Below are 55800 nucleotides of genomic sequence, written 5' to 3' on the forward strand. Positions count from 1 at the left end.
CAATCCGAAGGATGGCTGGACCGTGACTACCAAGGATGGCGGCGACTCCGCCCAGTGGGAACACACCCTGCTGGTGACCGAGGATGGTTGCGAGGTGCTCACCCTGCGCCCGGACGACACTATCGACCGCTTCATCAAACACAGCTAACATCGAACCCCGGCCCTTGTGAAAAGCGCCGGGGTTTTTACTGCCTGTTTCAGCCAGATGCCTGCCACTTTGTGTGTGAGATGCCATGGACGCCAGCCTGCTTTCCCCTCATCTGTTACCCGACGACCAACTCACCCGCGATAACTGCAAAGAGTACCTGAGTCGCTTTCTCGGCTGGCTGCATGCCCGTTTTGATGCCGGTGACAACATCATCGAGCTGGTCGCTACCCGCTCCGAATATATGGATCAGCTGCTCTGCCGGTTGTGGCAGAAGTTTGGCTTCGACAAGAGTGACCTCACCCTCATCGCGGTGGGCGGTTATGGCCGCGGCGAGCTGCACCCCCACTCCGATATCGACCTGCTGATCCTCTATGACGGCGACGAACTGGACGAAGTGTTGGGACTACGCATTGGCGAGTTCATCACCCTGTTGTGGGATCTCAAGCTGGAGGTGGGTCAGGCGGTGCGCAACGTGGCGGAGTGCATCGAGCAGGGCAAGGCCGACATCACGGTCGCCACTAACCTCATTGAGGCGCGCTACATCACCGGCCGCAAGGAGGGATTCCTGCAGCTCAAGGAGGCGACCGGCCCCCAGCACTTTTGGCCGAGCGAAGCCTTCTTTCGCGCCAAGCGCCAGGAGCAGGCGGAGCGGCACCAGCAGTTTCTCGGTACCGCCTACAAGCTGGAGCCGGATCTCAAGTGCAATCCGGGCGGCCTGCGCGATATTCAAACCCTCGCCTGGGTCGCCCGTCGCCACTTCGGTGCCACCACATTGTTCGAGATGACCAGTCACGGCTTTCTCAACCGTGCCGAGTACCGCGAGCTGCTCGACTGCCAAAATTTCCTCTGGAAGGTGCGCTTTGCCCTGCATATGGCCATCAACAAGGGGGATAACCGCCTGCTGTTCGATCGCCAGCGCACCGTAGCCCAGATGTTGGGCTTCGAGGGGGAAGGCAACACCCCGGTCGAGCAGATGATGAAGCGCTTCTACCAGACGGTACGGCGGGTCTCCGAGCTCAACGAGATGCTGCTGCAGCTGTTTGACGAAGCGATCCTCGGCAACACCGCCATGGATGTACGCCGCCTCTCCAATGAGTTCCAGCTCCGTGGCCGCCTCATCGATGCGGTGGATGCGGAGCTGTTTACCCGTGAACCGGCCGCCATCCTGCGCCTTTTTTATCAGATGGCCCAGCATCCCGAGATTGCGGGCATCCACTCGGCCACCCTGCGCCAACTGCGCGAGGCGCGCCGCAAACTGAACTGCTGGTTGCAGGAGTTGCCCGACTGCCGTCGCCTGTTTATGGCGCTGCTGCGCCACCCAAACGGCATCGGGCTGCCGCTCACCCTGATGCACAAGTACGGCATTCTGGCGGCCTATCTGCCGCAATGGAACCTCATCGTCGGCCAGATGCAGTTCGACATGTTCCACGCCTACACGGTGGATGAGCACACACACCGGCTGCTCAAGAATATTCACGGCTTTCCCAACCCGGCCAACCGCCAGAGCCACCCGCTCTGCCACGAGGTGTTCACACGACTGCGCAAACCGGAGCTGCTCAGCATCGCTGCCCTGTTCCACGATATCGCCAAGGGGCGGCGTGGCGATCACTCCGAACTTGGCGCCGTCGATGCACTGGAGTTCTGCCAACAGCATGGCCTCGATCGCTACGAGAGCCGACTGGTCGCTTGGCTTGTGCGCCACCACCTGCTGATGTCGGTCACCGCCCAGCGCCGCGACATCTACGACCCCGAGGTGGTCACCGACTTTGCCCAGAAGGTACGGGACGAGCAGCACCTCGACCTGCTCTACTGCCTTACCGTGGCCGATATCTGCGCCACCAACGACACCCTGTGGAACGACTGGAAGGGCACCCTGCTGCGGGAGCTCTACTTCGCGACCCAGAAGGCGCTGCGCCAGGGGTTGGAGAACCCGCCCGACATGCGGCTGCGCATTCGCGAAAACCAGCGTCAGGCCAAGCAACTGCTGGCGCAACGGGATGTATCGGAAGAGGCGATCAATCAGCTCTGGGGCGATTTCAAAGCCGACTACTTCCTGCGCCACAGCCCGGAGCAGATCGCCTGGCACTGCCGCCACATCATCGAGCATGGCGACAACCCGGCGCCGCTGGTGCTGATCGGCAAACACCCGACCCGCGGTGGCAGCGAAGTGTTTATCTACTGCCGCGATACCCCGAATCTGTTTGCCACCGTCGCCTCGGCGCTGGATCAGAAGAACCTCAACATCCACGACGCCCAGATCATGAACTCGCGCAGCAACTTCGTGCTCGATACCTTTGTGGTGCTTGAGCCCAATGGCGAACCCATCAGTCCCAACCGCACCGCTACCATCAAGAAGGCGCTGGAGAAAGCGCTGCAGGAGCCGGGCAAGCTGGTACTGCGCAACAAGCCGCTGTCACGGCGCCACCGCCAGTTCAGCGTGCCAACCCGGGTCGTTTTTCTGCCGCACAAGGGGGAGAGCCGCCACACCCTGATGGAGCTGACCGCCCTCGATACTCCCGGTCTGCTGGCGCGGATCGGTGCGGTTTTCCAGCAGTGCGGACTGTCGCTGCACGCCGCCAAAATCGCCACTTTCGGTGAGAGGGTCGAGGACTTTTTCAGCCTGACCAGCCTCAATGGCGAGCCATTGACCGCCGAGCAGCAACTGCAGCTGGAAGAGCGACTGGTACACCAGCTCAATCCCCAGCAGTCGGTGCTGGATTAAGCGATCCGCGATTCGAAAGAGGCTGATTGTCGGGCGTTTTTTGCCATGCCAAACAACTGGTTGGCACACACCGGATGAAGAAATGGTCGCTGGCCGGAAGAATTCCGGTCAGCCACTTAAAAACAGTCGGAAAAGTGTGATACAACAAACAGAATTTTTTAAAGGAAACCTGTCATGACCGAGTTGCAACAGATCATTGAAGCGGCCTTCGAGCGCCGCGACACCATTACCCCGAGCACTGTGGACAGCGCTACCAAATCCGCCATCCTGCAAGTCATCGAGCTGCTGGACTCCGGCAAGGCCCGGGTTGCCGAGAAGATCGCCGGTGAGTGGGTTGTTCATCAGTGGCTGAAGAAGGCGGTACTGCTCTCGTTCCGTATCAACGACAACGGCATCATCAAGGGCGACGACGCCCAATATTACGACAAGGTTCCCCTCAAGTTCTCCAACTACACCGAAGAGCAGTTCAAGGCTGCCGGTGTACGCGTGGTACCGCCGGCGACCGCTCGCAAAGGCTCCTTCATCGCGCCCAACACTGTGCTGATGCCCTCCTACGTCAACATCGGCGCCTACGTTGACGAAGGCACCATGGTCGACACCTGGGCCACCGTGGGCTCCTGCGCCCAGATCGGTAAAAACGTGCACCTTTCCGGCGGCGTCGGCATTGGTGGCGTATTGGAGCCGCTGCAGGCAAACCCCACCATCATCGAAGACAACTGCTTTATCGGTGCTCGCTCCGAAGTGGTTGAAGGGGTGATCGTCGAGGAAGGTTCCGTCATCTCCATGGGCGTCTTCATCGGCCAGTCCACCCGAATCTATGACCGCGAAACCGGCGAGATCCACTACGGCCGCGTACCGGCTGGCTCCGTAGTCGTCTCCGGCTCCCTGCCATCCAAATGCGGCAAATACAGCCTCTACGCGGCGGTGATCGTCAAGAAGGTCGATGCCAAGACTCGCGCCAAAGTCGGCATCAACGCCCTGCTGCGCTCCATCGACGAGTAATCAGCATTGCTGTGATGAAAAAGGGCGCCTTATGGCGCCCTTTTGATTTTGGCGCCCCTGTCACATGCAAGCCATGAGGCATCGGTTAAGATGGATGGGACAGGATCGTTTCAAACCGAGGAAGCCTGATGTACGAGAATCTGAAGAGCCTGGGGATCCAGGATCCCACCTCCGTCGACAGCTATACCCTGCGCCAGGAGGCCAACCACGACATCCTCAAGATCTACTTCAAGAAGCAGAAGGGCGAGTTCTTCGCCAAGAGTGTCAAATTCAAGTATCCCCGCCAGCGCAAGACCATGCTGGTCGACTCCGGTACCCATGAGTACAAGGATGTCACCGAGATCAACGCCAACCTCAAATACGTGGTAGATGAACTCGACAGCCTGACCCAGGGTATCCATCTGCAGGCCGATCCGGACATCAAACAGAAGATCCTGCGCGACCTGCGCCATCTGGAAAAAGTGGTGCAGAACAAGATCAGCGAAATCGAGCGGGATCTCGAGAAACTCTAGCCACACCGATTCGACAAAAGAGCGCCCTGGTGGCGCTCTTTTTATTACTGCAGCCTGCACTAACCAGCCGCCAAGTTACCGCCTCCGACGCAAGTCATTTACCAGCGGACAAAAAGAAGAGGGAGGCATGCGCCTCCCTCTTCCAGAACCTGATGTCAGGCAACTGAATTAGTTGCTCTTCATCCAGATATCCATATCGGTTTTCAGGTTGTCGGACTTGGTGCCAAAGATGGCTTGTACGCCAGAACCTGCTACAACCACACCGGCAGCACCCAGTTTCTTCAGACCAGCCTGGTCAACCTTGGCAACATCTTTCACACCAACACGCAGACGGGTGATGCAGGCATCCAGAGAAGCGATGTTCTCTTTACCACCGAAGGCGGCAACCAGAGCAGCAGACATCTCGTCTTTGCCTTGGCCAACAGCCTCTTCAGCAGTCTCGTCTTCACGACCCGGGGTTTTCAGGTTCATGGCACGGATAACGAAGCTGAATACGACGTAGTAGATAGCCGCGTAAACCAGACCCAGACCAACCAGCAGCAGCATGTTGTCGGCACGCGGTGATTGCACCACGAAGTCGATGAAGCCGTTGGAGAAGGTGTGACCGTGTACGATACCCAGAGAGTTGGTCAGCACATAAGCCAGACCAGCCAGTACAGCGTGGATTGCGTACAGAACCGGAGCGATGAACAGGAAGGAGAACTCGATCGGCTCGGTGATACCAGTCAGGAAAGAGGTCAGGGCTGCAGAGGCCATGATACCAACGATCTTGGCGCGGTTTTCCGGCTTGGCAGCGTGAGCAATGGCGAACGCAGCAGCAGGCAGACCGAACATTTTGAACAGGTAGCCACCAGCCAGCTGACCAAAACCGTTACCGGCAGCGCGGGACGCGTCATCAGCAGTCAGGAAGCAGGTCATGATACCGTGAACAGTTTCACCGGCACCGTTGACGCAGGTACCAGCCTGATAGAAGAACGGTACGTTCCAGATGTGGTGCAGACCGAACGGGATCAGGGAGCGCTCAACCACGCCGTAGATACCGAAGGCCAGTACCGGGTTCTGGTTGGCAGCCCAGTCAGAGAAGGCACCGATGGCGCCACCCACTGGCGGCCAAATCACGGACAGGATCACACCCAGACCGATGGAGAGGAAACCGGTGATGATGGGTACGGCACGTTTGCCCGCGAAGAAGCCCAGGTACTCTGGCAGCTGGATCTTGTAGAAACGGTTGAACGCCCAGGCAGCGATACCACCGGCCAGGATACCACCCAGCACGCCGGTTTCGATGGTTTCAACACCCATCACAGGTGCCATGACCTTCAGGGTTGCGACCATGATGCCATAGCCAACGATGGCTGACAGACCGGATACACCGTCGTTATTGGTAAAGCCAAGAGCAACACCCACTGCGAACAGCAGGGCCATCTGGCCAAATACAGAACCACCGGCTTGCTCCATCAATTGGGAGACAATTTCCGGCATCCAGCTGAAGTGGGCAGCACCCACCCCCAGCAGAATACCTGCGACTGGCAAGACTGATACTGGCAGCATCAGCGCCTTACCAACCTTTTGCAGATTAGAGAAAGCATTTTTGAACATTGTGTGCGCTCCTGAATGGATTGTCGTCCCTGAACGATCTATCTGGATGAAATAAGCACTGATTCATTCAGATATCTTCGAGTCGGGCTTGTTTATTTTGACCATCAGAATATAACCCAGCGGGTCATAAATTGCTGCTTTCGAAGACGGGGGAATATTGAATTTGGAGGGAAGATCACAACTTGTTTAGCGGCTAAAAAGCTCATCTAATGTGAGTTAATAATCTGCATTATTACTCTATTATAAAAACATATAAATAGCAGTTTCACTTTGTATTTTAATAATGCCATTTATATCAGATGGAAACCCATTGTAACTCAATGTAACGGCGTGATTTTTATTTATTACAGTCTACCGATTAAAAAGGCCTCCAACAAGGGAGGCCTCAATAAATATATCTGACCAGCAAAGGGGTGTATTATTCTATTTTTGCGAGCGCTTGACCGCATCAATAAACACGCTTTTTGCCTTAGTTGAACCAGCCCGCTCGGCCTCGTTCACCAGCTTCATCGCCTTGTCGATATCCCCCGCCTTGACCGCTTTTTCGATCTGGCTCTGGTAGAAGGCTTCTGTTTCACTCAGCATGGCAGGAGCAGGTTTGGCTGCGACCGCAGCTGTTGCAGTTGTGGTAACGGCTGCAGTCGTCGCTATCGCGGCAACCTGCTGACCCTGGCTCATGGCCACCTTGTCGGCATATTCGGGTTTGAATACCGCTTCAAGGCCACTCCCACGGGCCATATCTTTGACTTTGATCTGCACCAAACCCCAAGGAGAGTGCGGGATCACAGGATCCTTGATATCAGGCTCAACGGTACCATTAGCACGGGCAAACGCTTTTGATGGATGCAGGATTGTTGTGCTGCCAGAGAGTTGGTCCGCAGGCGCATAGACGATCATGTATGTTTCGCTGGCCGGGTTGCCAGGCATGCTGCGGTCAACAAAGAGACGCCCTTCGATACGGTCGTTATCGAGCAGGTGAGCAGGCTGATAACTGAATACTGACTCACCCAGTACACGGGTCACCTTGAACTCGGCATCCAGCATAATGACCTTGGGCACCATCACGGTTTTGCTCACCTGTGATGCCAGGCTGATCGCCAGATTGCCGGTGTTGGTCGGCAGGCGATAAGCCGCAAAGTAACTCATTCCCTCATCAAACTGAAAAGTGGGTTGCTTGCCATCGATGGCAAGCAAGGTCTCACCTTCAGGCAAGGGGGCATAACTGAAATCTTTAAACGCCACACAGCAGCTTGAGGCTTTGGCCAACGCTTGCTTGGCTTGATCTGCATCGCTCAAGATCGAGCCATGTTCTTGCAGGGGAACAACCATGTTTCCGGCACAACCGGTTAATAGCGCAGTGATTACGGCTGCAATAGACATCTTTACCCGTTTCATTTTTCTGATCTCCATAATCCGGTGGCCGTGATCCGGCGAAACAAAACTGCCCCCATAAGGGGGCAGTCACTAACTTAACTTAAACTTTTGCTTACCACCAAGCTTCCGCTTGAACACCGAACTGGTAGGTGTCTTTGGAGGTATTGCCTTCGAAGACTTTCTTGTCTTCGTCGTTAGCCAGGTAGGAGGCGAACACACGAATTTCCGGACGGGCCCAGAAGCTGGAGCCAGCAGACCAGGCTTGAGCCAGAGTCAGCTTGTAGCCAGCATCTTTGTCTTCGCTGCCATTGGTAGACTTGTTGTTGTCCTTGAAGTAACCGCCTTCAAAGATGGTCTTGTTGAAGTCATCCCACTTGTACATCGGACGGATAACAGCAGACATAGTTTCATACTTGTCGTTGCCATCCCACATTTCGTTGCCTACACCGTAGACCAGCTGGTGACCCATCTCCCAGGAGTTGCCCATCGGCACCACACCCCAGTTGATGATACGGAAACCATCGGCACCGTCTTTCGCTTCAGCACCGTACCAGGAACCATCACCGTAGAAAGCCATGGTCTTGGAGTAACCTTCAGTACCGTATTGCAGCACGGTTTTGTTGAAACCGCCGAGGATGCCTGCGGTCAGTTCAGCAGTGAGCATCACGCCGTCTTGCGGATTCTTTTTCAGTGCTTTCTGATCGTTGGTCTCATTGACCAGAGCGTAATCCACGCCCAGCTCCAGGGACGCGTCGGTCCACAGCGGAATGCCGGCATAACGCAGATCCAGAGTATTGACGTTCAGATCTTCATTCTTCTGATAGGTCGGGTTACCGTTGGCATCCACACCGGTTTGGGTGTACTGGCCAAACACATCAGCAGCGCTGCGATCGTTACGTACCCATGCGAAAGAAACTTTACCCGGACCAGCCTGGATGCCTTCGATACCAGCACCAGCACCGGAGATGTTCCAGTAGTAGAAGTCGGAGATGTGGATGTCATGGCGTTGATAGTAACGCTTACCAGCCCACAAGGTTGCTTCAGGAGCAAAGTTCAGCAAACCTTTGGCTTGTACGTTGAACTGACGCAGAGCGAAGTCGGAATCACCATTGCACTGCTTGGCATCGAAGTTACAAACAGTACCGGTACCTTCCCAGTCATTTGAACCGTTGGAAGCCATGGCAAACATGGAATCAACATAGAAAGTCTTGCCATCTTTGTTGAACACTTCCTGACCCAGTTGCACTTCACCGTAGGTATCATTTTCGTTACCCAGACGGCCAACTTTATTGACGTTGTATTTAACCATGTCGCCGTCGCCGGAAACACCGACACCGGAACGGAAGTAACCGTGGAAATCTACGGCAAAGGCGGCTTGGGAAGCCAGGGCGGCAGTAACAGCTGCTGCAATCGGGAGCCACTTCATTTTCATTGTCATATTCCTTATTTCCCGCAGTGAGGAGTGTGATCCTGAATATTCAACGTTTTATCACCACGTAATCCTGTTGGTGATAATCGAGGTTGATTATAGGGAGCGTATTTCGCGACAAATATGAAGCGACTCACAAAATGGCGACAAATCGCTCGGCGAGCTATCGCGGCGACAATGACAAGTAAAGAAACGCCAAAACAGGAAATAAAAAACCAATAAATGAAGAAAACCAGCAATGTGAACCAACCTGAAAGCGTTATCATTGATTAATTTGCGATAGAACCAAAGTCATTATTTTACGATCGGATGACAAAAACATGACTGAGATCGCTTTCAAGATTGAACTTTTATTTGGATGAGGGGTCTGTGGTGCGCTTGAAACCGTTACGATGAGGAAGTGCTAAAAAGGGAGAATACCCCTCAGTTACTATCGACAATAAACATGGGAAATATACTTACTGAATGAGATGGTTTTGTGCCAATAACAATCCCCTGCTGGTTAAGGAACAGGAGATTGACATGGCTCTATTTCAGAGAATATTCAGGGCTGAATATCCCACTTTTTCAACCAGCTGAGTGCCACCTGTTCGGGTTCATCGTGCACGGTCGCATCCAGTTCCAGCGGGGGAATCACTCGCGTGGCCCCCAGCTCTTGCAACAGGCCATCAAGCCGACGGCCTGCTCCGCAGAAGATTTCATAGCTGCTGTCACCCATGGCGATGAGGGCATAACGCAGTCCCTTGAGCCAGGGTGCCTTGTCAGCCAGCTCACTGGCAAAGGGCTGCAGATTGGGAGGAATGTCCCCCTGCCCGGTGGTGGCACTGACCAGCAATAAAAAACGGCCGGGGTCAATGTCCGCCAGCCGTGCTTCTTCGTTCAGAGAACAGTGATGCCCCTTGCGTTCCAGCTCATCTGCCAAGGTCTCGGCCACCAGCATGGCTGCGCCGTAGACAGTTCCTACCACGATATCGATCTGTGCCATTCTCTGCTCCCCGCGTGAGTCACTCTTTTAAGCAACTCTATCAGCAAGCTGGCGTCAGATGCCACCGGTTCAGGGCTGAGGATCAGGCGCTTAGTAGTCGCTCTCGCTGGCGGGCCAGCCCAGCTCGGCAAACAGGCGCAGCACATCCTGACCGAGCGGCGCCTGGATCCGCATCGGCACCTTGAGCACCGGATGGGTAAAGCTCAGGGTGCGGGCCACCAGCAGCAGCCGTTCGCAGCCAAAGTGCTCGCGAAAGAAACGGTTATGGCGCCCATCCCCGTGGGTGGTATCCCCGACAATGGGGTGGAACAGGTGATCCATATGGCGGCGCAGCTGATGCTTGCGGCCGGTCTTCGGGAACAATCTGACCAGGCTGTAACGACTGGTGGGGTGCTTCTTGGAGACTGCGTGGGGCAGCTCGACCTGATGCAGGCGACGGAAGGTGGTGACGGCATCCTGCGCCGGGCGATCCGGGTTGCTCATGGCATCGGCAATCTTGTCCAGCTGCTCCTTGAGTGGATAGTCGATCACCCCCTGCTCGGGCGCCCAGCCACGCACCAGTGCCAGGTACTCCTTGTGCACCTGACGTTGGGTAAAGGCTTCGGTCAGTGCGCGGGCAATCACCGGATCGAGCGCAAACAGCAGCACGCCGGAGGTGGGCCGGTCGAGGCGATGCACCGGATAGACGTGGCGACCACCGATGAGATCCCGGGTCATCTGCATGGCAAAGCGGGTCTCGCCCTTGTCGAGCCAGCTGCGATGCACCAGCAGACCGGAAGGCTTGTTGACCGCTACCAGCCACTCATCCTGATAGAGCAGGGTAAGCTTCAGGTCACTCTCTTCTCGGGTTTGCACTGGCATCATTGTTCGATCACTTTGCCGGAGAGCAGCAGATCGAAGCGGGCGATCAGGCGCAGCAGTGCTTCTGCCTCGGCCAGATCTTCTTTATAGACTTCGCTGGCCATGGGATAGAGGGAGACACTGGTGGGCAGCGGCGCCTGCAACATCACCAGCTGCTCCATGCGCGGGATCAGCACGAACTGCAGCCACTGATCAAAGCTCAGGGTATCGACACAAAAAGGCAGGGTGCTTGCCAGGGCTTCGTCACCGGGATGGTCAGCTTGCCAGCGCTCAAGGCGCTGCAACTCGGCGGTGAGTTCCCCCAACAGGCCAGCTACCAGCAAATATTGATTCATCTCGCTATCTTCCTCATAACCACAGATTGATTTACCGACCCGACAGGATCAGTCAGGATGCAGATACATTCAGTCGCGTAGCACAGGCGGTTCAGCCACTTCATCGACATACACGGCAGCCAGTGCGGCCTGCTGCCGTTAAAAAAGGGCGATACTATACACCTCCGCCCGCATGCCTGCCATGTTGATATCTGCCGCAACGCGTGTCTGCTGCCACTGGCTATCCTCGGCAAGGGCCTTATAATCGGCCCGCATCACCATTAGCCGGATCTCACCATGTCTGCGACACCTACTGCCATCAATACCTTGACCGAATTTCTGACTCAGGCTGGCACCCAGTTCCAGCTATTTGACATGGGCCGCCAGGTGCGCCCACTGGCAAGCGATACCTTTGTCCGCATCGAGCAGCAGCAGGAGCCCTACCCCTGGCCGCTGCAACAGCATGCCTGGCTCGGTGTGCACTTCTTCCAGCCGAGCGAGTCTCGCCACTACCTCTGGTTCCTCAAATTCGCCCTCGATGAGCGCGGCCTGCTGATGTCAAACGGCCCCAAGCTGTTCATGGATCAGGTGGTAGAGACCCTGGGCTACAAGCTCACCGGCGATCTGGACGAGGAAAAAGCCCAGCGCTTGGCCGACAATCCCTACACCTTCCGTCCGGCGGAGGCCAAGATGGCCAGTCTGCACGCCAAGCTGGCGCGCCAGCTGGAACAGGCCCCTTCTGCCTATTACGATGCCCTCTGCCACTATCTGGCCGCCCCCAACGACACCGGTTGGCAGACACTGGGTCTGCAGGGCTTTGCCGATCTGGCCGAGCGACTGCATGATGAGCGTAATCTGGCGCTGATCTGCAAGGCGCTGCCCAAACTGCCGCAAGAGCCGCTCTACGCCCTCTGCCAGAGCCTTGAAAACGCCCCGCTGCCGCCGGCAGTACAAGGCGCCCTGCTCGAGCGGATCGGCAAGGAGCAGGAGTGCGCCGCCCCCAACCCGGAGACCCTGGCCTACCTCTGCCGCGCCATGGCCTCCTGCCCCGGCAGCACCTTGCGCACCAACAAGCTGCTGACCCTGCTGCAAACCCAGCCAAGCCCGGCGCTGCTGCTCGCCATTGCCGGTCGGCTCTGGCCAGATCTGAAAGATGCCAATCTGCTCAGCCACTATCTGGAACAGCTGGCGCTACAACCGACCCAGTTCTTCAATCAGGTTTTTGCCGAGTTGGTCACTTTACCGGCCCTGCGCAATGATATGCTGGCCAGACTGCGCGACCCCGACCGCAGCGAGGCGCTGGGCAAGGCTATCGGCCGTCTGTTTGCCTCGGCCTGATCCCTCGCCTCACGCCACGAGGCAACACAGCGGGAAATAGAAAAGAAGATCGGGAGTGCCGAGCAGGACTCCCGGTTATCGACCTCACGATAAGGAAGCCCGCCTATGGGAGAGATGCTCGGAATTTTGTTGCTGATTGCCGTAGCCGGCCTGTTCTGGCTGCAACGCCAACAGGCAGAAGTGGCCTGGCAATACATGCGCCGCTACTGCCAGCACCATGATCTGCAACTGCTGTCGCTGGCTCGCCATCGGCGGGAGCTGGCGCGCCATCCCCTGCGGCTGCTGACCCACTATCAATTTGAATTCTCCAGCGATGGCGAGAGCCACTATCAGGGCATCCTCAAGATGCAGGGGCTGCACGTCGTGGGCGTTGATCTGCCACCCCATCGCATCCCCTCTGCCTGATCCCCAATCTCGTCTCTGCGCCCAGAGGCTGTGCCTGTCTATAATCTCAGGGATTAAACAAAGGGAGAGACGAGATGGAACCCCTTATCCACGATCTGCCAGCCCTGTTTGCCCAGCTAGGGATGGCAAATGACGAGCTGAGCCTGCACCGTTTTGTGCACGACCATCACCTCGACAATGAAACCCTGTTGCCGGAGGCCGGTTTCTGGAACGCCGCCCAAGCCAGCTTTCTGCGCGATGCCCTGTGGAACGACTCCGACTGGTGCGAAGCGATCGACCAGCTCGATGTGATGCTGCGCCAGCCCCGCTAGCCGCCCTCCCCTTTCCTCCCCTGTCGGCTTTGGTTAAGATCCCGCCCCGATATCGATCCCTCCTTCTCACCCAGAGCATGCTTATGTCCGCCCACGAGATCATCCGAATTGCCAACGAGCTGGCCGCCAAGGGCCTGACGCCCACTACCGCCATGATCAAGGCCCGCCTCACCCAGCCTGTGCCGATGGCCGAGCTGCTGAAAGTGCTGAGCCAGTGGAAGCAGCAGCCCGTCGCGACCTCCGAGAGCGAGAGCCTGCCCGAAGCGGCACCCCAGCCAGCACCGCCGCTCACCCTGCAGCAACTCGCCGAGCAGCTCGCGCGCATCGAACAGAAGGTGGATCGCCTGACCGATCTGCTCATCCAGCAGGGGCAAAGCTGAACCATGTATATCGTCGAACTCTGCTTTGAGTGTTACCGCGATACCTCCCTTGGCGAAGCCGAGCGGGCCATCGTCAACTACCTCGACATGTTGCGTTATCAGGGTCAGATCCTCGGGCGGGAGTTCCCCACCAGCATGCACGACGGCTATTTCGTCAGTCGGGTGGTCTGCCCGGAGCAGGATAGTTTGCATCCGGACAACCAGAGCGAGCAGGTCAAACTGGCCGAGCATCAGCTCAACCAGGCCGGGCTGCTGGCGCCTAAACTCCAGCTGCAGGGGGCGGACCTGCTCTCCGACAGCACCGACCCTTGCGGCCAGCAGGGCGAGCGGCCGAGCTGGATGCTGCTCTATACCAGCTTCCTGCACACCTGCTCGCCGCTGCGCTGTGGCGACCACTTCGCCCCCATTCCGCTCTACCAACTACCCGCGGTCGCCAACGGCGATCAGAAACAGATCATCAAGTGGCAAGAGGATTGGGAAGCGTGCGATCAGTTGCAGATGAACGGCTCTATCGCCGAACATGCGGCACTGCACGAAATCGGCGAAGTGGGCAGCCGCCTCTACCGGCGCGGCAGCGATCTGGCCAAACGGCTGGAAGTGCTGAGCGGCATCCCCACCTACTACTACCTCTACCGGGTAGGCGGGCTGAGTGCCGCCGACGAGAAAGCGCGCCCCTGCCCAAGCTGTGGCGGTGAGTGGGCGCTGGCAGCGCCGCTGCACGAGATCTTCGACTTCAAGTGCGACAGCTGCCGTCTGGTCTCCAACCTCTCCTGGGATTTCAAGGATTAAGCGCGTTCCCTGTACGCAACCCCATAAAAAAGAGCCTTGCCGCATGGCAAGGCTCTTTTCGTTCCGATGGGTAACCTTGGCTCAAGCAGGTGCTATTGCGGCAACGTCTCCAGCCGCTCCAGAAACGCAGCTAAGGAGGGAGCCAACGGCAGCCGACGGCCGGAATCGAGCCACTCCAGCCACACCTGACCACTCTCGTTATCCAGCGAGATGAGCGTCATCTCGTTGCGGGTGGTGGCAATAAAGATGGAGGGGGTTCGTTTTAGCTTGCGCAGCATCAGCAGGTGACCGATGAGGTTCTCCTTGAGCAGGTCGAGATCCGCCTCGTTCCACGGCAGGATCAGTTCAAGGCGCAGCCCCTTGAAAAGGCAGGGGATGGGGCGGCTGAACCAGTGCCCGAACAGGGCGATAGCGCTGGGATGAATCGTCAGCTCAAGGGCATCGGCCATGGCTGTAAAGTCGGCAGGCTCGGAGCGATGGTGAGGACGCCAGGCAACCCGACCATCGGCGGGCTCCCCAAGCTGGCAGGGGGAACGCCAGTCCGCCTCCCACTCGCACAGGGGCAGGCCTCGTCTGGCCTCGCCATCCCGTTGCCAGCGGGCAAAAAAGTGCTCCAAGGCAGACAAAACTTGATCCGACATCGAAAATCCCCACAATTGCTGGCAAAGTCCGCTATTGCACCACCAAACCCGGTAACAGACAAGGTTGCCAGCCGACCTTGTGACCCGGGAAACAGAACCCGGGATACAGAGAAGCCGACGCCCAAGCCAAACGGCTGCAACCATCCGGTCCTGCAATGGCCCGTTTCATTCCACTCATCATGAACAGATTACGTGAGCAACCCTGTGAGCAAACAAGATAGATACGCCGGGGCCAGCGCCCTGACCGGCCTGAGCCTGGGCCAGCAATCCGATTACATCAGCCAGTACACCCCCTCCCTGCTGCAGCCGGTTCCCCGCAGCCTGAACCGGGATGATCTCCAGCTGAGCGATGACCTGCCCTTTAGCGGTTGCGATGTCTGGACCCTCTATGAGCTCTCCTGGCTCAATGCCAAAGGCAAGCCGATGGTGGCGGTGGGTGAAGTGACCATTCCGGCCACCAGTGCAAATCTGATCGAATCCAAATCCTTCAAGCTCTACCTCAACTCCTTCAACCAGACCCGTTGCGACTCTATCGAGGCAGTCGCCGCCATGCTGACCAAGGATCTGAGTGCCTATGCGGGCGAGACCGTCAAGGTCACCCTGTTCCCACTCGACAAGGCGCCGCACCAGATTGCCCTGCTGCCTGGCGAGTGCATCGATGAGCAGGATATCGAGGTAGACCATTACGAGTTTGATGCATCCCTGCTGCAAGGGGCAGCCGGTAACGAGCAGGTAGAGGAGACCCTGCACAGCCACCTGCTCAAATCCAACTGTCTGGTGACCAGCCAGCCGGATTGGGGATCCGTAGTGATCCGCTACAAGGGGGCGAAACTCGATCGGGAGAAGCTGCTGCGCTACCTCATCTCGTTCCGCCAGCACAACGAGTTCCACGAGCAGTGCATCGAGCGGATCTTTATCGACCTCAAACACTACTGCCAGCCCGCGCAGCTGACCGTCTATGCCCGCTATACCCGTCGCGGTGGCCTCGACATCAACCCGTTCCGCTCCGATTTCGAAGCCGTGCCCACCAACCTGCGTCTGATCCGTCAATAAGAGCAGAGGTTGATAAAGGGCTGCCCGGTATCACACCCGAGCACCCTGCTATATCAACCCTGCTGGCACCTTGATGCACCTGGCTACAAAGGAGCCTTAGTACACCATCAGTAAACGCTGGACTCGCAGGGGTGGGCTTGGATAACATGCCAACACCTCTGCGCCGTCCTTAATCCAATGAATCAACTGTTTTTTCTGGCTATGATGATGTCTTCTCTGTCCGCTCCAAATCTGGATCTGGACAAGGAGCAACTATCCCTGGATCTGCAACAGGCCCAATCACTGGTGCTGACCGACCCTGCCAGATGTGTTCAGATCACCTCCGCCTTTCTGACGCGTGCGGCCAATAATCCCCAGCAAATCATCAGTAATCGTCAGGAGTTCGGCTATCGCGAGCCTCTGCTCAGCTACAGCACCGTTTCGCAAACCATCGGAGCACACCTGCTTGAAGGGGAGTGCCGAATCCAGCTTGGCCAATATCAAGCTACCCAGCAAACCCTCGACAAGGCGATGGAGCTGGCGGAGAGAGAACGCCAACCCGAACTCAAGGCCCACGCCCTCTATCTCAAAATCCGTAGCCAGGGGCTAAGGCAAGATGGCCAGAACAACAGCCGTATCCTGCTGGAACAATTGGACGAACAGCTGGCCCGTCCCGACCTCAAACAGAGCCAGTTACAGATCTATAGCCGCCTGCAACGCACCAGCTACGAGATTGAAAATCAGCATCTTGAAGACGCCAAGACCCATCTGGCGGATGCAAGGATCTGGGCTGCCAAAGCCGCCAATCCTCTTGCCAGCGCCTGGGTCAGCGCCATCAGCGGCGACCTTTATCGTGTGCTGCAACAACCCCAGCTGGCACTGGGTGAATATATCGATGCCCAGCAGCAGGCCAAGAATCTCAACGACCCGCTCTTTCTCGGCTTGCTCTCCAACCAGATAGTCAAACTCTATCAGCAAGAGCAGGAGCCCCAGAAAGCGCTGCAATATGCCAATGAAGCGGCCAACTATTTTCACTCCATCGGCAATCCGTCACTGCTATGCGACTCACTTATCGTGCTGGCCCGACTCAACCGTGATCAGGGCGACCTCAATATGGCGCTGGTCTACTTCTTCAATGCGCTGGATTTGCTCGATGAGGGAAGCAGTCGGCCGCAGGCCTCTCTGCTCAAGTACGAGATTGGCAAAACCTATCTGCAAAGCGGTAACCTCTCGCTGGCCGGCAACTACCTCAATGCAGCCCGGCAGTCCCACGAGTTGGGCGATGCCAAAGAGCCGCTGATCGATACCCTGCTGTTGCTCGGCGAGCTCTATCTGAAGAAGCAGGAGGCGGCCATCGCCATCCTGCAGCTGGAAAATGCCCGGGCACTGGCCAATCAGGTAGGCGACTCTCGCCGCCAGTACGAAGTATTCCGTCTGTTGTCACTTGCGTATGAGCAGAAGGGATACCTGCACCAGGCCCTCGACAGCTACAAGCGCTTCCATCGTTTGGGAGAAGAGGTTCGCCAGCAGGAAATTGATCAGGAGCAGGCTGCGATCCGCGACAACTATGTCCAGGTTGAACGGGTACAACACATCAAGGAGCTGGAGCAGCAGCTTAACAACAGCCAGCACCAGCAGGAGCGCTATCTCTGGTCGAGCATTACCACCAGCCTGCTGCTGGCGCTCTTCATCTATCTCTTCTTCACCCTCTGGCTCAAATTGCGTACCGCCCGTCTGCAACTGAAACGCACTGGCGAGGCCCTGCTGATCGAACCCCGTTCCGGACTTGCCAACTGGCAGCGGCTGATGAATCGCTGGCCACGAGAGATGGCAAAACGCCAGCTGAAATCGGAGCGCTGGTATCTGAGCGAAGAGCACAGCGAATTCGATGACAAGCTGCACTACCTGTTGTTCAGGGTGCCCTTTATGGTCAACACCCTCGAGCGCCACGGCTATCAGGTCAGCCGTGAAATCGAGCAGGCGTTCGGCATCTATATGGATACCCTGACCCCGCAAGATGGCCGTATCTATGACTTGCGGGAAGGGCACATGCTCTACGTTGTGCCGCAGCGCCACGTGACAAACCTGCATCAACTTGCGGGAGACCTGCTAACCGCCGTCGCCGCCTTCCCTTGCCAATACGCACTGGATCGCCAGATAAGCCTGGGGATTGTCAGCCATCCCTTCCTGCCCAAGGCGGCGACCGCACTCGATCACAATGGCCTGTTTGACCTCTGCTATCTCGCCCTGTCGGGAGCCATTCAGCTCAGTGAAAAATACCGGCAAAACGCCTGGCTGGAGCTCGCCGCCATCGATTGCCAGCAGGCTGCATTTTTTAATGGGGATGTGTGGCAATGCGGCTTGATGGCAATTGACAAGGGGCTGGTAAAAGTCAATTCTTCTCATGAAAAGCAATGGGTTAACTGGCCCAGCCTCGCAAGGATGCAAGCGGCTGAAGGCCAGCCGGCAAATAGATGACAGACGACGCTCAACCTCGGGTTCGGCCACTGTTGCTATCCAACACCAAAAACAATAATGACAACAGGGCGACCTGATAATGAATGACATCGCTGCCGTAGCAGGACAATTGGCCAGGCTCAGGGAATCCCTCCAGCAAAAACAGCTGGAGCTCGACGGCGTTCTCTCCTTTTCCGACGCAGAACGAGCTCGTGGCATCCAGTTTATCAACAAGCTGATGCTCTCTTGCCGCGGCTTCGATCGCGAGCTGGATAATCGCTTCGCCAAACTCAAGCAGAGACTGGATAGCAATCCCGCATTCACCTCTCTGGATACAGAGCTACTTGCCATCGAGAAGTTGCTGCAGCAACACAGCAATGCACTGGAAGAGTCGCTCACCCTGACCCAGGCAGCCATTGATCTCGGCTCAAAACAGCTAAAAACCATCAAGGGCTTCCCGGAAGAGACCCGAAAATCCCTCAAGGAATTTCTGAAAAGCCCCGCCGGCTATGGTATTGCAGATCATCAAAAGAAGGTGATTCGCCTGCTTGAATTCTATCAGCAGGCAATCAAGATCCAGCTGCTGCCAAGCCAGCCACTGTCAGGATCTTCAGCTCCCCAACAAGAGAGCGAGCCCGGTTGTGACCCTCAACCTGATGCTGAAACGTTTGATCTCAAAGATCATGCGCGTATCGCAGACGAACTGCAGCGGCTCATCACCGAACTTGATTTCGCCGGCTCAATTGGCGAGAGCCTCGGGGATATCCGCCGTCAACTGCTAATCGGCATCAATCCTGCCATGCTGGCAGAGACCTGTATGCAGGTCATCGAACTTATCATCGAGGGCACCCGCGAGGAGCGCAAAGCCTCACGCGCCTTTCTCAGCTCCCTCAACGAGAGCCTGTCAGCAGTGCATGTCGGCTTTACCGAATCCCTCGACGAAGGGCGTGCACTACAGAATGAAACCCGTGAAACTCGCGAAGCTCTGGTCTGCGAACTGCAGGCCATCGACCACTCGCTGGCCAGTCATAACTCCATCGATGCGCTCAAGCGTGCCATCTCCGGCCATATGGGTGCCATCAATCTGCTGCTGCAAGAACGGGAAAGTACCGCTGCACGGGAACGCCACCTGCTCACCCGTCTCTCCACCATGGAGTCCAAACTGAGGTTGATGAAGGATGAGACCGCCGAATACAAGAAGCGCCTTACCATTCAAAAGCACAAGCTGTTCCTCGACAGCCTGACCCAGGTACACAACCGGGCCGCCCTCGACGAGCGTCTGGAGCAGGAGTACAAACGCTGGCTGCGCTACCGAACCCCGCTCTGTATGGCGATCATCGATATCGATCACTTCAAGAACATCAATGACAACTATGGCCACATGGCCGGTGACAAGGCGTTGAAGGTCGTCGCCAAGGCGCTGCAGAGTGCACTACGTGACACCGACTTCATCGCCCGTTTCGGCGGTGAAGAGTTCGTGGTATTGCTGCCCAATATCAACCCTGACAAGTTCCAGAAGCCGCTGGAGACCCTGCGCCAGACCATCAAGAGCATCCCGTTCCGTTTTCGCGATGCCAAGGTGGAGATCACCATCTCCATCGGCGCTACCCTCTTCAAGGATGGTGACAACCCCTCCGATGTGTTCGAACGGGCCGACAAGGCGCTCTACCACTCCAAAAACGCAGGTCGGGATCAAGTGACACTGGCCTGAGTGGTGGCTAAAAAAACAGCGAACAGTCGTCTCCCTATTTCCCTCCCCCCTCTGTTACCACTACTATCGAACTCAGGGGATGCAACATAGCATCCCTTTTCTCCCCAGGGAAAAAACACAACGATAACAAGTGAGTAAAGGGGAACCTATGATTACGCACATCAATCCCGTTGGCAGCATGGATTTGCTGTCACAGCTTGAGGTGGATCGCCTCAAGCAGACTGCCTCCAGCGATATCTATCAACTGTTTCGCAACTGCTCGCTGGCAGTGCTCAATTCCGGTAGCCATACCGACAGCTCCAAGGAAATCCTGGAGCGCTTCAAATCGTTCGATATTCATGTGATCCGGCGCGAGCGCGGGGTCAAGCTGGAACTGTTCAATGCCCCCGAGCACGCCTTTGTCGATGGCGAGATCATTCGCGGCATTCAGGAGCACCTCTTCTCGGTGCTGCGCGACATTCTCTATGTTTCCAATCAGCTCGAATCCAACCGCCAGGTCAATCTGACCAACTCCACCCATATCTCCAATGTGGTGTTCGCCATCCTGCGCAACGCCAAGGTGATTCTGCCAGGCGCCGATCCCAACCTGATCGTCTGCTGGGGTGGCCATTCGATCAACGAGATCGAGTACCAGTACACCCGCGCCGTGGGCAGTGAACTGGGCTTGCGTGAGCTGAACATCTGTACCGGCTGTGGCCCTGGCGCCATGGAGGGCCCGATGAAAGGGGCCGCCGTCGGCCATGCCAAACAGCGGGTGCGCAACGGGCGCTACATCGGCCTGACCGAGCCCTCCATTATCGCGGCCGAACCGCCCAACCCCATCGTCAACGAGCTGGTGATCCTGCCGGATATCGAGAAGCGACTTGAAGCCTTCGTGCGCCTCGGCCACGGCATCATCATCTTCCCGGGCGGGGTCGGCACCGCCGAAGAGCTGCTCTATCTGCTCGGCATCATGATGCATCCGGCCAACGAGCGGCAGCCGATGCCCATCATCCTGACCGGCCCGAAAGAGAGTGCCGACTACTTCCGTGCCATCGACGACTTCATCAAGGCGACCCTCGGTGAACCGGCGACCAGGCTCTACCGGATCATTGTCGGCGATGCACCGGAAGTGGCTCGAGTGATGAAGGAGGCGATGCCGAAAATCCGCGAATACCGCAAATCGGTCGGTGATGCCTACTCCTTCAACTGGTCCCTCAAGATTGAGCCGGAGTTCCAGCTCCCCTTCGAACCGGATCACGCCAGCATGGCCAGTCTGGATCTGCACCGCAACCAGCCGCCCCAGTTGCTGGCCGCCAACCTGCGTCGTGCCTTCTCCGGCATCGTCGCCGGCAACGTCAAGGAAGGGGGCATTCGCGCCATCGAGAAGAAGGGCCCCTTCAAGCTGCACGGCGACAAGGAGCTGATGCACCTGATGGACAAACTGCTGGAGAGCTTCGTCAAGCAGCAGCGGATGAAGCTGCCGGGCAGCCAGTATGTGCCCTGCTACGAAATCGTCCGCTAGGGTACAGATACATCATCGACAGAGGGGCGCAGCGGCGCCCCTCTTTATTGGCGCTATGCCTTCCCGACCGCCATCAATCCCCCATAAGGCGAGCGGTTTGTTACAATGGGGCGTCCCGACCGCCAAGAGTGCCCCATGTCAACTATCCGGCCACACCTGCTTATCATCGATGCCCTCAATCTCATTCGCCGTCTGCACGCGGTACAGGCCCAACAGGCACTGACCCCTGCCCAGGCGCTGGTTGCAACCCGCGCCAACCTTATCAATACCTGCCGCAAGCTGCTGGCCAATAGCGAGCCAACCCATGTCATTGCCGTGTTTGATGGCGAGGTGCATAGCTGGCGCAAAGAGGTCTATCCGGCCTACAAGGAGGGGCGAACTCCCATGCCCCCCGAACTGCGTGAAGGGCTGGCGACCCTGCAGGATGCCTTCTGGGAGTGCGGTGTCGATGCACTGCTCTCCGAGACCGATGAAGCGGATGACCTTATCGCCACCCTCGCCAGTGGCATCGCCAGCCATGGCCATCAGGCGACCATCATCTCCACCGACAAGGGCTTCTGCCAACTGATCTGCCAGCAGATCCGGGTGCGCGACTACTTCAACAAGCGCTGGCTGGATGCGGCCTTCGTCCAGCAGCAATATGGGGTAACCCCTGCTCAGCTGGTCGACTTCTGGGCCCTGACCGGTATCAGCGGTTCCAATATCAAGGGGGTTTCGGGGATTGGCCCCAAGACCGCCACCCAGCTGTTGCAGCAATATGGCAATCTGGCAGCCATGCTCGAGGCCTGCCAGCAAGAGGACGCCGCCAAGCCACTGATCAAGCTGCGCCAACATCAGGATGAGGCCCTGCTGGCCCAGCGGCTGGTGCGCTTGCAGCGGGATATTCCACTAGGATTCAACCTGCGGGACATCCGCTACCCGCCCCAGCCGGACTAAATGGCCGAACAAAAATGCAGACAAGGGCGTGAACCATGACGAGACTCACCCTCGCTGTTGATAAAAGTGAGTAGAATGTAAAGGAATGTGGTTGGTTTGCTGAGTAAATGCTATAAAGCAGCCCCATCCTCCCCTATACCCTGGAAGTGGAACCCTCTCATGTCCAAAAGAAAAATTACCGTGATCCCCGGCGACGGCATCGGCCCCAGCATCATTGAATCAGCCATCCAGATCCTGACCCATGCGGGCTGTGACTTTGAGTACGAATACGCTGATGCGGGTCTGGTTGCCCTCGAGAAGCATGGCGAGCTGCTGCCCCAGGCTACCTTGGATCTGATTGAGAAGAACAAGGTGAGCCTGAAAGGGCCATTGACCACACCGGTCGGCGGCGGTTTTACCTCCATCAACGTCTCCCTGCGCAAGAAATTCAACCTCTACGCCAACGTGCGTCCGGTCATCTCCTTCAAGGGCACCAGAAGCCGTTACGACAACATCGACATCATCACGGTGCGTGAAAACACCGAAGGGATGTACTCGGGTGCAGGCCAGAAGCGCAGTGATGACAACAAGAGTGCCGAGGCGATGAGCATCATCACCCGCGAAGGGGCCGAGCGCATCGTCAAGTTCGCCTTTGAGCTGGCCCGTCAGGAAGGGCGCAAGAAGGTCACCATCATCCACAAGGCCAACATCCTCAAGTCGACCTCCGGCCTGTTCCTCGAAGTGGCCCGTGAAATCGCCAGCCACTACCCGGATATCCAGAGCGAGGAGATGATCGTCGATGCCGCCTGCATGAATCTGGTGATGTATCCGGAGCGTTTCGATGTCATGGTCACCACCAACCTGTTCGGCGATATCCTCTCGGATCTTTGCGCCGGTCTGGTTGGCGGCCTTGGCATGGCGCCCGGCGCCAACATCGGCGATGGCGCGGCCATCTTCGAAGCGGTCCACGGCTCTGCGCCTGACATAGCTGGCAAGAATATCGCCAACCCGACCTCGGTGATCCTCGCCTCCATCCAGATGCTGGAGTACCTCGGCATGCAGGATAAAGCAGAGCGGATACGCGAAGCAGTACGAGCCACCATCGAATCCGGTGATCGGGTCACCCGCGATCTGGGTGGCACGGCTTCCACCAGCGAATTCACCCAGGCCATCATCGATCGTCTGTGAGTTAATTCATTGATTTTAAAAGGGAGTTTCTGCTCCCTTTTTTATATTTCCGAATCCTTTGCCACTCCCCGAACAGCAACTATGTTCAATAGAGAAGAAGAACAGGGAGTGTTTTTCATGAAGGGATACGGGTGCTATCTGGTTTCGGGTCTGATGCTGGTTTGTGGTACTGCCAGTGCTTTCGAGCAGGATCAACAGACCCAAACCGCCAAACTGCCGCAGCAGGAAAAACGGACTGCCACCGAGGTATGGCGTTCAAGCCTGGATACCAACGACCTGCTCAAGGCCCCCAAACCCCTGTCGTTTGGTATTGAAGTCTCCACCGACAACTTTGGTAATCAAAAGATCACCTCCTACCCGCAGCTTAATCTGACCCCGGAAAAGAGCGTCAGTCTGTCGGTCGAACGCTTCAGACCCAAGGTCAAGTTTAAGGCTGGCGGAATGAACACCGCCCTCAGGCTGAGAGGAGACGGGATAAAGATGCAATTCAATCCGGTCGACAAAACCATCCCGCTGCAGATAGAGATCAAGGTGACCGACGACGAATCTTCCCTGCGCCTCGATTACCGTTTCTGATTTTTTGAGCCCTGAATAGCAAAAGACCGGCAGGGTTCCCTGTCGGTCTTGGTTTTTATCGTACGGGCTGAACGGCTACATCACGCCTTGGGCTCGAGTTTGGAGACCCAGTACTTGTTGTAAACATGCACGGTGATCTCTTCTCGATCGTGATAGAGCTGCTTGGCCTGGATCACGAACGCGTTGTCGATCTCCTTGAGCATCTCGCGCAGCACTTCGATATTATGTACCGATTCAGCATAACGCTTCTTCATCGGCAGCTTAAGGTTGAACATCGCCTCCTGGCAGTCGCCCTCACGGAACCAGTCTGCAATCATGTGAACGACCCGCGCCGGTTTATCGACCATGTCGCACACCAGCCAGTAGGTGTTCTTCTTGCTCGGACGCCAGACGAAACCGTCATCCCGGATATGCTTGACCTGACCGGTATCCATCAGGGATTGGGCCATCATGCCGTTGTCGACCGCCGTCACCATCATGCCACGGCGCACCAGCTGATAGGTCCAGCCACCCGGGCAGGCGCCCAGATCCACCGCCTTCATGCCTGAGCAGAGACGCACATCCCACTCTTCCCGCGGCACGAACACGTAAAACGCCTCCTCCAGCTTGAGGCTGGAGCGGCTCGGCGCATCTGCCGGGAAGCGCAGGCGCGGGATCCCCATGTGGAATCCGGAGTTGTTGAACGAGTAGGAGTAACCCAGCAACACGTGATCATTGGCCATGAAGAAGGCGTGGAACACCGGACGGTTCGGCGTCTCCTTCTTGGTCAGGATCTCGTTGCTGCGCAGCGCCTGACGCAGCGGCACGGTGAACTTGCGGCAGAAGGCTGACAGCTCTTTCGCTTCGTTGGTATCCGCGGTTTCGACCCGCAGATCGCCGCAAATGGTGTAGTCACTCACCGCCTCAAGGATCGGGGAGATCCTGTCCGCGACATCCAGATCCTTCAGCTCATGGGTGACCACCAGCATCTGGCGGATGAAGATGAGCTCCCGGAATGGCAGCTTGCGAGCCAGCAGGTCCGCCTGCTCCTCGTCATACAGTTCGAAGATCACATAACCGCTGTCGTCCTTGACCCGGGCGAAACCGTAGCACTGCATGTTACCGGCACGCTCGGTGATCTCTGCAGCCGCCTCTTTCTCAAAACCGGGGCGGCAATAAAGCAGCAGATTATTCATTTTTTCCTCCAAGACGACAGCCGGCCCAGATCAGGGCCGTCCATCCCAACATAAAACAGAGGCCACCGGCCGGGGTAATCAATCCCAGCCCCTTGCTGCCAAGCAGCACCATGGCGTAAATACTGCCGGAAAATCCGATGATCCCCAGCACAAAAGCGGTGCCAGCCAGGTGGATCACCTTGCTGCACACACCACACCAGCCCAGAACCAGCAGGGCCAATGCGTGAAAAAACTGATATTGCACGGCGGTATTGAACGCCGCCAGACGCTCGGGTGTAATGCCGGTCGCCGCCAATCCATGGGCGCCATAAGCCCCCAGCATGGTGGCCGTCAACCCGAAGAGACCGGCCAGTATCAGCCAATGTCGATGGATCTGCATCCTCACTCTCCCTCTCTCATCGAGGCTGGCAATAAAGCCAACCCTCTCGTGCTATCCGTGCCGGGCCACAAAATGGCTGATGGCCGCCGCTGCATGCTGCATATTATCCTGCTCACTCACGCCACTGGCTTTACGCGGTTTGAAACCATGATCACCATCGGTCAACCAATGGACCGATACGGCGGGTGAGAAGGGGAAATCGGCCAGTTCGGCGCGACTACCGAAGATGTCGCGCTCCCCCTGCAACAGCAGGGTTGGCACTGCAATATGCTTGAGTACCTCGCCTCGCCAGCTGTCGGGCTTGGCCGGAGGGTGGAAAGGATACCCGAGAATGAGCAATCCTGCAGCATTCATCTCACCCTCGCCTTCACGATAGAGTTCCGCCGCCATCCGCCCGCCCATCGACTTGCCCGCCAGAAACAGCCGTGGATGGGCAAACTCACGGATCATGTCGCGCCAATGAGCAAGCAGCACAGGCGCCCTGTCAGGCGGGCGGCGCTTGCCATCCTGTGCTCGCTTGGCCATGTAGGGAAAGTTGAAGCGCACCACTTCGATATCCGGCCCGGCCAGCAGGCGTGACAACTCGGCAAGAAAGGGGTGATCCATCCCCGCGCCTGCCCCGTGGGCCAGCAAAATGCGAACGGGGGCATCAACAGCCCCCTCGCGGATCACATCAGGCATCGGCGAGCCTTGCCCTGCGGCGGGCCTCTTCCTGCTCCACCAGCTCCAGCATCCAGTCGCGGAAGGCTACGATCTTGCCCTGATCCGACTGTTGCTCCTGGCACACCAGATAGAAGGCATTTTTGCTCACCAGCACCTGCTCGAACGGGCAGATAAGGCGGCCGGCCTCAATCTCGGGTTGTGCCAGCACGCTGTGGCCAAGCGCCACCCCCTGGCCGTGGATCGCTGCCTGGATCACCATGGTTGAGTGGCTGAAGATGGGCCCCTGATTGACGTTGGGTGCATCGATATCGAGCTGGCGGAACCAGGCCTTCCAGTCGCGGCGGGAGGTATCGTGCAGCAGGGTATGAAGAGTCAAATCTTGCGGCGTACGCAGCGGTTTGGGCCCGGTCAGCAGCAAGGGGGAACAGACCGGGATCAGGTATTCGGTATGCAGCTTGTCCGAGCGCAGACCCGGCCAGTTGCCGCGCCCGTAATAGATAGCCACATCCACATCATCGGTAAGCGACCCTTCGTCGAGATCGACCGCCTTGATCCGCACGTCGATATCGGGGTGGCGCTCGCTGAACTTGACCAACCGCGGCACCAGCCACTGGATGGCGAAACTCGGCTGCAAACTGACAGTCAACGCTCCCTTGGCACTGCGGGCCAGCAGCTTGTCGGTCGCCTCTGAGATGGAGGCAAAGATGTCCTTGATATCCAGGAAATAACCCTGCCCCTCTTCGGTCAACAACAAGGAGCGGTTTTTGCGGCGGAACAGCTTGATGCCAAGATACTCCTCCAGCGCCTTGATCTGGTGACTGATGGCAGCCTGAGTCACAAACAACTCTTCTGCTGCGCGGGTAAAGCTTAAGTGACGAGCCGCAGCTTCAAACGCCTTGAGGGCATTGAGCGGGGGTAAACGACGAGACATGACACCAGCCGACGATGAGTTTTTCTAATGGGGCGCATTATAATTTGTCGGTTGCGGGTCGACCAGTGAATAAACATAATTCGCCCAGCAATCAGTCGTCATATGGCTCACATTTTCTACTACGTGTTGGTTTACATGTGTTTTTAGTGAGTCTTTCGACTGTGATTGTGGTGTTGTGTTTCTTCCTCTGCGGGAAGAGGGGCTCAAATCTCACCGGTTTGACCCAGTCTGTCATCTGAATGTGTTTGGCGCCTCCAGCTGGATGGCGCCTTTTTTCATCCCTTCTATACCTTGAACTGCCCCACCAGCTGCTGCTGCTTGTCCGCCAGCGCAGAGAGCTCGCGACCATTTCCGGCGGAGGTCGCCGCCTCGGCCCGGATGGTGTGGCTCACATCGCGAATGTTGCTGACGTTGCGGTTGATCTCATCCGCCACCCGGCTCTGCTCCTGCGCCGCCCGGGCAATCTGCTCGTTCATCTGATGGATGGTGGAGACCGACTGGATAATCTGCTCCAGCACCTGCACCGAGAGATCCACCTTGGCGAGGGTCTCGTCAGCCTGACCATGACCATCGCGGATCGCCTTGACCACGGCGCCGGTACCGGATTGCAGTTGGCTGATCAGGGTCTGGATCTCGACGATGGCATTCTGGGTGCGACCGGCCAGATTACGCACCTCATCGGCCACCACGGCAAAGCCACGACCCTGTTCACCGGCCCGCGCAGCCTCGATGGCCGCATTGAGCGCCAGCAAGTTGGTCTGCTCGGCAATTCCCTGAATCACGGTGAGAATATCGTTGATGTTGTCGCTGTTGGCGGAGAGTCGCTCCACCACCGGCTGGGCATCGTTGATGATGGTCATCAGCTTGCGCATCGCCTCCTGGGTGTCGGCAACGACATATTTGCCCTCTTGCGCCGCGGCATCAGTGGTGTTGGCAGCCGCCACCGCCGAGCCGGCATTACCGGAGACCTGCAACGCCGTGGCGCTCAGCTCTTCAAATGCCGTCGCCACCAGATCGATCTCCTGATACTGGGCCTGCATGCCACTGCTGGTGCGCTCGGCCACTTGCGCGGCTCGCTCGGCACTGTTGCGCGTACCTGAGACGGTATCAATCACCTGACTGATGGTGGATTGCAACTTGTTGAGGAAGCTGTTGAACCACTTGGCCAGCTCGCCGATCTCGTCTTGCCGCTGGATCTCGATGCGCTGGGTCAAATCCCCCTCGCCGCTGGCGATATCCTTGAGACGGGCAACTACAGCGCGGATGGGCGCCACAATCTGGCGCGCCATCAACCAGATAAAGCTCAGGGCCACCAGCGAGATCAGCACTCCAATCGACAACTGCGAGACCACGCTGCGATTGGCCTCACTGGCCAGCTCATCTTGCAGTTGCTGGGCCGAGGCCAGTACTACGGCCCGTGGCAATTCAATATAGATGCCCCATTTACGGTCGGTGCCACGCATGGATACCGGGACAAAGGTCTGCAACAGGGTGCCATCGCTGCTCCAGCGAGTCAGCTCCTGACCCTGACTGAGCCAGCCTTTCAGCTCGCTGGCCAGCCCCTGATACTTCTGATCCAGCCCGCGCCCCATGGTCACATCGAACTCATCGGCTCCCGCCACGCGCCCCTCGTGACTGACCAGCAAGATTCTGCCCTTGCCGTCATAGAGTTCCTTGTCCATGGTACTGACCAGACTCTGCAAAGTGGCCAGCGAGATATCGACCCCGACCATCCCCAGCAAAGTCTCCTGCTCCAGCAGCGGGACCGTCACCGAGGTCATCAATATCTGTTTATCGCCCACATCGTCCAGATAGGGCTCCAGCAGGCAGAGGGCACGGGTGCGAATGCTGCAGCGATACCACTCGTTTTCGATTCCACCAGCCTCGGTCGGGCTCTCATCGGCCAGTACATCCTCATTCTGCACTTCCGGCTCAATCTTGCCGTTGTCATAGGCCCAGTAACTGGAAAAGCGCCCCTTGTCGTTGGAACCCAGCGCCGTTGAGCCCTGATAGTTGCTGTCTTCCCCATCCAGCTGGTCAGGCTCGAACACCGCATAGACACCAAGCAGATTGGTCGATGAGGCAACGGCATCGTGCAGTTGCTGATTGACGGCGCTGCGCAGCGCCTCCGAATGGACAAAGTTCTCAGCCGCATTCTTGCGCTGGAACAACACGCTCTCTGCCAGCAAACTGGCGCGGAAATAGGCCTCATCGAGATAGCTGGTCACCTTGGCCGCCTGCTCCGAGCCCATCGCCTTCATCCAGTTCTCGGCAGACTGCTGCGCCTCGTGCATGGTGGCTTGCCGCACCTGCTGCTGCATCTTGTTCGCGTTGTAAATCGAAGAGGCAACCAGAGCGGCGGCTGTCACCAACAGACAGCAACCGGCGATCAGGGTAATCCGACCCTGGACAGAAAGAGCGCTCATGCCAATATTCCTACGTCATACAGATATGGATAGATTATCGACTTTATAAACAAAAACTTAACTCTCTCACAGCAAATCCAGCGAGAGTTGATTAACTTCACCCTCTTTTGGCAAACCCACCACCAAGCCCAGCAGGCGAACCGAACGCCCTTGCGCCCGCTGTAGCCCCTCTTTGAGCAAGGGAACGAACAAGGCTGGCTGATAGCCACCCTGACTGCGATAGACGGTGGTCTGGTGGAAGTCGGCAAACTTGAGCTTAATCCCCTGCCCCATCACCTGCTCGGCAGGGCACGCCAGCTGAAATCGCCGCTCCAGCTCCGGCAGCAGTTGCTGCAATACCGTCAGGCAGGCGGCTTCGTCACAAACATCGCTCGCCAAAGTGGTCTCCACCCCGATGGTTTTGCGGATCCGGTGCGCCTGCACCGGCTGTTCATCCAGCCCCCAGATCCGGGTCGTCAGCATCTCCCCCAGCTTGCCAAAACGACTGCACAGCTCTTGTGCCGACAAGGCCCGCGCATCCTCACAGGTGTAAAGCCCCTGCGCCTCCAGCCGCTCGGCGGTCTTGCGCCCCACCCCGGGCAGTTTGCCGAGGGGCAACTGGCAGACAAATTCGGCCACTTCATCGGGACGAATGACAAACAGACCATCGGGTTTGCGCTGCTCCGAGGCGAGCTTGGCGAGAAACTTGTTGGGGGCCACTCCGGCCGAGGCGGTCAATCCCAGTTCGGTGACGATGGCTTGCCGGATCTCTTGCGCCATCAGGGTGGCGCTACCGCCACAACAGCGACTGTGGGTCACGTCGAGGTAAGCCTCGTCCAGCGACAGTGGTTCAACCTGATCGGTATAGCGCAGGAAAATGGCCCTGAGCTGACGGGAGATATCCTTGTACACCGCCATTCGCCCAGGGATCAGTACCAGCGGCGGGCAGAGTTTTTTCGCCAGCGCGCTCGGCATGGCGGAGCGCACACCGAACCTGCGCGCCACATAGTTGCAGGTCGAGATGACGCCGCGCCGCTCGGAGGACCCACCGATGGCGAGCGGCACCTCCCGCAACGCCGGATTGTCCCGCATCTCCACCGCGGCAAAAAAGCAGTCCATGTCGATATGGATGATCTTGCGCATACCACTGTATAAATAAACAGACATGGCATCATCTTACCCCAAGGATAACCACAGCTCTATCTCTCTCGTTGCGGCTAAAATAGTAGACTCCAAGGAGACCCTTACCACCACAATGACAAGGAGCGTTCGGATGAAATATCTTTGGCTGGGACTCTGTTTGCTGCCGTTGACCGGTATCGGCAAGAACAACCCGACGGCAGAGTGCCGCTGGCTGTACGACCGGATTGAGATACTGGAACAGGCCATCAAGAAAGGGGACACACTCGGCACAGAGCAAGAGTTGGCACGCTGGAAAACTGAGTACAACAAAAAACAGTGCTCACAGTACGACTACTGAGCCGGACAAGATGGCGTGACCGACAACGGCAGATAACAAGCGGGCCCCGATCAAGATGACCGGGGCCCATTTTTCAAAGCATGACCAGCTTGATTCTGCAGCAGAGTGCGCTCAAGGCAGCACCATAGGGCCAGCCACGGCGGTAGCCACGTCATCCCCGCGCAGCACCCGAACCAGTTCAAGGGCAAACTCAATGGCACTGCCCGGCCCCTGACTGGTGATAAGGCGATGAGCCTCATCCCTGACGACCCGCTCACGTGACAGCTGCGATGTCGGTAGTCGGGACTGAAAGCCGGGATGACAGGTGACGATGGCATCACCCAGCAGAGCGTGATGTTGCAACACCACCACAGGGGCGGCGCAGATGGCAGCGCGCCAGCGACCAAGAGCGGCCTGCTCTTTGAGCAGATCGATGGCCAGCGGGGTATCGCGGATCACTTCGCTGCCGGGCAGCCCACCGGGTACCACGATGGCTTCAAAGTCCCGACGGGTTAGCTCGTCGATATGACAATCGGCCACCAGCTGCACCCCGCGCGATGCCTTCACCTGCCGGGATCCGGCTGGGCAACAAGAGGCCAGCACCACCTCGATGCTGGCGCGCACCAGGGTATCGACAATCGCGACCGTCTCTATCTCTTCCGACCCGGGGGCCACCAGCACCAGTACACTCACGTTCGCCTCCTTGCAGCTTGCTCTGCCATGTAAAAGATCAGACGGCCTGACTCTTCTCTTTAATCGCCTGATAGAGACCCTGATTGACCGGTACGGCAATACCATGCCGGGCAGCCTTGGCCAGCAGGAAGCCGGTGATGGCCTCAATCTCGGTCTCGCGTCCCAGCTCCATATCCTGATGCATAGAGGAGTAATTGTCAGCGGTCAGTTCCACCACTGTCATCACCCGGCGTTGCAACTCCTCTGCCGTGGTCGCAACTCCTTCGGCACACATCACATCCGCCACTTCCACGCAGATCTGCTGCAGGGCATCGGCAAAACGGGGGCCAGCCAGCTCACCATTTTTCAGCTTGTAGAGAGCCGTCAGGGGATTGATGGCACAGTTGATGGCCAGCTTTTGCCACTGGCGCGTCAATACCTGCTCATCCCAGCCAGCCTGCCCCAATGCAAGCGCCAGCTCGTCCGCGAGCGCAGCATGGGCCTTGGCGGCGTCGTTGATCGGGCCAAGCCAGGTTTCACCCTTGCCAGTATGACGGAAGACAAAATGGCCACACTGCATGGCGCCATGACTGGTGACACCGGCAATCACCGGATTGTGCGGGAACATCTCGACCACCTGCTCGGCAATGCCCATCCCGTTGTGCAGCAGCACGATCGGCACGCCGGCATCCAGCTTACCCACCAGCGGCGTCAGTGCGGCAATCACCTGACTGGCCTTGGTCATCACCAGCAGACGCTGGATCTTGCCGGGTTTGCTGACAAATCCGCGCTCGATATTGAGCAGCTGAACATGCCCCTCCAGCGAGGTGAAATCGATCCCCGGATGGAGCGTGGACTTATGATGTTCGCGCAACAAGACACGGGTTGATTGACCACTCTGGGTCAGCAGGGAGGCAAAAACGCCGCCGAGGGCGCCACAACCCAACAGTGACCACTTCGGAGCAACGGGTGGAATAACGGGCTGTCGGGAATTTTTTAATCCGCTTGGCATGGTGTGACTCTGTCAGGGTAAGGGTTGCAATCCTCTCAACCTGTTACCGGGGATAAGTGAAGATGTAGCTGGTGGACACTAACGGGTCCACCCGTCCTGTGCGCAGGGGATTCTAGCAGAGCAACCCCATCAAAATCAGCAAATTTGCCCGTTTTCTGGTAGATTTGCCCCCCGATAACGCAACATGAGGAGCTCCGGCTATGCCGTCATTCGATATTGTCTCTGAAGTCAAAATGAACGAGGTGTTGAACGCTGTCGACAATGCCAATCGTGAACTGGCCACCCGTTTCGATTTTCGTGGGGTAGAAGCCAGCTTCGAGTTGAACAAGGAAGAGGTAAAACTGGAAGCCGATGCCGATTTCCAGCTCAAGCAGATGGTCGAAATCCTGCGCGGCGCCCTGCTCAAGCGCAACATCGAAAACAGCTCCATGGAAGTGGGTGACTCGGTTCACTCCGGCAAGCGTTTCCACCTGACCGTCAAATTCAAGCAGGGGATCGAGAAAGAGATCGCCAAGAAGCTGGTCAAGCTGATCAAGGACTCCAAAATCAAGGTACAGGTCGCCATCCAGGGTGATGAAGTACGTGTCACCGGCAAGAAGCGTGACGATCTGCAAGAGACCATGGCACTGGTCCGTGGCGCCGAACTGGGTCAACCGATGCAGTTCCAGAACTTCCGCGACTGATTTATCCACTCAGCCGTGGCGCACTTGATGACTCGCGCCACGCTATCTAAATCGCGGCCATAAAAAAACCGGAGCAGATGCTCCGGTTTTTTGTTCCCCAAGTTTTATTAGAACTTGTAGGTAACAGAGAAGTAGTGGCTGAAGCCGGTGCTCTTCCACGGGGTACCGTCGTAGGCTTTGGAGCCATCTTTGGTACCGTAGGCATCCATGAAATACTTCAGGCCATAACCAACCGCGTAGCGATCGGAGTGCCAGTAGATACCGTGGAAGGTAGCCAGGTTATCGCTGGTACGGTCAGCACGGTCATGGGTATCCAGGCCGAATTGATAATCCAGATAACCCTGGTAGGAGACAAAGCTGCCGTTGCCGAAGGTATAGAAAGGCTTGAACCAGTTCATGGAGAACTGATAACCGTTCCACTCACCTTCTTCTTCGGTGAAGAACTGGTTCTCGGTGGCGTGACGTGCATACAGGTTCATGCCAACCTTGCCAAACCAGGGAACCATCACATCGGCACCCAGACCAAGCTGGTTTTCCATCTGCTTGTCACCAACGTTGTTCAGGTTGGCAATGTAAAGCTCTTGCACAGGACCAAAGGAGAGATCTTTACCTGTCAGCGCATCCAGAGACATACGCGGTGCAAACTTCATGAACAGGTTCTGACCATGGTGTTTATTGCTGTGACGGGAGTCGAAAATATCGAATACGTCGACGTAACCGTACAGGTCAAACAGGCCGGAGCGACCACCGAACTCCATTTCAAAATAGGTATCGTTGTAGTCCTCTTCACCGGTAGTGAAAGGACGCTGGTCGATAGTGTGCATTACGTTGAACTGCATCCACTTGTAGTCATTCTTGTGGATGTCACCGCTGTAGTCAGCAGCAAAGGCCGGAGTAGCGGCGGCAGCCAGCAGACCGGCAGCGATCAGAGTCTTGGTAAATTTGGCCATTTTATTGGTCTCTTGTGCGTTAGTTGAGGTTTTCCGTAGCCTGCCCACAAGGAGCGAGAGGAATTCTAATCAAATAAAATTGGGGGTGAAACAACTTCTCGGGAACTTTATCCGGAAGTGTGAATCTAATCACCCCCGATTCTACGCAAACGCTTGCTATTTGTCAGCATCTGAGAACAACTCACTCCCCTTGCGGGCGACCAGCACAATCAACAACAACACAGGCAAGCCCAACAGACTGGTGCCGACGAAGAAAGCACTGTAGCCAATCAGCTCCACCACCTGTCCCGAAAAACCGGCTAGCAACTTGGGCAGCAACAACATCACCGAGCTGAACAGTGCGTACTGAGTCGCCGAAAATGCCACATTGGTCAGGCTGGACAAATAGGTGACAAACGCCGCAGTGGCGATGCCGGCGCTGAGGTTATCCAGCGAAATAATCAGGGTCAGCAGCTCGAGATTATGGCCAACCTGATTGAGCAGAGCGAACAGCAGATTGGTGCTGGCGGTGAGCAGCGCCCCCAGAAACAGGATCCGCAGCGTGCCAAACCGCATCACCAGCACGCCCCCCAGTGCCGCCCCCACTAGCGTCATGATAACGCCAAACACCTTGGTGATAGTGGCGACTTCGGTCTTGCTGAACTGCATATCCACATAGAAGCTGTTGGACATCACCCCCATCACCACATCCGCAATCCGATAACAGGCGATAAGCAACAGGATCAGCAGCGCCGAGCGACCATAGCGGCGAAAGAAGTCGGCAAACGGACTCCAGACCGCCTCATAACCCCATGCTCCGGCACTTGCCAAGGGAGCGGGCCACCCCTTTTCCAGCAGCAGCGCCTTGCGCTCAGCCTGTTGCCTGCCCTGACCGGCCAGATCGATATCCGGTTCATGGCAGAACAGGGTGGTAATCATCCCAAGCGACATCAGACCGGCCATCACCAGATAAGTGATCTGCCAGCCACGATAGTCATAGCCGCTGTTGCTGCCAAACCAGGCTGCCAGCGCCAATGCGCCGGCACCGGCGATGATCATCGCCAACCGGTAGCCAGTCATGTAGGAGGCCGCCATCGCAGCCTGCAGTCGCTCGGGCGCGGATTCGATGCGATAGGCGTCGATCACGATATCCTGAGTCGCCGAGGCAAAGGCCACCAGCAGGGCGAACAAGGCCAAATGAGTCAACCCGCTCTTGGGATCACAAAACGCCATCCCTACCAACGCAGCCGCGATCAATAGCTGGGAGAAGAACATCCAGCTACGACGACGCCCCAACAGGGTAGAGAGCAGTGGCAATGGCATACGATCCACCAGCGGCGACCACAACCATTTAAAGCCGTAGGCCAGCGCCACCCAGCTCATGTAACCGATATCGGTCAGGCTGACATCTGCCTCGCGTAACCAGAATGAGAGGGTGCCAAATACAAGCAACAGCGGCAGACCCGATGAAAAGCCCATGGCAAAGAGAATGAGTACTCGAGCTTCGAGATAAACGGCTAGCGATTCCCGCCAACTCGGTGTGCGGATCATATTCAACTACCTGACGACTTTGGAAAAGTGCGTCATTTTGGCAGGTTGATGACAGATAGCCAAGGCAGGTAAGGAGATAGGCGCAAGAAGCCTGGCCAGAGAAAAGGCCCATCCCGGAGGGGATGAGCCTTGTATTGTGGCCTGACGAGTGCGAAGTGACGCACTCTGTCTGGCGAGAGTTACTTGCCCGCTTTCTTGTCTGTCGGGGTTTCTGCCAGTAATACCACCTTCTTCAGAATGATGGGGCTGGTCGGCACATCGTTGGCACGCAGAATGGGGCTGTAACCGGTCTGAACCTGGGCCAACTTGTCCAGCACTTCCATCCCCTGCACCACCTGGCCGAACACGGTATAACCCGCAGAGCCACCGGCGTTGAGGTTATTGTTGTCGACCAGATTGAAGTAGAACTGGCGAGTGGCACTGTCGACTGCCTGGGTGCGGGCCATGGCGATGGTGCCGCGCTTGTTGGGCAAGCCACCGCGAGACTCGTTGACCACCGGCTCATAAGTTGGCAGTTGCTGGAACTGCTGGTTGTAGCCCCCACCCTGCACCACGAAATCCTGGATCACCCGATGGAAGATGCTGCCGTCATAGCTGCCATCAGCCACGTAGCGCAGGAAGTTTTTCACCGTCTGGGGCGCCTGCTTGGACGCCAGCTCCACCACGATATTGCCGTGGTTGGTCTCCATTCTGACTTTCGGACCCGCGAACGCCAGCGGGGCGATCAACATGGCCAGCAACCAGAGTTTTTTCATCATCAGACCCCTGCGCCGTTCGGTTGACCTTTAAGGTAACCGCGCAGCGCCTCATCGGCCATGATCTGCTGCAGCACGCTACCCAGTTGCAGGTTCAGTGTAGACTCGAGATCGGCCATGCTTGGCTCGCTCGGACTCTCCTTGCTGGAGGACATGTTGAACTGCTTGGTCAGACGGTTACCCTGGAAATCGGCGATCACCTGCAGGCTGACACGGGACTTGGTGACATAGGTAAAGGTCTTCTCTTCCACATTGACCGCGGCACTGGAGATCATCAGCGTCAGGTTGGTGGTACCACTGTTGCCCACTTCCAGACCCTGACTACGCAGTCCTTCCGCCAGCCGTTCGGCCATCAGCAGATTGAGCGGGCGCTCGCTGTTGACCAGCACCGGCGCTTTCTCCTTGTGTTTGATGGAGAAGACATAGGCAGCCTCACGCTTGTCTACCCCTTCCATGGTGATGCGATTGCCAGAGTAATATTGCTGGTTGGCGGGGATCACCTGCGGATTGAGCAGCGCCGTCTCCGGCCAATGAGTGGCACACCCGCCCAGCATCAGGGCGGCCAGCAGCAAGAGTGACTTTTTCATCATGGTTTCCTTTGGCTTTAGCGTTTGATGGCTTTCAAAATAACGAATTTGCTGTTCGACGCAACGACTTGTGCGTTGGCAAACAAGCGCTTGAGTTTGTTGTGATAGTCCAGATGACGGTTGCCTACTATCCAGAGTTCCCCTCCGCGAGGCAACACCCGGTGCGCATCACTGAACATCTGCCAGGCGATATGATCGGTGATCGCCTGCAACTGATGGAAGGGGGGATTGCAGAGGATCCGATCCGCCGAACCGACCGCCACCCCGTCGAGACAGTTGTTGACCATAAAGCGGGCTCGCGGCAGAGCATCAGGCAGATTGTGCTCGACGTTGAGCTGTGCCGAGGCAACCGCCATATAGGATTCATCGATAAAGGTCACCTCCACCTCGCTGTCTTTGGCGAGCAGCGACAGACCCAGCACCCCATTGCCACAGCCCAGATCGATCACCTTGCGGGCACTGTGGATGGGCAGATTGTCCAGCATAAAGCGGGCACCAATATCGAGACTGGTGCGCGAGAAGACATTGGCATGGTTGTGGATGAGCATGCCACTCCCCTCCAGCGGCCACACGGTCGGGAAGGGGTTGGCCAGCTCGGGTTGCCCGGCCTGCGGCTCGCAGTGAATGAGGCGCGCCTTCTTCCAGGCCAGCGAGGTACGGGTAGGCCCCAGATACTTCTCGAACAACTTGAGGGTGGAAGTATGAATATCCTTCGCCTTGCCGGCAGCGATAACGCGGGTTGCCGGTGTCACCACCTCCCGCAGCGCCAGCAGTTGCTGCTCCAGCAGTGCCTGATATTTGGAGACCTTGATCACCACCAGCGCAGGAGCATCGGGCAGCGGCGCCAGCGCATCCTGCAAGCGGATACCACCCGCATCCAGTCCGTTTTCGGCCAGATTGGCCAGGGTCGCCCGCTCACTGATGTAGGAGTCGGTGACGCAGCAGGGGGAGTGCGGATGCAGATAGGCGGCCAGCGCGCCAAAACCGTCATTCATGATGATGACGGGGCCCGCCTGCTCGAGGGGGGACTCCGCCAGAGTGTTGATCAGATATTCGTCAGCTGCATCCCAGGCTTGCAGGGTCTCCTGACTCTGGCGTGGGTAGCGGTAGAGCGTGAGTCGGCAATGGGGAGTGTCGAGAAGGGTTTGCATAAGAAGAATCCAACCTCGGCTTCATTCATGGATACAGGCGCCAGGTGCGACGCAAAGTGGCGCTATTCTAGCGAGGAGCAGGAATTTCACCAGTTCGGAGCGTGCCAATGAACGGATAGGAGGTGATTTTCCTTTTGCGGGGGCTTATTCCACACCCAGACAGCCGATAGAATGGCCCGACATTCACTCTGGAAGCTGATCCTATGACTATCCAACAACTGATTGAAGCCAAGCTGACGGCAGCCCTCTCCCCCACTCTGCTGGAAGTGATCAATGAGAGCCATATGCATCGCGTGGAACCGGGCTCAGAGAGCCACTTCAAGGTGGTGATCGTCAGCGAACAGTTTGCGGGTCAGCGCCTTCTCTCTCGCCATCGTCAGGTCAACGCCATCCTGGCCGATGAGCTGGCCGGCGCTGTCCATGCACTTGCACTGCATACCTACACGGCAAGCGAGTGGCAGGAGAAGGGTAAGGCACCACGCACACCAGCTTGTGTAGGCAACCCCTCGCACTCCTGATCGGCTGGCTGTCACCCATTGCGCTGCCCCACCGCCCTATGGGTGACAAACACACAAAAATTAAACAAAAAGCCGCCAGCCTGCTGATCCTGACAACCATAAATAGGTATTTAATTCAGTTTTCCCTAGAAGCTGAGTCACAGCCTTACACAAACATACCCACATTGGGGTATTAAAATAAAAAAACCTTTAAAACCACAGCTTACAAGGAATTCAGGGGTTATTCATTGCAGGTTAATTTTGTGATGACGCAGGGATTTTGCCTATTTGGCATGGCAGAAAATGGGCCTTAAGTGGTAGACTCAAGCGCTTTTGAGTGACCTCGCATGTTGAATAATTGTTGAGCCTGACCACCCGGCGCAGCCACAACAGCGACTCATTCAACCACCCGTCGTGATGTATTTCTCGGCGCTAACCAACCTCTCTTCCCGTAACGGTAGTGCAATTAAGTATGATTACAATCAAAAGAGGACTGGACATCCCCGTGCTGGGTGCGCCAGAGCAAGTAATCTACGATGGCCCCGCCATCACCCGTGTTGCTACACTGGGCGAGGAGTTCGTGGGGATGCGACCTACTATGTTCGTCAAAGTAGGTGATCGCGTCATCAAAGGTCAGGAGCTCTTCGAAGACAAGAAGAATCCCGGCGTTAAATTCACGGCCCCCGCCACCGGCGTAGTTTCAGAGATCAACCGTGGAGCCAAACGTGTGCTCCAGTCTGTGGTCATCGACCTCGACGGCTCCGATGAGCAGGTGACCTTCGAGCATTTTGCCTCTTCCGAGCTGGCCAAGCTCGAGCGCAGCAAGGTGCAAGAGATCCTGGTTGCATCAGGCCAGTGGATCGCACTGCGCACTCGCCCGTTCAGCAAAGTCCCTGCGGTAGGCTCAGCCCCGCGCGCCATCTTCGTGACCGCGATGGACACCAACCCGCTGGCCGCCAACGCAGAGTTGATCATCAAAGAGCAGTCTCAGGCGTTTCTAGACGGTCTGGCCGTGCTGACTCGTCTGACCGACGGCACCGTCTATGTCTGTAAAGGCGAAGGCAGCCTGCCCCACTCTCCGCTGGCTCAGGTCAAAGAAGAGATCTTCGTCGGTCCGCATCCTGCCGGTCTGCCTGGTACCCATATCCACTTCCTGGATCCGGTCAGCAGCACCAAGGTGCAGTGGCACATCAACTATCAGGATGTGATCGCGTTCGGCAAGCTGTTCACCACCGGCCAGATCTATACCGACAAGGTGATCGCCCTGGCTGGCCCGAACGTGCTCAAACCGCGTCTGCTGCGTACCCGTCTGGGTGCCTGCATCAGCCAGCTCACCAACAATGAGCTGCGTGCCGATGAAAACCGCGTCATCTCCGGTTCCCTGCTGAGCGGCGCCAAGGCTGATGGTGTTCACGACTATCTGGGTCGTTACCACAATCAGGTCTGTGCACTGGGCGAGGGTCGTGAGAAAGAGTTCCTGGGCTGGATCAACCCCAGCGCCAACAAGTTCTCCATCACCCGCACCACCCTCTCTCACCTGATGAAGGGTCGCCTTATCAACTTCACCACCACTACCAACGGTAGTGACCGTTCCATGGTGCCTATCGGCAACTATGAACGGGTGATGCCACTCGACATCCTGCCTACCCTGCTGCTGCGGGATATGGTCTCCGGCGATACCGACGGTGCGCAAGCACTGGGTTGCCTGGAGCTGGATGAGGAAGATTTGGCCCTCTGTACTTTCGTTTGCCCCGGCAAGACCGAGTACGGCCCTATCTTGCGTGAGTGCCTGACCAAGATTGAACTGGAAGGTTAAGCGATGAGTTTCAAGCAACTTCTTGAAAATATGGAACATCACTTCGAACCGGGTGGAAAGTACGCCAAGTACTACGCCCTGTTCGAAGCGGCGTATACCCTGTTCTATACCCCGGGTACCGTTACCCGCAATGCCGCCCACGTCCGTGATGCGCTCGATCTGAAGCGCATGATGATCATGGTGTGGCTGGCCGTGTTCCCGGCCATGTTCTGGGGCATGTACAACGTTGGCAACCAGGCCATCGCCGCCATTGCCCACATGGGCTCGGCAGCCGGTGCCAGCAGCTGGCAATATGCCCTGGCCACCATGCTGGGTGCCTCCCTCGATCCGGCTGTTGCCGGTATCGGCAGCAAGATGCTGATTGGCGCCACCCACTTCTTCCCGATCTACATCACCGTCTTCTTTGTCGGTGGTTTCTGGGAAGTGCTGTTCGCCATGGTGCGCAAGCACGAGATCAACGAAGGCTTCTTCGTGACCTCCATCCTGTTTGCCCTGATCGTGCCGCCCGAGCTGCCCTTGTGGCAAGCTGCTCTGGGCATCACCTTCGGTGTGGTAATGGCCAAGGAAGTGTTCGGTGGTACCGGCAAAAACTTCCTGAACCCTGCGCTGGCTGGTCGTGCGTTCCTGTTCTTCGCCTACCCGGGCCAGATCTCCGGTGACGCAGTCTGGGTTGCCGTTGATGGCTACTCCGGCGCAACCGCGCTGAGCCAGTGGGCTCAGGGCGGCCAGATGGCGCTGATCAACGGTGCCACCGGTCAGGCTATCAGCTGGATGGACGCTTTCCTTGGCAACCTGCCGGGTTCCATTGGTGAAGTCTCTACCCTGATGATCCTGCTGGGCGCAGCCATGATCGTCTACATGCGCATCGCCTCCTGGCGCATCATCGCCGGCGTGATGGTCGGTATGATCGCCACTTCCCTGCTGTTCAACGTCATCGGTTCCGATACCAACCCCATGTTCAACATGCCGTGGCACTGGCATCTGGTACTGGGTGGCTTCGCCTTCGGTATGGCCTTCATGGCGACCGACCCCGTCTCCGCCGCCTTTACCAACAAGGGCAAGTGGTGGTATGGCGCCCTGATCGGCGTGATGGTCGTGCTGGTTCGCGTGGTCAACCCTGCGTTCCCGGAAGGCATGATGCTGGCCATTCTGTTTGCAAACCTGTTTGCTCCCCTGTTTGACCACTTCGTCGCTCAGGCAAACATCAAGCGGAGGATTGCTCGTGGCGTTTAATAAAGACTCAACCTTCGGCACCATCAGCGTGGTCACCGGCCTCTGTCTGGCCTGTTCCATCGTGGTATCCGTTGCTGCCGTTGGCCTGCGTTCTACCCAAGAGGAGAACAAGGCACTGGATAAACAGAGCAATATTCTCTCCGTAGCCGGCGTGGACATCAGCGATGTAGCCAAGCGCGATCTGGCCAAGCTGTATGGCGACAAGATCGAAGCCCGTCTGGTGGATCTCGCCACCGGTAACTTTGTTGACGGCGATGCCGACAACTTCGATACCAAACAGGCGGCCAAAGATCCGGCGCAAAACATCCGTCTGGCTGCTGCCGAGGACAAGGCTGGCCTGCGCCAGATCTCCAAGCTGGTTCCGGTGTTCTTCGCCAAGGATGCCGATGGCAAGATCGACAACATCATCCTGCCCATCTACGGTCAGGGTCTGTGGTCTACCATGTATGCTTTCGTCGCCGTTGCCGCTGATGGCCAGACTATCAAGGGCATCACCTACTATGACCACGGTGAAACCCCGGGTCTGGGCGGTGAAATCGAGAATCCGGCCTGGCGCGAGCTGTTTGTTGGCAAGAAGCTGTTCGATCAGGATGGCATGCCGGCGCTGCGCGTCATCAAGGGTCACGCTCCGGCGGGCTCCGAGCACGAGATCGACGGTCTCTCCGGCGCCACCCTGACCGGTAACGGTGTACAGCATACCTTTGACTTCTGGATGGGTCCAAAGGGCTTCGGTCCTTTCCTGGCCAAGGTTCGTGCAGGAGAAATCAACAATGGCTGACAAGAGCGAAATGAAAAAGTTGCTGTTGACTCCAGTGCTGGGCAACAACCCCATCGCCTTGCAGGTGCTGGGTGTCTGTTCCGCACTGGCGGTTACCAGCCAGATGAAGACAGCGTTTGTAATGACCCTTGCGGTCATGGCGGTCACCGCCTTCTCAAACCTGTTCATCTCCCTGATCCGCAACCAGATCCCGAACAGCGTGCGGATCATTGCCCAGATGGCGATCATCGCCTCGCTGGTTATCGTGGTTGACCAGGTGCTCAAGGCGTATGCCTATGACATCTCCAAGCAGCTGTCGGTCTTCGTCGGCCTCATCATCACCAACTGTATCGTGATGGGCCGCGCCGAAGCCTATGCCATGAAGAGCGCGCCGCTCCCCTCCTTCCTGGACGGTATCGGTAACGGTTTGGGCTATGGCGCCATTCTGCTGAGTGTCGCGACCGTGCGTGAAGTGCTGGGCTCCGGCACCTGGTTCGGCATCGAGCTGCTGCCGCTGGTGAACAACGGTGGCTGGTATGTACCCAACGGCCTGCTGCTGCTGCCGCCGAGTGCATTCTTCATCATTGGTCTGATCATCTGGGGCGTGCGCACCAAGGATCCCAAGCAGGTGGAGGCGAAGGATTAAGGTATGGAACATTATCTGAGTCTGTTGATTCGTTCGATTTTTATCGAAAACCTGGCACTCTCCTTCTTCCTGGGGATGTGTACTTTCCTGGCAGTGTCCAAGAAGGTAAAGACCTCCATGGGTCTGGGTATTGCCGTTATCGTGGTGCAAACCATCGCCGTACCGGTCAACAACCTGATCTACAACTACGTGCTGAAGGCCGGAGCCCTCTCCCCTGACCTGGATCTGAGTTTCCTGAGCTTCATCACCTTTATCGGGGTGATCGCGGCGCTGGTGCAGATCCTGGAGATGGCGCTGGACAAGTACTTCCCGGCTCTCTACAACGCCCTGGGTATCTTCCTGCCGCTCATCACCGTGAACTGCGCCATCTTCGGTGGCGTCTCTTTCATGGTGCAGCGTGACTACACCTTCGTGGAGTCTGTGGTCTACGGTGTAGGCTCAGGTGCAGGCTGGATGCTGGCGATCGTTGCGCTGGCGGGTATCCGCGAGAAGATGAAGTACTCCGATGTTCCGGAAGGCCTGCGTGGTCTGGGCATCACCTTCATCACCGCCGGTCTGATGGCGCTGGGCTTCATGTCCTTCTCTGGTATCTCCCTGTAATCGGCTTTCCTGCAATCAGAAAGGAACGATAGATGGAAATTATTTTGGGTGTGGTCATGTTTACCGTGATCCTGCTGGCACTGGTGGCAGTCATTCTGTTCGCCAAGTCCAAGCTGGTGACCGCGGGCGACGTGACAATCAGCATCAATGGTGACCCGGCCAAGGCTGTGACCAGCCCGGCCGGTGGCAAGCTGCTCGGCGTACTCGCCGGCAACGGTATCTTCGTCTCTTCCGCCTGTGGCGGCGGTGGCTCCTGCGGCCAGTGCAAGGTACGGGTGAAATCCGGTGGCGGCGACATCCTGCCGACCGAACTGGATCACATCAGCAAGGGCGAAGCCCGTCACGGCGAACGTCTTGCCTGTCAGGTCACCGTTCGTGGCGACATGGACATCGAACTGCCGGAAGAGATATTCGGGGTGAAGAAGTGGGAATGTACTGTTATCTCCAACGATAACAAGGCCACCTTCATCAAGGAGCTCAAGCTGCAGATCCCCGATGGCGAGAGCGTGCCGTTCCGCGCCGGTGGTTATATCCAGATCGAAGCGCCGGCTCACCACGTTTACTACAAGAACTTCGATATTCCCGAGGAGTATCGTGGTGACTGGGATCGCTTCAAGATTTTTGATCTGGAGTCCAAGGTCGATGAGCCGATCATCCGTGCCTACTCCATGGCCAACTATCCGGAAGAGTTCGGCATCATCATGCTGAACGTGCGTATCGCCACACCGCCCCCGAGCAACTGGACTGCCCCTCCGGGACAGATGTCCTCCTACATCTTCAGCCTGAAGCCGGGTGACAAGGTGACCATCTCCGGTCCGTTCGGTGAATTCTTCGCCAAGGATACCGATGCAGAAATGGTCTTTATCGGTGGTGGTGCGGGTATGGCGCCTATGCGCTCCCACATCTTCGACCAGCTGCGTCGCCTGAAGTCCAAGCGCAAGATGAGCTTCTGGTACGGTGCCCGTTCCAAGCGCGAGATGTTCTATGTCGAAGACTTCGACATGCTGGCGGCCGAGAACGAGAACTTCACCTGGAACGTCGCCCTGTCCGATCCGCAACCGGAAGACAACTGGGATGGATACACCGGCTTCATCCACAATGTGCTCTACGAGAACTATCTCAAGAACCACGAAGCGCCGGAAGATTGCGAGTTCTACATGTGTGGACCTCCCGTGATGAACGCAGCCGTCATCAACATGCTCAAAGATCTGGGCGTTGAGGACGAGAACATCCTGCTGGATGATTTTGGTGGTTAATCCATGAACAGCGTTGTAAAAACCTGGCTAGCCTTCGGGCTAGCCTTTTTCTTGACAGGGTGCGGTCAGGAAAGCACGGTCCAGTCGAAGCCGGAGATCCATATCACCGGCAGCACCATGGGCACTTACTACTCCATCAAGGTGGCGGACAACGTCATCAGCGATGCGGCCAAGTTTCAGGCCGAGGTCGACGTACTGCTGGAGCGAGTCAACGATCAGATGTCCACCTATCGTCCCGATTCCGAACTGTCGCGCTTCAACCAGCACCACAGTTCGACACCGGTAGTGGTATCGCGGGACACGGCTCGGGTCATAACAGAAGCCATTCATATTGGCCGTGAGAGCCAGGGGGCGCTTGACGTCACCGTCGGCCCCTTGGTCAATCTGTGGGGCTTCGGTCCGGACAAGCGACCGACCAAAATACCATCGGAGGAGCTGATCACCCAGACCCGTCAGAAGACCGGCCTGGGCAACCTGCACGTCATCACTTCGGTCGATGCCGATACCCTGCAAAAGGATATTCCCGACCTCTACGTTGATCTATCCGCCATTGCCAAGGGCTTTGGTGTCGACAAGGTAGCCGAGTATCTGGAGTCTCTGGGTGCGCGCAACTATCTGGTAGAGATCGGCGGCGAGCTGCGGATCAATGGCGTCAACGGCAAGGGACACCCCTGGCGCGTTGCCATCGAGAAGCCAACCGCCAATGCCGGTTCGGTGCAGGAGGTGATCGTTCCGGGTGACAACGGGGTGGCCACCTCGGGTGAATATCGTAACTACTATGAGATGGATGGCCAGCGCTTCTCCCACACCATAGATCCACGCACCGGCAAGCCGATCCAGCACCGCATGGTGTCGGTCACCGTGATCCATCCCTCCTGCATGACCGCAGACGGGCTGGCGACCGTATTCATGGTCATGGGACCGGAGAAGAGCCTGGCCTATGCCAACGAGCGCGGTCTGGCGATCTTCGTGATCACCAAGACGGACAACGGCTTTGAAGAGGCCTACTCCGATGCGTTCAAACAGTATCTGGTCAGGAAATAGGGAGGATAGATGCAGGTTTTTCTGATCACCTTCGGGGTATTCATGCTGGTGATAGCCGCCATGGCTATCGGCTATATCTTCCAGAAAAAATCCATCTCCGGCTCCTGTGGCGGTCTGGGGAGCGTTGGCATCGAGAAAGAGTGCGATTGCCCGGAACCCTGCGACAATCGCAAGAAGAAGATGGCCAAGGAAGAGGCCCGTCGCAAGATGCTGGAAGAGAACCGCATCATCTGATGACCCTGATTTCTCGATAAACAAAAGCGCGCTGGTGGCGCGCTTTTTTATTGGCTTTCATGCAGTGTAGGCCGGTCATAATTTTCGCTCGATATAGAGGATCACCTCCCCCAAATGGATGCCGAACTTGCTGATAGCGGCGCGATTGATCAGGCGATCCTCATCCAGCAGATACATCCAGTCATCGAAGCTCACCCGCACCACCTCGCCATCCGGTAGCGCCAGATCGAGCTGATAACGCCAGTTGAGAGCGAACCCTTCGCTTTTACCCACCGCCTCTCCCACCACATCGGAAGCAGTACCTCGCCAGTGACCGTCAACCCCCTTGCTCAGATACCAGGTACGGGTCTGCTGGCGGCCATCATCAAAGTAGAACTGCTCGAACAGCTCTCCCTTGCCGTCCTTCCAACGACCCACCATCTCGACCCGAAAGCGACTGGTCACTTCGCCGCTGCGGTCGGTCACCAAGCCGTGAGCCACCAATTTACCGTTGAAGAAACGGGCGAGATCCCAGTTTGGCCCCTGCCCCCGATAGTCATCGAGACTGGCACCACAGCCGCTCAGCAGCAAAAAAGGGAGCAACAGCAACAAGCGGTATGCACGATAGAAAAACATTGGAAACTCCATGTTCAGGGTTGGCCACGCAAGCGGCGGGTCAGGGCGGGATCGCGGCTGTTGTCAGCCAGCCAGATGGCGAGAAAAGCGGCCGAGAATTGCGGATCGGCCAGGGTGCCGAGGGATTTTTCCTGCCACCAGAAGTGGCCTGCCCCGCCCTTGTCGACATAGAAGGTGAGCTTGTCGCCTGCCTGCACATCGGGCCAGAGTGCTGCGAGCTGGCCGAGCCAGCGCTGACGTTCGGCGTTGGAGCCAAGACCGAGTCGCTGCCACTCGGCGGCAGTGGCGCTCAGCAGATCTTCCCGCTCGATGGATCTGGCATAGGTGAGGGTCAGGGCCTGCGGATAGTGACCGGGCTGATAGCGCCCGCTCGCACTGTAGAGGGTGGCATCGTAGAGCTTGAACCATAGCCAGTTCATCTCCCCCTGCCCGACCGGGTGCAACTGCTGCCAGGGGGCGGAAGAAGCCTGCACCGCGGTTGCAGCCAAGAGCGTAAACGCCAGCAGCAGCGGGTTACTTCCACCCCATATGCCAGTGGTTGGGGTCTTCCAGTTCATGCCAGTCCATCTCCTGTTCCTGCAGGGTGTTGATATCCTGCATCACCACCTGCACCAGCTGCCCCTGCGCATCCCGCTGGCAGGCAACCACCAGATAGAAGCGATCAGTGAGCTCATGCTGGCTCTCTTTGGTCCATTTGGAAAAAAGCAACGAGTCGGTCGAAAAGGTGTTTGTCATGACTCACCCTCCAGCTTGACCATTACCCACAGGAGTACGGGTAACCACCACATCCAGATCACTGCCAGCAGCGCCGTACTGATCCAGATGCCCCAGGGTAAGTTTACTGCCCCCATGGCAGCCCCAGCCACATAGGAGGAAGCACCGCCAAACACGCCAAACAGCGCCTGCTGCCAGCGAGGCAAGCGCAGCAGCCAGCGCATACCGTGGGCCAGCGTCAGGGCAAAACCGAGCCAGAGCAGCACCAGCCAGAGGGGAAAACCGGACGGGAAACGGAACAGGCCGAGCTGCCAGAGCAGAGCATCCAGCAGACAGCCGGCAACCGCGATGGGAAGCAGCCGCCAGTCACGCTGGCGGCTGGGTGAGAAGAGAAAGTGCAGCAGCAACATTGCCAGCAGCGGGCTCGGCTGCTGCCACTTCACCGCCAGCAACCAGTAGAGGTTGAACCCCAGCAGGTGAGCCCACTGCCACATGGTCAGTGACCGCTTACTGGCACATCACCCGACCAGCCAGCGGGCCCCGGCTTGGCGGCCTCCAGTTGCACCAGACTGATACTCCGCTCCCAGAATCCCCCCTCGCAATAGGCAAAGTAGAAGTGCCACAGCCGGATGAAATCCTGGCTGTAACCGAGCTTGGGCAGCTCGGGCGCCAGCGCCAGAAAGCGATCGCACCAGTGAGCCAGGGTGCGGGCATAGTGATGGCCGTGATCGTGCAATCGCACCAGCTGCATGTCGGTCTCCCGCGCCAGCAACCCTGCCATCTGGGAGACGCTCGGCAGGCAGCCACCGGGGAAGATGTACCGCTGGATAAAATCGACCCCGCGCAGATACTGGGCATGGCGCTGATCGGCGATGGTGATGGCCTGAATGAGCAGACGGCCACCGGGCTTGAGCAGCCGCGACAACTGGCGGAAATAGTCGGGCAGGAAGGCGTGGCCTACCGCCTCGATCATCTCGATGGAGACCAGCTTGTCATAGGTGCCCTCCAGCTTGCGGTAATCCTCCAGCAGCAAGGTGATGCGATCCCCCAGCCCCTCCCGCGCAATCCACTCCTTGGCATAGTCGTGCTGGGCCCGGGAGATGGTCGTGGTAGTGACCCGGCAGCCATAGTGGCGGGCGGCATAGACGGCGAGGCCGCCCCAACCGGTGCCAATCTCCAGCAGATGATCATCAGGCCCCAGCTCCAGCCGCTCGCAGATGGTGCGCAACTTGGCCTGCTGCCCCTCTTCCAGAGTGGCGTCGGCGCTCGGATAGATGGCGCTCGAGTACTGCATATGGCTGTCGAGAAAACCCTGATAGAGGGTATTGCCGAGATCGTAGTGGGCGGCGATGTTAGAGCGCGAACCGGTCAAGGTATTGCGGTTGAGCCAGTGGCGCACCTTGTTGAACGGGAAACTGAGCCAGCCGAGGCGCCGTTCAAGGGCGTCGAGCAGCGTCAGATTGCGGGCAAGCAGCCGCACCAGTGCTACCGGATCCGGGCTGGTCCAGAGCCCCTCCACCCAGGTTTCTCCGGCGGCAATGCTGCCCCCCAGCAGCAGACGGCGATAGAAGGCCGGATCCTGCACTATCAGCTCGGCATGCAGATCGGTGCCCGCAACGCCAAAGCTGTGGCGCTCACCGCCATCCCGCAGCAGCAGCTGGCCATGTTCGAGGCGACCCAGCAGATTGAGCAGCAGTTGTCTTGCCCCCTTGTCGATGAAAGAGGCAGAGAGGGTTGATTGAGCAAGTTCCATTAGCGGCTCTCCGGATGGGTAAAAATCGGGGTTCGTTTGATAAAAAGACGCAGGGCCTGCCAGTAGATCCCGAGCAGCACCTTCATGGTCATCCATGGCCAGCGGGCCAGCAGGGCCACCAGCCCCTTGCGCGACAAGGGTTCACGAGTGAGCGCCAGGGTTGCGTCAAACAGCTTGGCTTCACCGGATACGGGATGACTCTCGATGTGGATCAGTGTCTCCTGCGCGGGCGGCCTGATCCGCCAGTGATAACGCATCGCCAGCCCCATAAAGGGGGAGACGTGGAAATCCTTGTCATGGGGGGCCAGCGCCGCCAAATCCAGCAGGTAGTAGTGGCGCTCGTTCCAGGGGGTGTTGGAGACCTCTGCCAGCAGATAGCGCGCCTCGCCCTGCCGGTAGCAGAAGTAGAAGTTGACCGGGCTGAAGTAGAACCCCAGACAGCGCACATTGCCGAGCAGTAGCACCCGCCCCTCGGGCTCGGCATCGCCACCCAGCTCGCTCACCTTCTGCCACACCGCCTGCTTGAGGCTCCCCTCGCTGCCTTTGAGATAGTCATGGCGGTGAAACGAGAGCAGTCCCGAGCGCTCCACCCCGAACCAGCGCCCCTGATCGAGCTGCGGCAATTCGTCGAGATCCAGTCCCAGCATAAAGAGGCTGTAGGAGAAGGCGTGGGGCCGAGGCGCAAAACGGCGGTGGCGCACCGAGCCCTGCCAGATGGCGCTGGTGACTCCGGCCAGTTCGTTGGCCCCCTCATGTTCGGTGGCCACAGTGGCGCCGTTCATAGCTCGGCTCCGAAGCGCCTGGCGACATCCAGCGCGCTGCGCACCCCATCCTCATGAAAGCCGTTGTACCAGTAGGCGCCGCAGAAGTGGGTGTGCTGCTGGCCGCAGATCTCCACGCGGCGCTGCTGGGCAGCGATGGAGGCCTGATTGAACACCGGATGGTGATAGACGAAGCGGCGCAGCACCTTGCTCTCATCGACCTTGCCCCTGGGGTTGAGACTGACGCAGAAGGGCTCCGGCGAGTTCACCCCCTGCAGGATGTTCATGTTGTAGCTCACCAGCGGCCGTGCCTCGTCGTCGCCATCGAGTTGATAGTTCCAGCTGGCCCATGCCTTGCGACGGGTAGGCAGGCAGCGCGCATCGGTATGGAGCCAGACATCGTTGGCCTGATAGGGCATGTCGCCGAGAATGGCCAGCTCCCGCTCGCCGGGATCCGCCAGCAGTGCCAGCGCCTGATCGCTATGGCAGGCGAAGATCACCTCGTCAAACTGCTCCTCGCCGTAACTGCTCAGGATCACTACGCCATCCGCTTCCCGCCGCACGCTCTGCACCGGACAGGCGAGCCGGATCTGCGACTGCCAGCCTGCCGTAAGGGGGCCGATATATTCCCGCGAGCCGCCCGGGATCACGTACCACTGGGGGCGATTGGCCACATCGAGCAGGCCGTGGTTGGCAAAAAAGCGCAGGAAGAAGCCAAGGGGGAAGGCGCGCATATCAGCCAGGGTCGATGACCAGATCGCCGCCCCCATCGGCAAGATGTAGTGGCGGGCGAAGTAGTCGCTAAACTCCCCCGCCAGCAGAAAGTCCCCCAGGGTCAGCTCGGGGACTGCTTCCTGATGTTGACCATCCGCCAGCCAGGCTCGTGCCTCCCGGTTGAACCGCAAAATCTCGGCGACGAAACCGTAGAAACGGGGGCTCAGCAGATTGCTGCGCTGGGCAAACAGGGTGTCGAGGTTATGGCCGTTATACTCCAGCCCCTCCGGGCTCTTCACCGAGAAGCTCATCTCGGCCGGTTGCCGCGCCATGCCGATCCGTGCCAGCAACTTCAAGAAGTTGGGGTAGGTGCGATCGTTGAAGACGATAAAGCCGGTGTCGATGGCATAGCTGCGGCCAGCCTGATTCACATCGACAGTGGCGGTGTGTCCCCCCAGAGTTGGCGCCGCCTCGAACAGGGTGATGTCATGGAGTTTGTGGAGCAGAAAACCGGCGGTGAGCCCCGAGATCCCTGAACCGACGATGGCGATCTTTTTCTTCATGAATGGCTTCCTTTCGATACGAGTGCGCGGCCGAGGCGCAGCCAGAGCCCCACCGGCAGCGCACCAAGCAGGCGCAGCAACCAGATGAAACGGCGGGGAAAGTGGATCTGGTGACGACCGGCGGTCAGCCCGTCCATGATGGCACGGGAGGCCTCTTCCACCGTCACCAGACAGGGCATGGGAAAATCATTTTTGGCGGTGAGCGGCGTCTGGACAAAGCCGGGGCGGATCAGGGTTACTCCGATCCCTTTGCTGGCCAAATCGAGGCGCAAGGTATCCGCCAGATAGTCGAGGGCTGCCTTGGAAGCGCCATAAGCCTCGGCCCGCGGCAGCGGCAGCCAGCTCACCGACGAGCTGACGATGGCCAGCCGTGATCCCGCCCCTAATAGCGGCAAGAAGGCGGCCAGCGCATGACCGGTGGCGGTCAGATTGGTGTCGATCACCCGGGCAAACAGCTCGCTGTCAAACCCCTCCGCCACATCCATGTACTCGCAGTTGCCTGCGTTGAGGATCAGTAGATCGAGGGATGGCAGCGTAGCAGCCACCCTGCTCATTGCGGCCAGATCACGGGCATCGAACTGCAGCGGCGTGATGCCGTGCAGCCCCAGCTCCTGCAGCCGTTCGCCATCGCGGCCACAGCCCCACACCTGCCAGCCTGCCCGCCGGTAATCCAGCGCCAACTGGCGACCGATGCCGGAGGTTGCCCCGGTAATGAGCACCCGGCCGCTCATGCGCCAAGCCTCCCCTTGATGGCGCGGACCACGGGCCCGAGCAGCGGCAACTGCTCGTAGAGCATGGCGCCCAGATCAAAATAGTCCCGGTGCTGACACACCTTGCCCGCCTCGTCGAACTCGAGGCGGGTGGCCCCCTCCACCGTCACCGGCTCACCACCACGCAATCTGGGGTGAGAGAAGGTCATGGTCCAGCCGAGCCAGGCCTGCAGCCCCTGTTGCTGCTGACTGGTAATGACAAAGCGACAGTAGGCGAGGCGCTGATAGAGGGCGGCAAAATAGTCGCCAAGGGCCGCCAGCCCCTCGATACGGTGGGCCGGATCGGTAAAGACCACCTGTTCGGCATAGACCTCGGGCAAGCGGTGCAACTGCTGTTTGTCCAGTTGCTGATAGAGGCCAATAAAGCGGGCCAGCGGCTCGTTCATCCTATTTCTCCAGAGAGCGAAACATCTCGATGGCTCTCACCCGGGCAACGGCGTGATCCACCATGGGTGCCGGATAATCCTGTCGCCCCTTGAGCCGCAGCCAGTCGTGGGGCTGATGCACATAAGCGGGGGGAATATCGGCAAGTTCAGTTACCCAGGTACGGATAAACTCCCCTTGTGGATCAAATCGTTGCCCCTGAGTGGTGGGGTTGAAGACCCGAAAATAGGGCGCTGCATCGGCGCCGGTACCCGCCGCCCACTGCCAACCGCCATTGTTGGCCGCCAGATCGCCGTCGATCAACCGACTCATGAAGTAATCCTCCCCGAGCCGCCAGTGGATATGGAGATCCTTGGTGAGAAAGCTCGCCACTATCATCCGCAGCCGGTTGTGCATCCAACCGGTAGCATTGAGACAGCGCATCGCAGCATCAACGATAGGGTAGCCGGTGCGCCCCTCGCACCAGGCGGAGAAGGCATCCGGGTCCCAGCTCCACGGCAAGGCCGCCGTCTCTGGTTTGAACGGGCGATTCATGGAGAGGGTCGGGATCAGTACCAGCAGGTGGCGATAGAACTCGCGCCAGATAAGCTCATTGAGCCAGACAAAGCCGGGCTGGGCCTTGGACTGGGGCCGGTAGCCAAGTCGCTGCTGGAGCGCCGCCACGCACTGACGGGGACTGATGATGCCCGCAGCCAGATAGGGGGAGAGCACGGACGTGCCCGCGATGGCTGGAAAATCCCGGGTCTCGCCATAGTCGAGCACCGCCTGCTCCAGAAAATCGTTCAAACGACGCCGGGCTTCCGCCTCCCCCACCGGCCAGCGTGGATCAGTCGTCAGCTCGCCGAGCGTCTCATCAACCCACGCCCGCTCGGCCAGCGGCGGCCACGGCAGCGGCTCGCCACGGGGCGCAGGAGCGCGATGAATGACAAACCCCTCCTCATCGAGTGCCTTGAGCCAGGCGCGGCTGAAAGGTGTGAAGACCTTGAACATCTCCCCCGACCCGGTCAGCACCCGCCCCGGCGGCAATACGCAACAGCCGTTGAGCCAGTGGCAACTCCCCCCCTGCTCTGCCAGCGCGGCGCTGACGACATGGTCGCGACGCTGCTCGTCGATCTCGATAGCCTGATTGGCGTAGAGCTGGGTTACGCCCTGCTCGCGGCAGAGGTCTGCCAACGCTGCGGGCACCTCGGCAAAAGTCTCCACTCGCAGCAGATGGAGCGGGATGCCGAGGGCCGCCAGCTCGCGGCCCAGCACATCGACCTGCGCCAACATAAAGCGCTGACGAATCGGGGCCATTTTGTGCTGCCGCCACTGGGTAGGAGAGATGATAAAGAGCGCGGCCACCGGCTCATCACCGGCGCAGGCATGCCGTAGCGCAGGGTTGTCGGCAAGGCGCAGATCATTGCGCAACCAGACCAGCTTCATGATTTTTTCCTCCCGCGTCCGCTGGCACCAGCCGCAGCAGGTGCGTCCACCATCAGCTCGGCAAGGCTCGCCTGCCAGCCGTGGGCTTTAAGCCACTCATCGTCGTAGAGGCGCCCCAACTCGCCAAACAGACGCGTACCGACGGGCCATCCGGCGGCCAGCTCCTGTTTGCCAAGACCGGCTCCCAGCAGCACCAGCCAGGGGGTAACGGCACGTCCTTCCAGCAGGCTGACATGGCGAGGTTCGACAGCCCCCAGCAGTTGCACCTCATAGCCCTGACCGATCAGCTCGTAGGCGGCCCAGACCAGATCGAGCGGGCCCACCTGTCCCCAGCTCGCCAGCGTGATCGGCACGCCCTTCTCCTGCTCGATCAGGTGGCGGGCGAAGCGGGTATGCAGCCAGCCCAGCCACACCTGTTGCAACAACTCGCCATCGGGCCGCTCGCGCCACAGCCCCAACAGCCGCTCCACCAGCGGTTGCAGTACTCGGCTGCGCACCAGCTCGAACGGGTAACTCGCCAGCAGGTCGTTGAGCTCGGCCTCCGCCTTGCGCTGATTGAAGGCGAGCAGCGCCTGACTGAACTGCTCCAGGGTCTGCTGCCAGTGATCGCTCACCGGCTGGGCGTGGGGTTCGCTCAAGAGCCCCTTCACCTGCCCGATACTCACCCCCCGCTCCAGCCAGCTCAGGATCTCGCCGATTTGGCGGATATCCTGCTCGCTGTAGAGGCGGTGGCCCTTTTCGGTGCGGGCCGGTTGCACCAGACCATAGCGGCGCTGCCAGGCACGCAGGGTCACGGCGTTGACGCCGGTGAGACGGGAGACCTCGCGAATGGGGTAGATCCCCTCATCAGCCAGAGGAGCAACTTCTTGCGACAAATCAGACATGACAACGTCCATCAAACAGAGGTGTAAAGCGCCCCGATGCAAACCATGCGCCGGGGCAACAGAACGGATTCAGAGCCCGTAACGCAATTTGAGCGTATCGGGGTGCGGATTGAGATAAACCTGCTCGGCGAGATAGGGATTGGGGTACTCGCGCAGGTAGTGGCGGATCAAGGTGAGCGGCACCAGCAAGGGGAAGATGCCGGTGCGGTACTTGTCGATGGTATCGGCCAGCTCCTGCTTCTGGGCCGGGGTCAGCACCCGCTTGAAGTAGCCCTGTAGGTGCATCAGCACATTGGTGTGGCTGCGACGGTTGGCCCGCAGGGTCAGCGCGGTCATCAATCCCTTGATGTAGTTGTCGGCCACCTCCTGCAAATTGGTGGACTTGCCCAGATTGCCGAGCAGCTTGCCGAGCTCCCTGTAGTGGGTGGTGGCGTGGGAGAGCACCAGATACTTGTAGCGGGAGTGGAAGCGGATCAGCGCAGAGGCGGTGATACCACGCGCACAGAGCTGCTGCCAGTCGTGGTAAGCGAAGACCCGCAGCACGAAATTCTCCCGCAGGATGGGATCACAGAGCCGGCCATCCTCTTCC

The 55800-nt window shown here is 58.1% G+C and carries 59 protein-coding genes (2 of these 59 running past the window's edge); 27 read left to right on the forward strand and 32 right to left on the reverse strand.

Features of this window, described 5'->3' with window-relative positions; genetic code table 11:
* The 4 genes from map to G5154_RS16115 form a co-directional block, all read left to right on the forward strand.
* A protein-coding gene (gene map / locus G5154_RS16100) for a type I methionyl aminopeptidase (protein WP_005343779.1) crosses the window boundary here: on the forward strand, positions 1 to 148 show its 3' portion. Its footprint begins 641 nt before the window's first position; 148 of the gene's 789 nt are visible here — the last part of the coding sequence; the start codon falls outside the window, past its left edge; it ends in the stop codon at positions 146 to 148.
* An 85-nt stretch (positions 149 to 233) separates the two neighbouring features.
* Positions 234 to 2870, forward strand: a complete 2637-nt coding sequence (gene glnD, locus G5154_RS16105; protein WP_421251311.1) for a bifunctional uridylyltransferase/uridylyl-removing protein GlnD — start codon at positions 234 to 236, stop codon at positions 2868 to 2870.
* Positions 2871 to 3044: 174 nt separating this feature from the next.
* On the forward strand, positions 3045 to 3872 hold the full coding sequence (gene dapD, locus G5154_RS16110; protein ID WP_033116099.1) for a 2,3,4,5-tetrahydropyridine-2,6-dicarboxylate N-succinyltransferase: 828 nt from the start codon (positions 3045 to 3047) through the stop codon (positions 3870 to 3872).
* Between the two features lie 128 nt (positions 3873 to 4000).
* On the forward strand, positions 4001 to 4384 hold the full coding sequence (locus tag G5154_RS16115; RefSeq protein ID WP_005343775.1) for a DUF3461 family protein: 384 nt from the start codon (positions 4001 to 4003) through the stop codon (positions 4382 to 4384).
* A gap of 168 nt (positions 4385 to 4552) precedes the next feature.
* Here the strand turns inward: G5154_RS16115 and ptsG are convergent, their stop codons facing one another.
* From ptsG to G5154_RS16145, 6 genes are all read right to left on the reverse strand, one after another.
* On the reverse strand, positions 4553 to 5983 hold the full coding sequence (gene ptsG, locus G5154_RS16120) for a PTS glucose transporter subunit IIBC (RefSeq protein WP_005338586.1): 1431 nt from the start codon (positions 5981 to 5983) through the stop codon (positions 4553 to 4555).
* A gap of 423 nt (positions 5984 to 6406) precedes the next feature.
* A complete protein-coding gene (locus G5154_RS16125; RefSeq protein WP_216979326.1) occupies positions 6407 to 7378 on the reverse strand; it encodes a MalM family protein in 972 nt (323 codons plus the stop codon).
* A 91-nt stretch (positions 7379 to 7469) separates the two neighbouring features.
* Positions 7470 to 8789, reverse strand: a complete 1320-nt coding sequence (locus G5154_RS16130; RefSeq protein ID WP_288728294.1) for a maltoporin — start codon at positions 8787 to 8789, stop codon at positions 7470 to 7472.
* 541 nt (positions 8790 to 9330) lie between these two features.
* Positions 9331 to 9771: a flavodoxin gene (locus tag G5154_RS16135; RefSeq protein ID WP_421251312.1), complete on the reverse strand. Its 441-nt coding sequence runs from the start codon at positions 9769 to 9771 to the stop codon at positions 9331 to 9333.
* Between the two features lie 90 nt (positions 9772 to 9861).
* On the reverse strand, positions 9862 to 10635 hold the full coding sequence (gene truC / locus G5154_RS16140) for a tRNA pseudouridine(65) synthase TruC (RefSeq protein WP_041234083.1): 774 nt from the start codon (positions 10633 to 10635) through the stop codon (positions 9862 to 9864).
* On the reverse strand, positions 10632 to 10967 hold the full coding sequence (locus G5154_RS16145; RefSeq protein WP_005338596.1) for a YqcC family protein: 336 nt from the start codon (positions 10965 to 10967) through the stop codon (positions 10632 to 10634). The genes truC and G5154_RS16145 overlap by 4 nt, the downstream gene beginning before the upstream one ends.
* 276 nt (positions 10968 to 11243) lie before the next feature.
* Here G5154_RS16145 and G5154_RS16150 point away from each other — a divergent pair, with 276 nt between their 5' ends.
* The 5 genes from G5154_RS16150 (at position 11244) to G5154_RS16170 (ending at position 14169) form a co-directional block, all read left to right on the forward strand.
* Positions 11244 to 12284, forward strand: coding sequence for a DUF3549 family protein (locus G5154_RS16150; RefSeq protein WP_005343761.1), 1041 nt, complete (start codon positions 11244 to 11246; stop codon positions 12282 to 12284).
* Between the two features lie 105 nt (positions 12285 to 12389).
* A complete protein-coding gene (locus G5154_RS16155; protein WP_337072509.1) occupies positions 12390 to 12689 on the forward strand; it encodes a DUF3301 domain-containing protein in 300 nt (99 codons plus the stop codon).
* 74 nt (positions 12690 to 12763) lie between these two features.
* Positions 12764 to 13000 carry a DUF2789 family protein gene (locus tag G5154_RS16160; protein WP_337072508.1) on the forward strand — a complete coding sequence of 79 codons (237 nt, stop codon included), beginning with the start codon at positions 12764 to 12766 and terminating at the stop codon, positions 12998 to 13000.
* A gap of 83 nt (positions 13001 to 13083) precedes the next feature.
* On the forward strand, positions 13084 to 13380 hold the full coding sequence (locus tag G5154_RS16165; RefSeq protein WP_216979330.1) for a DNA-binding protein: 297 nt from the start codon (positions 13084 to 13086) through the stop codon (positions 13378 to 13380).
* Positions 13381 to 13383: 3 nt separating this feature from the next.
* Complete coding sequence (locus G5154_RS16170; protein ID WP_216979331.1) at positions 13384 to 14169, forward strand: Zn-ribbon-containing protein; 786 nt, start codon at positions 13384 to 13386, stop codon at positions 14167 to 14169.
* 92 nt (positions 14170 to 14261) lie between these two features.
* Here G5154_RS16170 and syd read toward each other — a convergent pair whose 3' ends face one another.
* Positions 14262 to 14810: a SecY-interacting protein gene (gene syd, locus G5154_RS16175; protein ID WP_421251313.1), complete on the reverse strand. Its 549-nt coding sequence runs from the start codon at positions 14808 to 14810 to the stop codon at positions 14262 to 14264.
* Between the two features lie 204 nt (positions 14811 to 15014).
* On the opposite strand from syd, the gene queF reads away from it, so the two are divergent.
* The 7 genes from queF to G5154_RS16210 all read left to right on the forward strand — a co-directional run bounded on the left by queF (position 15015) and on the right by G5154_RS16210 (position 24193).
* Positions 15015 to 15863 (forward strand): NADPH-dependent 7-cyano-7-deazaguanine reductase QueF, encoded by an 849-nt coding sequence (gene queF, locus G5154_RS16180; RefSeq protein ID WP_421251314.1) that lies wholly within the window; start codon positions 15015 to 15017, stop codon positions 15861 to 15863.
* Between the two features lie 177 nt (positions 15864 to 16040).
* On the forward strand, positions 16041 to 18320 hold the full coding sequence (locus G5154_RS16185; protein ID WP_421251315.1) for a hypothetical protein: 2280 nt from the start codon (positions 16041 to 16043) through the stop codon (positions 18318 to 18320).
* 79 nt (positions 18321 to 18399) lie between these two features.
* Complete coding sequence (locus tag G5154_RS16190) at positions 18400 to 20010, forward strand: GGDEF domain-containing protein (protein ID WP_005343715.1); 1611 nt, start codon at positions 18400 to 18402, stop codon at positions 20008 to 20010.
* Positions 20011 to 20158: 148 nt separating this feature from the next.
* The gene (ppnN, locus tag G5154_RS16195) at positions 20159 to 21514 is read left to right on the forward strand and encodes a nucleotide 5'-monophosphate nucleosidase PpnN (protein ID WP_236279851.1); all 1356 of its coding nucleotides are present in this window, start codon (positions 20159 to 20161) and stop codon (positions 21512 to 21514) included.
* Between the two features lie 135 nt (positions 21515 to 21649).
* Positions 21650 to 22450, forward strand: coding sequence for a flap endonuclease Xni (xni, locus tag G5154_RS16200; protein ID WP_120414963.1), 801 nt, complete (start codon positions 21650 to 21652; stop codon positions 22448 to 22450).
* 159 nt (positions 22451 to 22609) lie between these two features.
* Entirely contained in the window at positions 22610 to 23617 is a 1008-nt protein-coding gene (locus G5154_RS16205) for an isocitrate dehydrogenase (protein ID WP_005349723.1), read from the forward strand.
* Positions 23618 to 23734: 117 nt separating this feature from the next.
* On the forward strand, positions 23735 to 24193 hold the full coding sequence (locus G5154_RS16210; RefSeq protein WP_043819010.1) for a hypothetical protein: 459 nt from the start codon (positions 23735 to 23737) through the stop codon (positions 24191 to 24193).
* A gap of 80 nt (positions 24194 to 24273) precedes the next feature.
* On the opposite strand, the gene rlmM is transcribed toward G5154_RS16210, so the two are convergent.
* The 6 genes from rlmM to dinB form a co-directional block, all read right to left on the reverse strand.
* On the reverse strand, positions 24274 to 25368 hold the full coding sequence (rlmM, locus tag G5154_RS16215) for a 23S rRNA (cytidine(2498)-2'-O)-methyltransferase RlmM (RefSeq protein WP_005338617.1): 1095 nt from the start codon (positions 25366 to 25368) through the stop codon (positions 24274 to 24276).
* On the reverse strand, positions 25361 to 25747 hold the full coding sequence (locus tag G5154_RS16220; RefSeq protein WP_421251316.1) for a DUF423 domain-containing protein: 387 nt from the start codon (positions 25745 to 25747) through the stop codon (positions 25361 to 25363). The genes rlmM and G5154_RS16220 overlap by 8 nt, the downstream gene beginning before the upstream one ends.
* Before the next feature lie 51 nt (positions 25748 to 25798).
* Complete coding sequence (locus G5154_RS16225; RefSeq protein WP_421251317.1) at positions 25799 to 26428, reverse strand: alpha/beta family hydrolase; 630 nt, start codon at positions 26426 to 26428, stop codon at positions 25799 to 25801.
* Positions 26421 to 27341 (reverse strand): transcriptional regulator GcvA, encoded by a 921-nt coding sequence (locus tag G5154_RS16230; protein ID WP_005338622.1) that lies wholly within the window; start codon positions 27339 to 27341, stop codon positions 26421 to 26423. Before G5154_RS16230 ends, G5154_RS16225 begins: the two co-directional genes overlap by 8 nt.
* Positions 27342 to 27625: 284 nt before the next feature.
* Positions 27626 to 29767: a methyl-accepting chemotaxis protein gene (locus G5154_RS16235; protein ID WP_421251318.1), complete on the reverse strand. Its 2142-nt coding sequence runs from the start codon at positions 29765 to 29767 to the stop codon at positions 27626 to 27628.
* Between the two features lie 66 nt (positions 29768 to 29833).
* Positions 29834 to 30889 carry a DNA polymerase IV gene (gene dinB, locus G5154_RS16240; RefSeq protein ID WP_080559470.1) on the reverse strand — a complete coding sequence of 352 codons (1056 nt, stop codon included), beginning with the start codon at positions 30887 to 30889 and terminating at the stop codon, positions 29834 to 29836.
* Between the two features lie 130 nt (positions 30890 to 31019).
* Here dinB and G5154_RS16245 point away from each other — a divergent pair, with 130 nt between their 5' ends.
* Entirely contained in the window at positions 31020 to 31226 is a 207-nt protein-coding gene (locus tag G5154_RS16245) for a hypothetical protein (RefSeq protein ID WP_076495539.1), read from the forward strand.
* 111 nt (positions 31227 to 31337) lie between these two features.
* Here the strand turns inward: G5154_RS16245 and G5154_RS16250 are convergent, their stop codons facing one another.
* Positions 31338 to 31898 carry a DJ-1 family glyoxalase III gene (locus tag G5154_RS16250; protein ID WP_120414959.1) on the reverse strand — a complete coding sequence of 187 codons (561 nt, stop codon included), beginning with the start codon at positions 31896 to 31898 and terminating at the stop codon, positions 31338 to 31340.
* 37 nt (positions 31899 to 31935) lie between these two features.
* Positions 31936 to 32889: a ketopantoate reductase family protein gene (locus tag G5154_RS16255; RefSeq protein WP_204382683.1), complete on the reverse strand. Its 954-nt coding sequence runs from the start codon at positions 32887 to 32889 to the stop codon at positions 31936 to 31938.
* Between the two features lie 200 nt (positions 32890 to 33089).
* Between G5154_RS16255 and G5154_RS16260 the strand changes: the two genes are divergently transcribed.
* The gene (locus tag G5154_RS16260) at positions 33090 to 33572 is read left to right on the forward strand and encodes a YajQ family cyclic di-GMP-binding protein (protein WP_005338634.1); all 483 of its coding nucleotides are present in this window, start codon (positions 33090 to 33092) and stop codon (positions 33570 to 33572) included.
* A 107-nt stretch (positions 33573 to 33679) separates the two neighbouring features.
* Here G5154_RS16260 and G5154_RS16265 read toward each other — a convergent pair whose 3' ends face one another.
* The 5 genes from G5154_RS16265 to G5154_RS16285 form a co-directional block, all read right to left on the reverse strand.
* Positions 33680 to 34522: an outer membrane protein OmpK gene (locus G5154_RS16265; RefSeq protein ID WP_204385165.1), complete on the reverse strand. Its 843-nt coding sequence runs from the start codon at positions 34520 to 34522 to the stop codon at positions 33680 to 33682.
* A 156-nt stretch (positions 34523 to 34678) separates the two neighbouring features.
* Positions 34679 to 36058, reverse strand: a complete 1380-nt coding sequence (locus tag G5154_RS16270) for an AmpG family muropeptide MFS transporter (protein ID WP_421251319.1) — start codon at positions 36056 to 36058, stop codon at positions 34679 to 34681.
* Between the two features lie 173 nt (positions 36059 to 36231).
* Positions 36232 to 36807 (reverse strand): peptidylprolyl isomerase, encoded by a 576-nt coding sequence (locus tag G5154_RS16275; RefSeq protein WP_337073776.1) that lies wholly within the window; start codon positions 36805 to 36807, stop codon positions 36232 to 36234.
* Between the two features lie 2 nt (positions 36808 to 36809).
* Positions 36810 to 37394 carry a YajG family lipoprotein gene (locus tag G5154_RS16280; protein ID WP_421251320.1) on the reverse strand — a complete coding sequence of 195 codons (585 nt, stop codon included), beginning with the start codon at positions 37392 to 37394 and terminating at the stop codon, positions 36810 to 36812.
* 17 nt (positions 37395 to 37411) lie between these two features.
* Positions 37412 to 38545 carry a methyltransferase gene (locus G5154_RS16285; RefSeq protein WP_216979342.1) on the reverse strand — a complete coding sequence of 378 codons (1134 nt, stop codon included), beginning with the start codon at positions 38543 to 38545 and terminating at the stop codon, positions 37412 to 37414.
* A 203-nt stretch (positions 38546 to 38748) separates the two neighbouring features.
* Between G5154_RS16285 and G5154_RS16290 the strand changes: the two genes are divergently transcribed.
* From G5154_RS16290 to nqrM, 9 genes are all read left to right on the forward strand, one after another.
* Positions 38749 to 39063, forward strand: a complete 315-nt coding sequence (locus G5154_RS16290; protein ID WP_227341207.1) for a BolA family protein — start codon at positions 38749 to 38751, stop codon at positions 39061 to 39063.
* A gap of 451 nt (positions 39064 to 39514) precedes the next feature.
* Complete coding sequence (locus tag G5154_RS16295) at positions 39515 to 40858, forward strand: Na(+)-translocating NADH-quinone reductase subunit A (protein WP_005343681.1); 1344 nt, start codon at positions 39515 to 39517, stop codon at positions 40856 to 40858.
* 3 nt (positions 40859 to 40861) lie between these two features.
* Positions 40862 to 42091 (forward strand): NADH:ubiquinone reductase (Na(+)-transporting) subunit B, encoded by a 1230-nt coding sequence (locus tag G5154_RS16300; RefSeq protein WP_005343679.1) that lies wholly within the window; start codon positions 40862 to 40864, stop codon positions 42089 to 42091.
* A complete protein-coding gene (locus tag G5154_RS16305; protein WP_005343676.1) occupies positions 42081 to 42869 on the forward strand; it encodes a Na(+)-translocating NADH-quinone reductase subunit C in 789 nt (262 codons plus the stop codon). The genes G5154_RS16300 and G5154_RS16305 overlap by 11 nt, the downstream gene beginning before the upstream one ends.
* Positions 42862 to 43494: an NADH:ubiquinone reductase (Na(+)-transporting) subunit D gene (locus tag G5154_RS16310; protein ID WP_005343673.1), complete on the forward strand. Its 633-nt coding sequence runs from the start codon at positions 42862 to 42864 to the stop codon at positions 43492 to 43494. Before G5154_RS16305 ends, G5154_RS16310 begins: the two co-directional genes overlap by 8 nt.
* A 3-nt stretch (positions 43495 to 43497) precedes the next feature.
* Entirely contained in the window at positions 43498 to 44094 is a 597-nt protein-coding gene (nqrE, locus tag G5154_RS16315; RefSeq protein ID WP_005343672.1) for an NADH:ubiquinone reductase (Na(+)-transporting) subunit E, read from the forward strand.
* A gap of 32 nt (positions 44095 to 44126) precedes the next feature.
* Entirely contained in the window at positions 44127 to 45350 is a 1224-nt protein-coding gene (nqrF, locus tag G5154_RS16320) for an NADH:ubiquinone reductase (Na(+)-transporting) subunit F (protein WP_005343670.1), read from the forward strand.
* Positions 45351 to 45353: 3 nt separating this feature from the next.
* Positions 45354 to 46394, forward strand: coding sequence for an FAD:protein FMN transferase (locus tag G5154_RS16325; RefSeq protein ID WP_421244721.1), 1041 nt, complete (start codon positions 45354 to 45356; stop codon positions 46392 to 46394).
* A gap of 9 nt (positions 46395 to 46403) precedes the next feature.
* Complete coding sequence (nqrM, locus tag G5154_RS16330; protein ID WP_216951909.1) at positions 46404 to 46628, forward strand: (Na+)-NQR maturation NqrM; 225 nt, start codon at positions 46404 to 46406, stop codon at positions 46626 to 46628.
* 75 nt (positions 46629 to 46703) lie between these two features.
* On the opposite strand, the gene G5154_RS16335 is transcribed toward nqrM, so the two are convergent.
* From G5154_RS16335 to G5154_RS16390, 12 genes are all read right to left on the reverse strand, one after another.
* Entirely contained in the window at positions 46704 to 47243 is a 540-nt protein-coding gene (locus tag G5154_RS16335) for a DUF3833 domain-containing protein (protein ID WP_421251321.1), read from the reverse strand.
* A gap of 14 nt (positions 47244 to 47257) precedes the next feature.
* Positions 47258 to 47800 (reverse strand): chalcone isomerase family protein, encoded by a 543-nt coding sequence (locus G5154_RS16340; RefSeq protein ID WP_421251322.1) that lies wholly within the window; start codon positions 47798 to 47800, stop codon positions 47258 to 47260.
* Positions 47757 to 47978 carry a TIGR02450 family Trp-rich protein gene (locus G5154_RS16345; RefSeq protein WP_421222335.1) on the reverse strand — a complete coding sequence of 74 codons (222 nt, stop codon included), beginning with the start codon at positions 47976 to 47978 and terminating at the stop codon, positions 47757 to 47759. The genes G5154_RS16340 and G5154_RS16345 overlap by 44 nt, the downstream gene beginning before the upstream one ends.
* On the reverse strand, positions 47975 to 48451 hold the full coding sequence (locus tag G5154_RS16350; RefSeq protein WP_421222337.1) for a DUF2878 domain-containing protein: 477 nt from the start codon (positions 48449 to 48451) through the stop codon (positions 47975 to 47977). Before G5154_RS16350 ends, G5154_RS16345 begins: the two co-directional genes overlap by 4 nt.
* A 2-nt stretch (positions 48452 to 48453) precedes the next feature.
* Positions 48454 to 49710 (reverse strand): class I SAM-dependent methyltransferase, encoded by a 1257-nt coding sequence (locus G5154_RS16355; RefSeq protein ID WP_421222339.1) that lies wholly within the window; start codon positions 49708 to 49710, stop codon positions 48454 to 48456.
* Positions 49710 to 50492, reverse strand: coding sequence for a DUF1365 domain-containing protein (locus tag G5154_RS16360; protein ID WP_236319377.1), 783 nt, complete (start codon positions 50490 to 50492; stop codon positions 49710 to 49712). The genes G5154_RS16355 and G5154_RS16360 overlap by 1 nt, the downstream gene beginning before the upstream one ends.
* Positions 50489 to 51748, reverse strand: a complete 1260-nt coding sequence (locus tag G5154_RS16365; RefSeq protein ID WP_236319375.1) for an NAD(P)/FAD-dependent oxidoreductase — start codon at positions 51746 to 51748, stop codon at positions 50489 to 50491. Before G5154_RS16365 ends, G5154_RS16360 begins: the two co-directional genes overlap by 4 nt.
* Entirely contained in the window at positions 51745 to 52479 is a 735-nt protein-coding gene (locus G5154_RS16370) for an SDR family NAD(P)-dependent oxidoreductase (protein WP_421251323.1), read from the reverse strand. Before G5154_RS16370 ends, G5154_RS16365 begins: the two co-directional genes overlap by 4 nt.
* Positions 52476 to 52904, reverse strand: coding sequence for a nuclear transport factor 2 family protein (locus G5154_RS16375; protein WP_421251324.1), 429 nt, complete (start codon positions 52902 to 52904; stop codon positions 52476 to 52478). The genes G5154_RS16370 and G5154_RS16375 overlap by 4 nt, the downstream gene beginning before the upstream one ends.
* A gap of 1 nt (position 52905) precedes the next feature.
* A complete protein-coding gene (gene phrB / locus G5154_RS16380) occupies positions 52906 to 54327 on the reverse strand; it encodes a deoxyribodipyrimidine photo-lyase (protein WP_421251325.1) in 1422 nt (473 codons plus the stop codon).
* Entirely contained in the window at positions 54324 to 55211 is an 888-nt protein-coding gene (locus tag G5154_RS16385; protein ID WP_421251326.1) for a MerR family transcriptional regulator, read from the reverse strand. Before G5154_RS16385 ends, phrB begins: the two co-directional genes overlap by 4 nt.
* 69 nt (positions 55212 to 55280) lie before the next feature.
* On the reverse strand, positions 55281 to 55800 hold the 3' portion of the coding sequence (locus G5154_RS16390; RefSeq protein ID WP_421251327.1) for a YbgA family protein. The gene runs 428 nt beyond the window's last position; only the last 520 of its 948 coding nucleotides appear in the window; its start codon lies beyond the right edge, outside the window — the gene reads right to left on this strand; it ends in the stop codon at positions 55281 to 55283.

The sequence above is a fragment of the Aeromonas sp. 600527 genome, assembly GCF_049175415.1.
In the GTDB taxonomy this organism is placed as follows: domain Bacteria; phylum Pseudomonadota; class Gammaproteobacteria; order Enterobacterales; family Aeromonadaceae; genus Aeromonas; species Aeromonas veronii_A.

What these genes read in the sequence shown, in the direction of transcription:
- syd (WP_421251313.1), bottom strand. Translation starts at nt 14,810, where the DNA reads ATGTCGGATCAAGTTTTGTCTGCCTTGGAGCACTTTTTTGCCCGCTGG.
- G5154_RS16160 (WP_337072508.1), top strand. Translation starts at nt 12,764, where the DNA reads ATGGAACCCCTTATCCACGATCTGCCAGCCCTGTTTGCCCAGCTAGGG.
- G5154_RS16355 (WP_421222339.1), bottom strand. Translation starts at nt 49,710, where the DNA reads ATGGAACTTGCTCAATCAACCCTCTCTGCCTCTTTCATCGACAAGGGG.
- G5154_RS16145 (WP_005338596.1), bottom strand. Translation starts at nt 10,967, where the DNA reads ATGAATCAATATTTGCTGGTAGCTGGCCTGTTGGGGGAACTCACCGCC.
- phrB (WP_421251325.1), bottom strand. Translation starts at nt 54,327, where the DNA reads ATGAAGCTGGTCTGGTTGCGCAATGATCTGCGCCTTGCCGACAACCCT.
- G5154_RS16375 (WP_421251324.1), bottom strand. Translation starts at nt 52,904, where the DNA reads ATGAACGAGCCGCTGGCCCGCTTTATTGGCCTCTATCAGCAACTGGAC.
- G5154_RS16220 (WP_421251316.1), bottom strand. Translation starts at nt 25,747, where the DNA reads ATGCAGATCCATCGACATTGGCTGATACTGGCCGGTCTCTTCGGGTTG.
- G5154_RS16255 (WP_204382683.1), bottom strand. Translation starts at nt 32,889, where the DNA reads ATGCCAAGCGGATTAAAAAATTCCCGACAGCCCGTTATTCCACCCGTT.
- G5154_RS16115 (WP_005343775.1), top strand. Translation starts at nt 4,001, where the DNA reads ATGTACGAGAATCTGAAGAGCCTGGGGATCCAGGATCCCACCTCCGTC.
- G5154_RS16280 (WP_421251320.1), bottom strand. Translation starts at nt 37,394, where the DNA reads ATGAAAAAGTCACTCTTGCTGCTGGCCGCCCTGATGCTGGGCGGGTGT.
- G5154_RS16130 (WP_288728294.1), bottom strand. Translation starts at nt 8,789, where the DNA reads ATGAAAATGAAGTGGCTCCCGATTGCAGCAGCTGTTACTGCCGCCCTG.
- G5154_RS16190 (WP_005343715.1), top strand. Translation starts at nt 18,400, where the DNA reads ATGAATGACATCGCTGCCGTAGCAGGACAATTGGCCAGGCTCAGGGAA.
- G5154_RS16170 (WP_216979331.1), top strand. Translation starts at nt 13,384, where the DNA reads ATGTATATCGTCGAACTCTGCTTTGAGTGTTACCGCGATACCTCCCTT.
- G5154_RS16235 (WP_421251318.1), bottom strand. Translation starts at nt 29,767, where the DNA reads ATGAGCGCTCTTTCTGTCCAGGGTCGGATTACCCTGATCGCCGGTTGC.
- G5154_RS16310 (WP_005343673.1), top strand. Translation starts at nt 42,862, where the DNA reads ATGGCTGACAAGAGCGAAATGAAAAAGTTGCTGTTGACTCCAGTGCTG.
- G5154_RS16230 (WP_005338622.1), bottom strand. Translation starts at nt 27,341, where the DNA reads ATGTCTCGTCGTTTACCCCCGCTCAATGCCCTCAAGGCGTTTGAAGCT.
- G5154_RS16345 (WP_421222335.1), bottom strand. Translation starts at nt 47,978, where the DNA reads ATGACAAACACCTTTTCGACCGACTCGTTGCTTTTTTCCAAATGGACC.
- ppnN (WP_236279851.1), top strand. Translation starts at nt 20,159, where the DNA reads ATGATTACGCACATCAATCCCGTTGGCAGCATGGATTTGCTGTCACAG.
- G5154_RS16325 (WP_421244721.1), top strand. Translation starts at nt 45,354, where the DNA reads ATGAACAGCGTTGTAAAAACCTGGCTAGCCTTCGGGCTAGCCTTTTTC.
- nqrM (WP_216951909.1), top strand. Translation starts at nt 46,404, where the DNA reads ATGCAGGTTTTTCTGATCACCTTCGGGGTATTCATGCTGGTGATAGCC.
- G5154_RS16245 (WP_076495539.1), top strand. Translation starts at nt 31,020, where the DNA reads ATGAAATATCTTTGGCTGGGACTCTGTTTGCTGCCGTTGACCGGTATC.
- nqrF (WP_005343670.1), top strand. Translation starts at nt 44,127, where the DNA reads ATGGAAATTATTTTGGGTGTGGTCATGTTTACCGTGATCCTGCTGGCA.
- G5154_RS16205 (WP_005349723.1), top strand. Translation starts at nt 22,610, where the DNA reads ATGTCCAAAAGAAAAATTACCGTGATCCCCGGCGACGGCATCGGCCCC.
- G5154_RS16135 (WP_421251312.1), bottom strand. Translation starts at nt 9,771, where the DNA reads ATGGCACAGATCGATATCGTGGTAGGAACTGTCTACGGCGCAGCCATG.
- G5154_RS16125 (WP_216979326.1), bottom strand. Translation starts at nt 7,378, where the DNA reads ATGAAACGGGTAAAGATGTCTATTGCAGCCGTAATCACTGCGCTATTA.
- dinB (WP_080559470.1), bottom strand. Translation starts at nt 30,889, where the DNA reads ATGCGCAAGATCATCCATATCGACATGGACTGCTTTTTTGCCGCGGTG.
- G5154_RS16300 (WP_005343679.1), top strand. Translation starts at nt 40,862, where the DNA reads ATGAGTTTCAAGCAACTTCTTGAAAATATGGAACATCACTTCGAACCG.
- G5154_RS16185 (WP_421251315.1), top strand. Translation starts at nt 16,041, where the DNA reads ATGAATCAACTGTTTTTTCTGGCTATGATGATGTCTTCTCTGTCCGCT.
- G5154_RS16265 (WP_204385165.1), bottom strand. Translation starts at nt 34,522, where the DNA reads ATGGCCAAATTTACCAAGACTCTGATCGCTGCCGGTCTGCTGGCTGCC.
- ptsG (WP_005338586.1), bottom strand. Translation starts at nt 5,983, where the DNA reads ATGTTCAAAAATGCTTTCTCTAATCTGCAAAAGGTTGGTAAGGCGCTG.
- xni (WP_120414963.1), top strand. Translation starts at nt 21,650, where the DNA reads ATGTCAACTATCCGGCCACACCTGCTTATCATCGATGCCCTCAATCTC.
- G5154_RS16225 (WP_421251317.1), bottom strand. Translation starts at nt 26,428, where the DNA reads ATGCCTGATGTGATCCGCGAGGGGGCTGTTGATGCCCCCGTTCGCATT.
- G5154_RS16290 (WP_227341207.1), top strand. Translation starts at nt 38,749, where the DNA reads ATGACTATCCAACAACTGATTGAAGCCAAGCTGACGGCAGCCCTCTCC.
- rlmM (WP_005338617.1), bottom strand. Translation starts at nt 25,368, where the DNA reads ATGAATAATCTGCTGCTTTATTGCCGCCCCGGTTTTGAGAAAGAGGCG.
- G5154_RS16285 (WP_216979342.1), bottom strand. Translation starts at nt 38,545, where the DNA reads ATGCAAACCCTTCTCGACACTCCCCATTGCCGACTCACGCTCTACCGC.
- G5154_RS16150 (WP_005343761.1), top strand. Translation starts at nt 11,244, where the DNA reads ATGTCTGCGACACCTACTGCCATCAATACCTTGACCGAATTTCTGACT.
- G5154_RS16365 (WP_236319375.1), bottom strand. Translation starts at nt 51,748, where the DNA reads ATGAAGAAAAAGATCGCCATCGTCGGTTCAGGGATCTCGGGGCTCACC.
- G5154_RS16260 (WP_005338634.1), top strand. Translation starts at nt 33,090, where the DNA reads ATGCCGTCATTCGATATTGTCTCTGAAGTCAAAATGAACGAGGTGTTG.
- dapD (WP_033116099.1), top strand. Translation starts at nt 3,045, where the DNA reads ATGACCGAGTTGCAACAGATCATTGAAGCGGCCTTCGAGCGCCGCGAC.
- G5154_RS16295 (WP_005343681.1), top strand. Translation starts at nt 39,515, where the DNA reads ATGATTACAATCAAAAGAGGACTGGACATCCCCGTGCTGGGTGCGCCA.
- G5154_RS16210 (WP_043819010.1), top strand. Translation starts at nt 23,735, where the DNA reads ATGAAGGGATACGGGTGCTATCTGGTTTCGGGTCTGATGCTGGTTTGT.
- G5154_RS16360 (WP_236319377.1), bottom strand. Translation starts at nt 50,492, where the DNA reads ATGAACGGCGCCACTGTGGCCACCGAACATGAGGGGGCCAACGAACTG.
- nqrE (WP_005343672.1), top strand. Translation starts at nt 43,498, where the DNA reads ATGGAACATTATCTGAGTCTGTTGATTCGTTCGATTTTTATCGAAAAC.
- G5154_RS16370 (WP_421251323.1), bottom strand. Translation starts at nt 52,479, where the DNA reads ATGAGCGGCCGGGTGCTCATTACCGGGGCAACCTCCGGCATCGGTCGC.
- G5154_RS16165 (WP_216979330.1), top strand. Translation starts at nt 13,084, where the DNA reads ATGTCCGCCCACGAGATCATCCGAATTGCCAACGAGCTGGCCGCCAAG.
- G5154_RS16350 (WP_421222337.1), bottom strand. Translation starts at nt 48,451, where the DNA reads ATGTGGCAGTGGGCTCACCTGCTGGGGTTCAACCTCTACTGGTTGCTG.
- G5154_RS16340 (WP_421251322.1), bottom strand. Translation starts at nt 47,800, where the DNA reads ATGAACTGGAAGACCCCAACCACTGGCATATGGGGTGGAAGTAACCCG.
- G5154_RS16335 (WP_421251321.1), bottom strand. Translation starts at nt 47,243, where the DNA reads ATGTTTTTCTATCGTGCATACCGCTTGTTGCTGTTGCTCCCTTTTTTG.
- G5154_RS16155 (WP_337072509.1), top strand. Translation starts at nt 12,390, where the DNA reads ATGGGAGAGATGCTCGGAATTTTGTTGCTGATTGCCGTAGCCGGCCTG.
- G5154_RS16275 (WP_337073776.1), bottom strand. Translation starts at nt 36,807, where the DNA reads ATGAAAAAACTCTGGTTGCTGGCCATGTTGATCGCCCCGCTGGCGTTC.
- glnD (WP_421251311.1), top strand. Translation starts at nt 234, where the DNA reads ATGGACGCCAGCCTGCTTTCCCCTCATCTGTTACCCGACGACCAACTC.
- G5154_RS16385 (WP_421251326.1), bottom strand. Translation starts at nt 55,211, where the DNA reads ATGTCTGATTTGTCGCAAGAAGTTGCTCCTCTGGCTGATGAGGGGATC.
- truC (WP_041234083.1), bottom strand. Translation starts at nt 10,635, where the DNA reads ATGATGCCAGTGCAAACCCGAGAAGAGAGTGACCTGAAGCTTACCCTG.